This window comes from uncultured Xanthomonas sp. (assembly GCF_964278005.1).
In the GTDB taxonomy this organism is placed as follows: domain Bacteria; phylum Pseudomonadota; class Gammaproteobacteria; order Xanthomonadales; family Xanthomonadaceae; genus Xanthomonas_A; species Xanthomonas_A sontii.
Genome location: NZ_CAXYKF010000015.1, coordinates 454,721 through 512,391 on the forward strand (window position 1 = coordinate 454,721; position 57,671 = coordinate 512,391).

Below are 57,671 nucleotides of genomic sequence, written 5' to 3' on the forward strand. Positions count from 1 at the left end.
TGCACGCGCGGGTGGCGGAACTGGTCTATGCCGCCACCGATCCCAAGACTGGCGCCTGCGGCAGCGTGTTCGACCTGCTCGCCGATCCGCGCCACAACCACCGCGTGCAGGTCCGCAGCGGGGTCCTGGCGGCGGACGCGAGCACGCGCCTGACCAACTATTTCCGCGCCAAGCGCGGCAAGCCGCCGCTGGGCGCGTGAGCGGCCAGCCCCTGCCGGTCGCGCAGGCCGCGCGGTATCATTGAAGTCTGATACGACACTTCCGCGCCGGCCTCGCCGCCGCGAACGACAGGACGGTGATATGGCGCAAGCGCATGTGGCGAACGATCGGCTGATCTGGATCGATCTGGAAATGACCGGCTTGGATACCGATCGTGATTCGATCATCGAAATCGCCACGGTGGTGACCGACGCGCAACTCAACGTGCTGGCCGAGGGCCCGGAGTTCGCCATCGCCCATCCGCTGCAGACGCTGGAGGCGATGGACGAATGGAACCGCAACCAGCACCGCCACTCCGGCCTGTGGCAGCGCGTGCTCGACAGCCAGGTCACGCTGGCCCAGGCCGAGGCCGAGACCATGGCGTTCCTGACCCAGTGGTGCAAGCCCGGCACCTCGCCGATGTGCGGCAACTCGATCTGCCAGGACCGGCGTTTCCTGCACCGGCAGATGCCGCGGCTGGAGCGCTTCTTCCACTATCGCAACCTGGACGTGTCGACGCTGAAGGAACTGGCGCGGCGCTGGGCGCCGACGGTGTCGGCCGGCCTGACCAAGACCTCCTCGCACACCGCGCTCAGCGACGTGCACGATTCCATCGACGAACTGCGTTACTACCGTCCGTTCATGGGCACGTTGGGCGGGCAGGGCGAGGGCTGATCCGCGATCCGGACACTGTCAGAGAGCATGCGATAGATCGCCCGACGATCGTCGGGCGGATACAGTCGCGCAGGGAATGCAGGTGCTGACGCCGCCCCTCAGCGCGCCAGCGGCGGCCCTGGCTTGGTCTCGCCGTCGTCGGTGACGCCCTTGGTCAGCAGCTCGGCGATCGGGCGCCCATCGGCATCGTGGTGGTACACGTGCAGGTCGCGCTGCGGATACGGAATGCTGAGCCCGTTCTCCAGCAACTGGTTGCGGATCTGCTCCAGCGTGCTGCTCTTGGCCGCGCCGAAATCGCCGTTCTTGGCGTAGCCGAACAGCATCAGGTCCACCGTGCTCTCGCCCAGGTTGGTGACCTGCACGAACGGGGCGGGCGTCTTCAGGATGTTTGGATTGTCCTGGGCGATCTTCAGCAACAGCTCCTGCGCCTTCTTCAGGTCGTCGCCGTAGCCGACGCCGACGGTGATCTCCAGGCGCCGGTTGGGCAGGGTGCTGTAGTTGACGATCGGCGCGGTGGTGATGGTGCTGTTGGGCAGGGTCACCATGCGCTCGTCGAAGGTGCGGATGCGGGTCTGGAAGATCCGGATCTCGTCGACCACGCCTTCCTGGCTGGCCACCACCACGTGGTCGCCGTCGCGCATCGGCCGCAGCACGATCAGCATGACTCCGGAGGCGATGTTGGACAGCGAATCCTTCAGCGCCAGGCCCACCGCCAGGCCGGCGGCGCCGAGCACGGCGAACAGCGAGGTCGGCGGCACGCCGATCTTCTGCAGCGCGGTGACCAGCACCAGCACCAGCATCAACGCATAGGCGACGTTGCGCAGGAAATTGCTGAGCGTGGCTTCCACCCGTGCGCGCAGCAGGGCGCTGCGCAGCCATTCGCTCAGGCGCTTGGCGATCCACATTCCGACTACCAGGATCAGGATCGCCACGCCCCAGTTGAGCGCGTACTGCGCCCAGTCCAGCGTCCGCCAGTCGAACGGGCGCGCCGCCCGCGTCGCCGGTGCAGCGGTCGTGGCCGCCGTCAGTGCCGTCAGCCACGACTGCATCGGCATCACCCCTTGCTCTTGAGCTTGGCCAGGCGCAGCCAGGTGTCGACCACGGTGTCGGGGTTCAACGAGACCGATTCGATGCCTTCCTGCATCAGCCACTCGGCCAGGTCGGGGTGATCCGAAGGACCCTGGCCGCAGATGCCCACGTACTTGCCCTTGGCGCGCGCGGCCTTGATCGCCATCGACAGCATCTTCTTGACCGCCGGATTGCGTTCGTCGAACAGGTGCGCCACGATCGAGGAGTCGCGGTCCAGGCCCAGGGTCAGCTGGGTCAGGTCGTTGGAGCCGATCGAGAAGCCGTCGAAGATCTCCAGGAATTCCTCGGCCAGCAGCGCGTTCGACGGCACCTCGCACATCATGATGATCTTCAGGCCGTTCTCGCCCTGGCGCAGGCCGTTGCTGGCCAGCACCTCGACGACCTTGCGGCCTTCCTCGAGGGTGCGCACGAACGGGATCATGACCCACATGTTGTCCAGGCCCATCTCGTTGCGGACCTTGAGCACCGCCTTGCATTCCAGCGCGAACGCGGCGGCGAAGCTCGGATCGACGTAGCGGCTGGCGCCGCGGAAGCCGATCATCGGGTTCTCTTCGTGCGGTTCGTAGTTGCTGCCGCCGATCAGGTTGGCGTACTCGTTGGACTTGAAGTCCGACAGGCGCACGATCACCGGGTGCGGCGCCACCGACGCGGTCAGCGTGGCGATGCCTTCGGCCAGGCGATTGACGTAGAAGCTCACCGGGTCGGCGTAGCCGGCGATCTTCTCGTCGATCTTCTTCTTGGTCGCCGCGTCCTGCTTGGCGTATTCCAGCAGCGCGTTGGGATGGATGCCGATATGCGCGGCGATGATCATCTCCAGGCGCGCCAGGCCGATGCCGGCGTTGGGCAACTGGCCGAAGTCGAACGCGCGCTCCGGGTTGGCCACGTTCATCATGATCTTCAGCGGCGCCGGCGGCATGTTGCCCAGATCCGTGGTGGTGCGCTCGAACGGCAGGCGCTCGCCATAGATGTAGCCGGTGTCGCCTTCGGCGCAGCTCACCGTCACTTCCTTGCCGTCCTCGACCAGTTCCATCGCGTTGCCGGTGCCGACCACGGCCGGCACGCCCAGCTCGCGGGCGATGATCGCCGCGTGGCAGGTGCGGCCGCCGCGGTTGGTGACGATCGCCGAGGCGCGCTTCATCACCGGCTCCCAATCGGGGTCGGTCATGTCCGCGACCAGCACGTCGCCGGGCTGCACCCGGTTCATGTCTTCCAGGCTGCGCACCACGCGCGCGACGCCGGCGCCGATCTTCTGGCCGATCGCACGGCCTTCGGCGATCACCTCGCCGCGCTGCTGCAGCGCGAAGCGTTCGATCTGGGTGGCGTGGCCGCGCGACTTCACCGTCTCCGGGCGCGCCTGCACGATGAACAGCTTGCCGCTGACGCCGTCCTTCGCCCATTCGATGTCCATCGGCCGCTGGTAGTGCTGCTCGATCACCAGCGCCTGCTTGGCCAGTTCCTGCACGTCCTCGTCGTTGATCGAGAAGGTGTTGCGCAGCTCGGCCGGGGTGTCCTCGATGCGCACGCGCTCGCCCGGCACGTCCGAATACACCATGCGGATCAGCTTGCTGCCCAGCGAGCGGCGCAGGATCGCCGGCTTGCCGGCCTTGAGGGTGGGCTTGTAAACGTAGAACTCGTCGGGATTGACTGCGCCCTGCACGACCATTTCGCCGAGGCCGAAGCTCGAGGTAACGAACACCACGTCGCGGAAACCGGACTCGGTGTCCAGGGTGAACAGCACGCCGGAGGCGCCGACGCCGGAGCGCACCATCAGTTGCACGCCGGCCGAGAGGAACACGTCCTCGTGCTTGAAGCCGTGGTGCACGCGGTAGGCGATGGCGCGATCGTTGTAGAGGCTGGCGAAGACTTCCTTGACCTTGTGCACCACGTCGTCGGCGCCGGTCACGTTGAGGAAGGTCTCCTGCTGGCCGGCGAAGCTGGCGTCGGGCAGATCTTCGGCGGTGGCCGAGGAGCGCACCGCGACCGCGATGTCGCCACCACCGTTCTCGTTGCACAGTTGCGCGTAGGCGTCGCGAATCGCCTGGTCCAGCTCCGGCTGCAGCGGTGCGTCGATCACCCAGCCGCGGATTTCCTTGCCGGCGGCGGTCAGCGCACCCACGTCTTCCACGTCCAGCGTGGCCAGCTTGTCGAAGATGCGCTGGTACAGATCGTTGTGGGCGACGAAGGCCTTGAACGCTTCGGCCGTGGTGGCGAAGCCGCCGGGCACGGACACGCCGAGCCCCGCCAGATTGCCGATCATTTCGCCGAGGGAGGAATTCTTGCCACCGACGCGAGCCAGGTCGGCCAGGCGCAGCTCATGCAACCACAGGATGTTCTCGTTCAAGCGCGATGCTCCGTTAGGCCATCGCCCGAGGCGGGCTGAATGGCCGCGTCCGTGAGGGAAGAAGCCGATATGATGCAGTGCGCACCCGAGCCGGCACAAGCGAAGCGGGCGCATCCGTTGGGTTTCAGCCAGGAGAATGCAGGCAATGTCGACGATCAGACCGGTGTTCTACGTGTCCGATGGAACCGGTATCACCGCTGAAACCATTGGGCATAGCCTGCTCACCCAGTTCAGCGGTTTCAGCTTCGTCACCGACCGCATGTCGTTCGTCGACGATCCGGAAAAAGCCCGCGACGCCGCGCAGCGGATCCATGCCGCAGGGGAGCGCTATCAGGTTCGGCCGATCGTGGTCAACTCCTGCGTCGATCCGCAACTGAGCATGCTGCTGGCCGAGAGCGGGGCGCTGATGCTCGACGTGTTCGCGCCCTTCATCGAGCCGCTGGAGCGCGAATTGAACGCGCCGCGGCACTCGCGGGTGGGACAGGCGCACGGCCTGGTCGACTTCGAGACCTACCACCGCCGCATCAACGCGATGAACTTCGCGCTCGCGCACGACGACGGCATCGCGCTCACCTACGACGAAGCCGACGTGATCCTGGTGGCGGTGTCGCGCGCGGGCAAGACCCCGACCTGCATCTACCTGGCGCTGCATTACGGCGTGCGCGCGGCGAACTATCCGTTGACCGACGAGGACCTGGAGAGCGATCGGCTGCCACCGCGGCTGCGCGCGTATCGCAACAAGCTGTTCGGGCTGACCATCGATCCGGAGCGGCTGCAGCAGATCCGCCAGGAGCGGCGGCCGAATTCGCGTTACTCCAACGCCGAGACCTGCCGGCGCGAAGTGGCGGCGGCCGAAACCATGTTCCGCATGGAGCGGATTCCGACCCTGAGCACCACGCATACCTCGATCGAGGAGATTTCCAGCAAGGTGCTGGCGACGCTGGGACTGCAGCGCGAGATGTTCTGAGAGAGGGGACGACGGGCCAGCGCGCGCTGGTCGGGCGGGGCCGTTCCTGGCGGCGACGGCATTTCCGCACGTCCTCGCAGGGATTTCCACGGTAGGCCGCTGGCGCCGATCCGTCAATGCTGCCGCCGGCGCGATCCAGCGTGTAGGATCGGTCCATGCAGCACGCCATGACCCGCAGCGAACGCATCCCCCGGCTCAGCCGTTTCGGCTGGCTGATGGGGCTGTACGCCGAGAACTATCTGCACCTGAACCGCCTGTTCGTGCCGGCCGACCTGGCCGCCGGCAGCTACGTGTCCAGCATCGGCGACGGCCTGGACCTGCGCCTGGACGTGATCGAGCGTCACCGCTACACCGTCGAACTGCGCCTGACCTACGATCTGTGCGACCCGCTGACCGGCGAGCCGGACCCGTCGGCCTACGTGCGCCTGTACCTGGACGCGCGCCAGGCCGAGACCACGCATTGCTATGTCGGCCGCCGCTGGCAGGACGTGATGGGGCTGTACCCGCCGCCGGCGGAACTGATCAGCCACCGCATGCGCATGAACACCTTCCTCGGCAAATGGCTGGAATACCTGGCCGAGCGCGGCCACGGCGTGGCCACGCTGCGATCGGCGCCGCCGTTGCCGCGCGCGGCGCAGGACGCGGCGACGCCCGCCGTCTAGCCACAGGCTGGACCAGGCGGCGGCACGGTTACGGCATACTGCGCGCCCGTCGTCCTCTGCCTTCGTCGCATGCCTTACACCCCCATCGTCGCCACCCTGGGCTACGTGCTCTCGCCCGATCGCAGCCAGGTGCTGCTGGTCCATCGCAATGCCCGGCCCGGCGACCATCACCTGGGCAAGTACAACGGCCTGGGCGGCAAGGTGGAGGCGGACGAGGACGTCCTGGCCGGCATGCGCCGCGAGATCCTGGAAGAGGCCGGCATCACCTGCGAAGCGCTGCAGTTGCGCGGCACCATCAGCTGGCCGGGGTTCGGCAAGCACGGCGAGGACTGGCTGGGCTTCGTGTTCCTGATCGACGCCTACGCGGGCGAGCCGTTCGCCGAGAACGCCGAGGGCACGCTGGCCTGGGTGCCGATCGCGCAGATGGACACGCTGCCGCTGTGGGAGGGCGATCGCCATTTCCTGCCGCTGGTGTTCGACGGCGACCCGCGCCCGTTCCACGGGGTCATGCCATACCGCGACGGACGCATGCAATCCTGGCGCTACTCGCGGGTCTGACGCGCTAAGCCCCTCTCCCATCGGGAGAGGGGTTGGGGTGAGGGTACGGCGCGAGAGCGACGCGCGCAGTTTGGTTGCACCAGGCTCCGCCCGTACCCTCATCCGGCCCTTCGGGCCACCTTCTCCCGACGGGAGAAGGAACAGCCTCTTCTTCCCGCTGGTGTTCGACGGCGATCCACGCCCGTTCCGCGGGGTCATTCCGTATCGCGACGGACGCATGCAGTCCTGGCGCGACTCGCGGGTCCGACACGCTCGCGCTGCCGTAAAGCCCCTCTCCCATCGGGAGAGGGGTTGGGGTGAGGGTGCGGCGCGAAAGCGACTCAAGAAGTTTGGGGGTACGGCCCGAAAGCGCCGCGCGCAGTTTGGTTGCACCAGGCTTCGCCCGTACCCTCATCCGGCCCTTCGGGCCACCTTCTCCCGTCGGGAGAAGGAACAGCCTCTGCCTTTCGCGCCGGGGGATGGGCGAGGGGCCGGCGCGTCGCTCGGTCGAGCGTTCGCGCGGCACCGCCTTCGTCTTGTCCACAGCGGCTGTGGATCGATCCTGCACAAGCCTGTGGGCAAACTGGCCAAGTCGCTGAAATGGCTGCCAGATTTTGCCGGGTGGCGAAAATTTCATCAGTCCCGGTCTCGCTTCTCCACAGCCGGTGTGGATGAAAGCGCACGAATGCTGTGGATAAGATGCCAGTGGCGTTGTGCCGCAACGGCCGCCGCCGCAATGGCGAAAATTTGACCAGCGTCGATCGCGCGATCCAGCAGGCGCACGTGCGCGCTTGCCGCAGCGCTACTGCGCGGTCCAGCCGCCGTCGATGGCGATCGTCTGCGCGGTGATGTTGCGCGCCGCCGGCGAGGCCAGGAACGCCACGCAGCCGGCCAGTTCGTCGTAGGCGATGAACACGCCCTTGGGCATCGGCTTGAGCATCACCTGGGCGATCACGTCGGCTTCGGAAATGCCGCGGGTGCGCGCCTGGTCGGCGATCTGCCTGTCCACCAGCGGCGTTTTCACGTAGCTGGGGCAGAGCGTGTTGATGGTGATGTCGGTGTCGGCGGTCTCCAGTGCGATCACCTTGGAGAAGCCGACCAGGCCGTGCTTGGCGGCGACGTAGGCGCTCTTGTATGGGCTGGCGACCAGCGAGTGGATGCTGCCGATGTTGACGATGCGGCCGAAGCCGCGTTCGCGCATGCCAGGCAGCACCGCCTGGGTCAGCCGGGCGACCCCGGTCAGCATCACCTCCACCAGCAGGCTCCACTTGTCCATCGGGAACTCCTGCAGCGGCGCCACATGCTGCAGCCCGGCGTTGTTGACCAGCACGTCCACCGGCCGGCTGACGGCGGCCAGCGCCGCGGCGATGCTGTCCGCGCTGGCCACGTCCAGCGCCACCGCCTCGGCCGAGCCGCCGGCCTGGCGCACCTGCGCGGCGACCGTTTCGGCGGCCTGGAGATCGAGGTCGCTGACGACGATGTGGCGGCCGTCGGCGGCCAGTGCGTGGGCGATGCCGGCGCCGATGCCGCTGGCGGCACCGGTGATCAGGACGGTCTGCATGGGGAGTACCTGCGCGGAGTGGGGGCGATCAGCGTAGCAGCGCGCCGCGACGCCTGGCAGCGGCCGCTCGCCAGTGCGGCGGCGCCACGCTACCCTGTGCCGTCGCTCGCCGCTCACGCCGGATCCGCCACGTTATGCCGATGAAACGCCACTTCTCCATGCTGCGCGAGTTCCAGCTGGCCGACTGGTTCACCCTCGCCAACGCCTTCTGCGGCACCGGCGCGGTGTTCGCGGCGATGCGCTTTCTGCAGGACGGCCGCCGCAGCGACCTGCTGTTCGGCATGGCGCTGATCCCGCTGGCATTCGTGTTCGACGCGCTGGACGGGCGCGTGGCGCGCTGGCGCAAGTCGTCCTCGACCCTGGGTCGCGAGCTGGACTCGCTCGCCGACGTGATCTCCTTCGGCGTGGCCCCGGCCGCGCTGGCCTACGCCTGCGGCATGCAGGGCGGCTGGGACTGGCTGGTGCTGAGTTTCTTCGTCTGCTGCGGGGTCAGCCGCCTGGCCCGCTACAACGTCACCGCCGAGCAGATCGCCGGCGACGGCGACAAGGTGCCGTACTTCGAGGGCACGCCGATCCCGAGCAGCCTGGGCCTGGTGATCGTGCTGGCGATCGCCGCGCACTTGGGCCATATCGGCGACGCCTTGTGGTGGGGCGAGTGGCGGTTGGGACCGTGGCTTCTGCACCCGCTGGCGCTGCTGTTCGCGCTGTCCGGCTCGCTGATGATCAGCAAGACGCTACGCATCCCCAAGCCCTGATCGCAGCGGGTTGCTATCATCGCGGGCCAGGTCTGGAGAGTGGCGATGAAGGCTAGCGGCGGTGGCGCCGGCGATTTCGAGGCGATGACGCGGCAGTACTGGGACGCCTGGAGCGCCGCATTGCGCCAGGGCGCCGCGGCCCCCGCGGCTGGCGATGGCGCCGGTTCCTGGCGCGAGGCGATCGCGGCCTGGAGCCAGTGGCTGCCGCGCGGCAGCGCGCCGCAGGCCGAGGACGCGCTGGCGCAGTTCCAGCAGCAGGCCGGCGACTGGCTCGGCGCGATGCAGCAGGTGGCGGCGCAGTTCGCCGGTCGCGACGCCAGCAGTGCCGACGTCGCCGACGCCTGGAAGCGACAGGTACAGGGTCAACGCGAGCAGTTGCTGCAGTGGCTGCTGGGTGCGGTGCGCGGGGCCGGCCAGGCCGGGATCGACCCGTGGCTGCAGCAGGCGGCGCAGTGGCTGCAGGGCCTGCAACGCGACAGTGGCCCATGGTTGCAGATGCCCGGGTTCGGCCCGGCGCGCAACCACCAGGCGCGCTGGCGGGCGCTGGCCAAGGCCCAGCAGGACTATCAGGCGCAGTTGCAGGCCTATCTGGGACTGCTGCAGGGCGCCATCGACCGCGCCTTCGGCCTGTTCGAGGAGAAGCTGCGCACGCACGAGGATCCGGGCCGGCAACTGACCAACGCGCGGGCGATGTTCGACCTGTGGATCGACGCGGCCGAGGAAGCGTATGCGGCGGCCGCGCTGTCGCCGGAGTTCCGCCAGGTCTATGCCGACGTCGCGAACGCGCAGATGCGCCTGCGCGCCCTGCTGCAGCGCGAGACCGAGCAGGTGTGCGAGCAGGTGGGCCTGCCCACGCGTACCGAACTGGATGCCGCGCATCGGCGCATCGCCGACCTGGAACGCCGGCTGCGACGACTGGAGCGCGGCGAAGGGCAGGGCGCGACTGCCGCAGCCGGACCTGCACCGGTTGCCACGGCCCAGGCTGCGCCGCAGAAAAGCCCCAGGAAGACCGCGGCCAGGTCGGCCCCTGCGCGGGCGGCAGCCGCCGCGCCCAAATCCAAGTCCAAATCCAACGCCGCCACGCCAGCGAAGGCCACGCCCGCCGCCACGTCGCGGCGGGCCGGGACCACGCCGGCGGCACGCCGGAGTCGCGCATGAAGGGACCGCTGAGTTTCAGCAGCGACGATCTGGTCCAGGAGACCCTGGAGCTGCAGCGCAAGCTGCTCGAAGGTCTGCGCGTGCTGCCGGGCCTGGACACGGTGGACTACGGCGCCACCGCGCGCCAGGAAGTGTGGCGCGACGGCAAGGTGGTGCTGTATCGCTTCGTCGGCGAACGCCCGCCCACCGCCAAGGTGCCGCTGCTGATCGTCTATGCCCTGGTCAACCGTCCGTACATGGTCGACCTGCAGGCGGACCGCTCGCTGGTGCAGGGACTGCTGGCGCTGGGCGAGGACGTCTACGTACTCGACTGGGGCTACCCGGACCGTTCCGAGCGCTACCTGACGCTGGAGGACTACCTGCTGCGCTACATCGACGGCGCGGTGGACCACCTGCGCGCGGCCGGCGACGGCGCCCCGGTCAACATGCTCGGCATCTGCCAGGGCGGCACGTTCTCGCTGTGTTACTCCGCGCTGCAGCCGGAGAAGGTGCGCAACCTGGTCACCATGGTCACCCCGGTGGATTTCCACACCCCGGACAACATGCTGTCCAACTGGGCGCGCCAGGTCGACGTCGACCTGTTCGTGGACACGCTGGGCAACGTGCCGGCGGACCTGATGAACGTCAGCTACCTGATGCTCAAGCCGTTCCGCCTGAACCTGCAGAAGTACGTCGGCCTGCTTGACATCCTCGACGATCCGCGGGCGCTCGAGGACTTCCTGCGCATGGAGAAATGGATCTTCGATTCGCCGGATCTGGCCGGCGAGACCTTCCGCGAGTTCGTCAAGCAGTTCTACCAGGACAACGCGCTGATGCACGGGCGCGCGCGCATCGGTGCGCACACGGTGGACCTGGGTCGGGTCACCATGCCGGTGCTCAACGTCTATGCCGAGCAGGACCACCTGGTGCCGCCGGATGCGTCGCGGGCGCTGCGCGGCGTGGTCGGCAGCCGCGACTACGCCGAACTGAGTTTCCGCGGCGGCCATATCGGTATCTACGTCTCCGGCCGCGCCCAACGCGAAGTGCCGGCGGCGCTGCATCAGTGGCTGGCAGAGCGCGATGGCGGGCACTGAGCGCCAGCGGCGACGCGTCGTGCCGCCAGGGGCGCGTCTTGCTGGCGTCGTCTTGGCGGTGGCGCTGGCCTGGCTGAGCGTGGAGCGCGGCATCGCTGCGCCTGCGGCCGCGGCCGACCGTGAAATCCGCGGACTGCTGGCGGCGTTGCAGTCCTCGCCGTGCCGGTTCCAACGCAACGGGACCTGGTACTCCGGTCGCGAGGCCGAGGCGCATCTGCAGCGCAAGTACGCGGCACTGCGTTCGCGCGACCTGGTGGACAGCGCCGAGCAATTCATCGCGCGCGGCGCCAGCCGCAGCAGCGTCAGCGGAAGCGCCTACCGTGTTGCCTGTCCTGGCCGGCCGGAGCAGGAGGCGGCGGCCTGGTTCGAGCAACAATTGGCGGCATTGCGCCGTCACGCCGCGCCCGCGCCGGCGCGCGTAGAGTGAGCCGGCCGCCGTCGCTGGAGCCGCTGCCATGTCGCAACCCCGTTCGCTGTCGCGCTCGTTGAACGACCGCATGATCGCGGGCGTGATGGGCGGGATCGCCCACCGCTTCGGCTGGAATGCGACCCTGCTGCGGGTGCTGTACGTGGTCGGGTCGATCGTCTCGGCCGCCTTCCCCGGCATCCTGGTCTATCTGATCCTGTGGCTGCTGATTCCCAACGAAGCCGATTGACGCGGCCGCTGTCGCGGGTCTGGCGCAATGCCGGGATCGCCGTCGGCGTCCTCTGGACCTCTCCGAACACTGTCCTGGGCATGCTCGTCGGGACCATCGCGCTGGCCTTCGGTGCGCGTCTGCGCTTCAGCCGACGCGAACTGGCGCTGGTGTTCGAACGCGTGCCGATGCGGCCACGCGGGGCGATGACGCTGGGCAACGTGATCCTGCTCAGCGCAGACGATCTGGACGTGGCCTGCGCCACCTACGAACACGCTGCCGGTCGTTGCCGGCATCCTGCGGTACGGCTCGGCGACCACGAACGTGCGCACGTGCTGCAGTACATGCTGCTCGGGCCGCTGTTCCTGCCGGTGTACCTGGCCTGCGGCGGGGTCAGCGTGCGCAATCCATTGGAACGCGCCGCCGATCGCTATGCGCTGTACGGTCGGGGTTGGTGGCCGGGGACGGGTTGAGCGCGTGGCGTCCGCAAACCGCTCCTTTCGCAATGCACGACGTTGCCGCGCATGAGCGGCTTCAGCCGCGACGGGCTTTCCCGGGAACGCCCCGGTCGCGGCTGAAGCCACTCGTACGGATGTACCAGTGGCGCTTGTTGGTGGCTCGGGTCAGTCGAGCCGGGAAAAACCGAACAGGCGCTTGAGCGGGTGCGCATGCCGCTCGATCTGGGCGCGCAGCAGGCCGGCGCCGATCATGCTGTAGGTGATGCCGTTGCCGCCGTAGGCCATGGCGAACTGCACGCGCGGGCCGTGCTGCGGGTGCGGGCCGAAGAACGGCAGGCCGTCCTCGGTCTCGGCGAAGGTGCCGGCCCAGGCGAAGGTCGGCTGCAGCTCCAGTCCCGGCATCACCTTGGCGATCTTGCGCGACAGCGTGTGCGCCTTGCTGTCCACGCGCGCGTCGCGTCGCGCCGGCACGTCCACGCTGTCGTCCTCGCCGCCGGCGACGATGCGGCCGTTGCCGGTGCTGCGCAGGTACAGATACGGCCGCGCACTTTCCCAGATCATGGTGTCGCGCAATGGGCCGAGGACGGAAGGCTCTAGCGGGTCGCTGACGAAGGCGTAGCTGCTGCGGTTGCGGGCCACGCGTTGATCCAGCCAGTGCTGGTTGGCGTAGCCGGCGGCCATCACCACATGGCCGGCGCGCACCTGCGCGCCCTGATCGGTGTGCAGGGTCACGCCGCGGCCAGTGACCACGATCCGCGCGATGCGGGTGCGGTCGTAGACGCCGACGCCACGTCGGAAGGCGCGGCCGAGCAGGCGATAGGTGAGGCGGTACGGATCCACCCGTGCCGCCTGGTGGCTGAGGATCGCGCCGTGCGCCTGCAGGCCGTAGTCCGCGTCCAGCGTCTGCGCGTCCAGCCATTCCACGTCCAGGCCGTGTCGCGCGCGCACTTCCAGCTCTTCCAGCAGCACCCGCACGTGGCGGCGTTTGCTGGCGTAGTACAGGCTGTCGTTCCAGCCGAAGTCGACATCGCGCAGCGGCCGGACCAGGTCGCGCAACTGCTCCAGCGCCTGCGCGCAGGCACCGTAGGCGAGGGCGGCGGCAGGTTCGCCATAGCGCTTGGCCAGATCGATCAGATGGGTGTCGATCTCGTACTGCAGCAGGGCGGTGCTGGCCGCGGTGCTGCCCCAGCCGATGTCGCGCTGCTCCAGGACCGTCACGGCATGCCCGTGCGCGCTCAGTTCTTCGGCGATCAAGGCGCCGGTGATGCCGCCGCCGACGACCGCGACATCGCAGCGCACGTCGTCGCGCAGCTGCGGAAAGCTCTGCATCAGGCCGTTGCGGACCGACCAGAAGGGATAACCGCTCTTGAGATCCATGACGCCCCGGCGCAGAAAGGATGTGCGACTTAGGCGCAGGTCCGGTTAAGTCCGCGTGAGCCGCCGCGGACGTCATGTTCGGGCAAACAGCCGCGATTAATCTCGGTGCAGAAGTCCCTCACATGGCGCTGTGTATGGTGCGCGCCAGTTCCACGAATTCCCTGCAGAGGAAGCGTCATGTCGGTCGTTCTGTATATCGGTGGCAGCAAGGACGGAGAGAAGGGCGTCGTGCCCTACGGGTTCCGCAAGTCCATGAAGGAAACCGAGGCAGGCCCGGAGATCTATGTCGAGCGCGTGCTGGCATTGAGCGATCGGCAGGTGCGGATCATGGCGCTGGAGTCGCTGCAGGACGATATCGTGGTAGAACGCTTGCACAGGTATTATTCGCGTTGACGCCGGCGTGCGAACCCCGGTGTGGCCGCCCGCCTAGGCGGGCCAGCGACGGTTCGCATCGACCTGCCACCGACCATGCCCGCACCAGAAACCAGCAACACCTCGGCGCCGCCGACGACCGTCGACCCGAACGCCCCCACCGACATGTCCAACCAGCGCAGCGATATTTTCTTCGCTGCAGTGCAGACCACGCGCATGCCGATGATCGTGACCGATCCGCGGCAGCCGGACAATCCGATCATCTTCGTCAACCGCGCGTTCCTGGAAATGACCGGTTACGGTCGCGAGGAATTGATCGGCAATAACTGCCGCTTCCTGCAGGGGCCGGACACCGATCGCGAGACGGTGCGCAGCGTCCGCGATGCGATCAAGTCGCACGACGAAGTGGCGGTGGAGATCCTCAACTACCGCAAGGACGGTTCCAGCTTCTGGAACGCGCTGTATATCTCCCCGGTGTATGACGACCGCGGCGAGCTGGTGTATTTCTTCGGTTCGCAACTGGACGTCAGCCGCCGCCGCGATGCCGAGGACGCGCTGCGCCAGGCGCAGAAGATGGAGGCGCTGGGCCAGCTCACCGGCGGCATCGCGCACGACTTCAACAACCTGCTGCAGGTCATGTCCGGGTATCTGGAACTGATCGAGCACGCGGTCGAGAGCGACCCGCTGAATCCGTCGCTGCTGCGCAAGAGCGTGGACCGCGCTCGCGATGCCGCCGGCCAGGCCGCGCGCCTGACCCAGCAGCTGCTGGCGTTCGCGCGCAAGCAGAAGCTGGAAGGACGCGTGCTCAATCTCAATGCCCTGGTGGCCGGGATGAGCGATGTGGCCGAGCGCACGCTGGGCGACGGCATCGCGTTCTCGCTGGAACTGTCGCCGGACCTGCGCAACTGCCGGATCGACCCGACACAGGCCGAAGTGGCGCTGCTCAACATCCTGATCAATGCGCGCGATGCGATGGCCGACCAGGCGGCGCCGCGTCTGGTGATCCAGACCCGCAACGTCTCGGTGCGCGCGGACGAACCCACCACCTACGACAACCTGCTGCCCGGCCACTACGTGTGCGTGTCGATCACCGACAACGGCAGCGGCATGCCGCCTGAAGTGCTGGCGCGCGTGCTGGATCCGTTCTTCACCACCAAGGAAGAGGGCAAGGGCACCGGCCTGGGCCTGTCCATGGTCTACGGCTTCGCCAAGCAGTCCGGCGGCGCGGTGCGCCTGTATTCGGAGGAGGGCCACGGCACCACCGTGCGCCTGTACTTCCCGATCGACGACAACGTCGAGAACATGGCCCCGCGCGATTCGCGCACGCGTCGCCCGTTCGATCGCCAGGGCGACGAGACCATCCTGATCGTCGAGGACCGGCCGGACATCGCCGAGCTGGCGCGCCTGTTCCTGGGCGACCAGGGCTATGCCACGCACGTGGTGTACAACGCCCGCGAGGCGTTGGAACTGCTCGATACCGGCGTGCACGTGGACCTACTGTATTCGGACCTGATCATGCCGGGTGGCCTCAACGGCGTGATGCTGGCGCGCGAGGCGCGGCGGCGCCGGCCCAAGATCAAGGTGCTGCTGACCACCGGCTATGCCGAATCCTCGATCGAGCGTACCGATGCCGGTGGCAACGAGTTCGAGGTGTTGGCCAAGCCGTACAACCGCCAGGAGCTGATCCGCAAGGTGCGCATGGTGCTGGACGGACCGACCGGGGTCACCTGACGCGACAGGTCGGCGCGCGCCTGTCAACGGGTTCCCCGGCGGCGCGCGCACTGCGAAAATGCGGGTTTTCCGCAAGGCGGCTTCGGCCGGACGCAATGCACGACACTCAGCTCGCCCAGCAGATCGCCAACACCATCGCCGCCGAGATCGGCGCGCAGCCGGCGCAGGCGCGCGCCGCCATCGCCTTGCTCGACGAGGGCGCCAGCGTCCCGTTCATCGCGCGCTACCGCAAGGAAGTCACCGGCGGGCTCGACGACACCCAGTTGCGCAACCTGGAAGTGCGCCTGACCTATCTGCGCGAACTGGAAGAGCGCCGCGCCGCGGTGCTGGCCAGCATCGCCGAGCAGGGCAAGCTCAGCGACGAACTGCGTGCGGAGATCGTCGCCGCCGACACCAAGTCGCGGCTGGAAGACCTGTACCTGCCGTACAAGCCTAAGCGGCGCACGCGCGCGCAGATCGCCCGCGAGGCCGGGCTGGAACCGCTGGCCGACGGCCTGCTGGCCGATCCGGCACTGGTGCCGGAGACCTTCGCCGCCGGCTTCGTCGATGCCGACAAGGGCGTGGCCGACGTCAAGGCCGCGCTGGAAGGCGCGCGCGCGATCCTGATGGAGCGCTGGGGCGAGGATGCCGCACTGGTCGGCGAACTGCGCACCTGGCTGGGCGAGGTGGGCGTCATCCGCGCCCGTGTGGCCGAGGGCAAGGAGCAGGAAGGCGCCAAGTACCGCGACTACTTCGATCACGCCGAAGCACTGGCCAAGATTCCTTCGCACCGATTGCTGGCGCTGTTCCGCGCGCGTCGCGAGGAGATCGTGTATCTGGAGCTGGATCCCGGCAGCGAGGCCGAAGCCGGCCACCAGTACGCCGAAGGCCGCGTCGCGCTGCGCGCCGGCATCGCCAACCAGGGCCGCCCGGGCGACCGCTGGCTGCTGGATGCCTGTCGTCTGACCTGGCGTGCCAAGCTGCACATGCACCTGTTGCTGGATTTGTTCAACCAGGCGCGCGAAAAGGCCGAGGCCGAGGCGATCGCGGTGTTCGGCGACAACCTGCAGGATCTGATGCTGGCGGCGCCGGCCGGGCCGCGCGTGACCCTGGGCCTGGACCCGGGCATCCGTACCGGCTGCAAGATCGCGGTGGTCGACGCCACCGGCAAGCTGCTGGCCACCGACACCATCTATCCGCACGAGCCGCGCCGGCAGTGGGACCAGTCGCTGCACACGCTTCGGCAGCTGTGCACGCAGCACGGCGTCGAACTGATCGCGATCGGCAACGGCACCGCCAGCCGCGAGACCGACAAGCTGGCCGCGGACCTGATCAAGCAGAACCCGCAGCTGAAGTTGGAAAAGATCGTGGTCAGTGAAGCTGGCGCCTCGGTGTATTCGGCGTCCGAGTTCGCCGCCAAGGAGTTCCCGCAGCTCGACGTGTCGCTGCGCGGCGCGGTGTCGATCGCGCGGCGCCTGCAGGATCCGCTGGCGGAACTGGTCAAGATCGAGCCCAAGGCGATCGGCGTGGGCCAGTACCAGCACGACGTCGACCAGTACCGCCTGGCGCGGGCGCTGGACGCGAGGGTGGAGGACTGCGTGAACGCGGTCGGCGTGTACGTCAACACCGCCTCGGCGGCGCTGCTGTCGCGCGTGTCCGGGCTGTCGTCGAGCGTGGCCGAGAACATCGTGCGCCACCGCGACGACAACGGCCCGTTCAAGCGCCGCAAGGACCTGCTCAAGGTGCCGCGGCTGGGCGACAAGACGTTCGAACAATGCGCCGGCTTCCTGCGCATCGCCGATGGCGAGGAGCCGCTGGACGCTTCGGCGGTGCACCCGGAAGCCTATCCGGTGGTCGAGCGCATCGTCGGTGCCACCGGCAAGCCGATCAAGGCGCTGATCGGCGATGGCGGTTTCCTGCGCGGCCTCAGGCCGGATCAGTTCACCGACGAGAAGTTCGGTCTGCCGACCGTACGCGACATCCTCAAGGAACTGGAAAAGCCGGGCCGCGACCCGCGCCCGGAGTTCAAGGCGGCGCGCTTCGCCGACGGCGTGGAGGACATCAAGGACCTCAAGCCGGGCATGGTGCTGGAGGGCGTGGTCAGCAACGTCGCCGCCTTCGGCGCGTTCGTCGACATCGGCGTGCATCAGGATGGCCTGGTGCACATCTCCGCGCTCTCGGACAGCTACGTCAAGGATCCGCGCGACGTGGTCAAGGCCGGCGACATCGTCAAGGTCAAGGTGCTGGAAGTGGACGTGGCGCGCAAGCGCATCGCGCTGACCCGGCGCCTGGACGACACGCCGGCGCCGGCGCGTCCGACCGACCGCGACCGCGACGCACGTGGCGCCGGCGGCCCGCCGCGGCGCGAGCGCGACGGGCGTGGCAATGCGGGCGGCGGCAATGCCAAGCCGCGGCCGGCTGCCGCGGCGCCGGTCAACAGCGCGCTGGCCGACGCGTTCGCGCGCGCCAAGCGCAGCTGAGGTTCCAGCAGAAAAAATCCGGCGCGCTCGCGCCGGTGCATCCAGTGCCGGCCACACGGTGCGGCCGCGCAGCGCCGACTCAGGCCGATTCGGCGCTTTGGCTCTGGTCGGTGGCGAGCGCGGCCGGTACCGGCGCCACCAGCGATGCGGCCAGCCCGAGCAGCTTGACCGGATCCACCGGCTTGCCCAGGTGCGCGTCGAAGCCGGCCTCCAGGGCCAGCGCGCGATCCTCGCTGCGCACGTAGGCGGTCAGCGCGATGGCCGGGATGCGGCTGGCTGCGCCGGCACCACGGGCGCGGATGCTGCGGATCAGGCTGTGGCCGTCGCGGCGCGGCATGCCGACGTCGCTGACCAGTAGCGCATACGGCCGTTCGCGCAGCAGCGCTTCGGCATCGTCGGCACAGACCGCGGCCTCGACCACGGCACCGGCTTCCTGCAGGAAGCGCTGGGTGACGCCCCGCGAATCCATGTCGTCGTCCACCACCAGCACGCGTACGCCATCCAGGCGAATGCCGTCGCGCCGCAGCATGCCGCCGGACAGCGCGGCGTCGTTGCCACGGCGGATCGGATCCAGGCTCTGCACGTCGTTGCGCGGCAGTAGCAGGGTGAAGGTTGCGCCGAGGCCGACGCCGTCGCTGCTGACCGACAACTGTCCCTGGTGCAGTTCGGCCAGCTGCTTGGCGATCGCCAGGCCCAGGCCGAGGCCGCCGGCGCTGCGCGTGCTGCTCGCGTCGGCCTGGCGGAAGCGGTCGAACACGTGCGGCAGGAACGCCGGGTCGATGCCGATGCCGGTATCGCCGACGGCGATGCGGACGTGGGTGCTGGTGCTGTCCAGGGTCACCGTGACCGTGCCGGCGCTGGGGGTGAACTTGATCGCGTTGCCGATCAGATTGGTCAGCACCTGCTGCAGCCGCACCCGATCGCCCAGATAGGGCAGGGCGGTCGCTTCGTCGGCGACCAGCACGATGTCGATGCCCTTGTTCTGCGCGCCGGGGCGCGCCGCATCGATGGTCTCGCTGAGCAGTGCGCGCAGGTCCAGCTCGCCGGCCTCCAGGCGGACCTTGCCGGACAGGATGGCGCTCATGTCCAACAGGTCGTCGATGATCTGCGCCTGCGAATGCGCGCTGCGCTCGATCACCTCCAGGCCCTTGCTCAGGTCCTTCTCGCGCACCGCATCGTCCTGCATCAGCCGCGACCAGCCCAGGATGGCGTTGAGCGGCGTGCGCAGCTCGTGGCTGAGCGTGGCCAGGAACTCGTCCTTCATGCGGCTGGCGCGTTCGGCCTCGCTGCGCGCGCTCTGCTCGGCGGCGAGCAGTTGCTGCAGGCGCAGGTCGGTGCCGCGGCGCTCGATGATGATGCCGGCCAGGTGCGAGGCGGAGCGCGCAAGATCCTGTTCGTACGGGTTGGGGTAGTGCACGAACGGGTAGTACAGCGCGACCACGCCCAGCACTTCGCCGTCGCTGGCCAGGATCGGCGTCGAGCAGCAGGCGACGATGTCCGCCTCCAGGGCGGTCGCCAGATACGCCTGCCAATGCGGGTTCACCCGCACGTCGCTGCACAGCACCTGCCGGCGCAGATAGGCGGCGCGCCCGCAGCAGCCGGTGTTGGGGTCGATCGGCAGGCGCTGCACCGCCTTGCGGAAGGCGGGCGGCATGCTCGGCGCGGCGCCTTCCAGCAGGCACTGGCGGTGCTCGTCGACCAGCATGATGGTGCAGCGCAGGCCGACATCGCTCTGCGACTCGATGCCGCGCGCGATCGCCTCCAGCACCGTGCTCAGCGGCTTGCCGGTGGTGATCATCTCCAGCGCCGCACGCTCGGCGGTGGTGGCATTCTCGATGCGCTTGCGCTCGGCGATGTCCAGCAGCGAGCCGATGAAGCCCAGGAACTGGCCGGACGAACTGAAGCGCGGCGTGGCGGTGTCCACGCACCAGCGGTACTCGCCGTCGTGGCGGCGCAGGCGGTATTCCACGGTGTAGGCGCGGCGGTCGGCGCAGGCGCGCGCGAGGGTACGGCCGACCGTGGCCAGGTCGTCGGCATGGATCATTTCCTGCCAGCCGCTGCCCAGCGCCTCCTGCTCGCTCTGCCCGGTGAACAGATACCACTGGCGGCTGATGTATTCGCAGTCGCCGTCGGCATTGGACATCCAGATCATCACCGGCGCGTTGTCGCACAGCTGGCGGAAGCGCAGTTCGCTTTCCTGCAGGCGCTGCTCGACCAGACGGCGGTCGTGGATGTCGGTGTTGGTGCCGATCCAGCGCACGATGCGGCCGCTGTCGTCGCGGATCGGTAGGGCGCGGCCGAGATGCCAGCGGTATTCGCCGTCGTGGCGGCGCAGCGGGTACTCGATCTCGTACGGCTTGCCGCTGCGCAGCGCTTCCGGCCACACCTCCATCACCCGCGCCAGGCCTTCCTCGGTGTGCACATGGCGCCAGCTGTCGTAGCCGGCCTCGCCGACCGGCAGCCCGGTGTACTCGTACCAGCGGCGGTTGAAGTAGTCGACGTGGCCGTCGGGCATGGCGGTGAACACGATCTGCGGCATCGCATCGGCCAGTTCGCTCAGGCGCGCGGCACTGCTGGTCAGTGCGCTTTGCGCACCCGCGCGTTGCATCGATTCCCAGCAGCGCGCCGCCACCAGCCGCACCAGCTCGATCTCGGCCGAGGTCCACACGCGCGGCTGGGCGTGGTGCACGCCGATCGCGGCCACCAGGCGGCCGGCCTTGTGCAGCGGTGCGGTCAGCACGGCGCGCATGCCCAGGCGACGGTAGTTCGGGTCGTCCAGACGCATCGGCGGCTGGTGGGTCTCGGTGTCCTGCACCACCCACGGCCGGTTTTCGCGCATGCAGTCCAGCAGGTCGCTGCCGAAATCGCTGAAGCGCGAGCGCCCGGTCAGGTGCGAGGCGCCGTCGACGTAGTCGGCGCGCACGTCGAACACGTCCTCGTCGGCCTCGACGATCGCGTAGGCGCAGCGATTGGCGCCGAGGTGCTGGCCGAGCAGGGCGGCACCGGTCTCGCAGATGGCTTCGGTGCTGTGCAGGCTCTGCAGGGTGTCCTCGAGCATCAGCAGGAAGCTGTCGTGCGCCTGCGCGCGCGCCTGTTCGGTGCGGTCGATGCCATGCACCAGGATTCCGCTGACCCGGCCCTCGGCGTCGTGCATCGGCTGGTACACGCATTCCAGCGTGGTGTCCGAGGTCGCTTCGTGCGGACTGCGGCACAGCTGGAAGGTCATCGACTCGTCGATGAACGGCACGCCGCTGGTGCGGACGTTGTCGAGCAGGCCAATGACGCCCTGATGCTGGATTTCGGGGATGGCCTCGGTCAGTGGCCGGCCGACCACCTCGCGCGGTCCGACCAGCTGCTGGTAGCGCCGGTTGACGGTCTCGATCACGTAATCCGGGCCGCGCAGGATCGCCAGCGCCGCCGGCGACTGCTCGAAGGCATCGGCCATCTGCGCACGTTGCGCGTCCAGCGCCTTCAGCAGCGTGTCGCGTTCGCGCGCCAGGGTGATCCGCGCCGTGTCCTCGGTGCACACGCACAGCACGCCGGCGATGCGGCCCTCGTCGTCGAACAGCGGGCTGTAGGAGAAGGTGAAATACACCTGCTCGCCATAGCCGTTGCGCATCATCGTCAACGGAATATGTTCGTTCCAGGTCGATTCGCCGCTGGCCATCACCTGGTCGGCCTGCGCCCGCACCTCGGGCCAGACGTCCGGCCATACCTCTTCCATCGGCCGCGCGAACCCTTGCGGGTGTCGCAACCCGAGGATCGGCACGTAGGCGTCGTTGTACAGGTTGAACTGGCGCTCGCCCCAGCGCACCGCCATCGGGAACCGTGAGTTCAGGCAGATCGACAGTGCGGTGAGCAGGCTCCGCGGCCAGTGCTCCATCGGGCCCAGTTCGTGCTCACGCCAATCGATGGCGCGCAGCAAGGCCCCCGTGGCGCTGCCGGCGGGAAACCGGACAGGAGGCGGCGAACAGTCCTTGACGTTGATGGCGGAGTTCCTCGAAGCGTTCCCGCCAGGCGGCGGGCTTACGACCGAGGATTCTCAGGGGCGTGCGGTCGTCTTGGCGTGAGCGTCCTGCAACGCCTTGATCAGCTGCTCGGACAGGTAGGGCTTGGTCAGCACCACGCCGGCGGCGAAACCGGGAGGGAGCGCGTCGGCGGCCACGCCGGTGGCGAGTACGAAGGGGGTGCCACGCTCGCTCAGCGCCCGGGCGACCGGTTCGCTGGTCTCGCCGGCGGAGAGGCGGAAGTCGAGCACCGCCCGATCCGGGCGCTCGCTGTCGATCAGCGCAAGGGCCTGCTGCACGGATGCGGCGATGCCGACCACCTCGGCACCGGCCTGGGCAAGCTGCAACTCCAGCAGCGTGGCGTTCATCTCGTCGTTCTCGACCACCAGGATACGCAGGCCCCGCAATGCCGACATCGCTTGCTCGTTAAGGTTTGGGAACGGAAAGTATAGCGGGACCGTCACTGCCACCGCCTAGACAAACGGGCGCAGGAAGATGAAGCGTTTACCTGTGATCGACGTCGACGTGCGCCGCGGCGGTCGCGCAAAAAACAAACGGCAGCCGAAGCTGCCGTCAGTCCTGGTGCCGAAGGTGGGACTCGAACCCACACGCTTTTAAGGGCGGCGGATTTTGAGTCCGCTGCGTCTACCGATTCCGCCACTTCGGCGCGGCCGCGGAGTATAGCCGACAGTTCGGCCGCGCCGCCAGCGCTGTATTTGCCGTCGTTGGAGGAGGCGGGGGGAATGGCAGTGGCCATGGGTACTTCCCGAGCACATCTCTATATGTGCGTTGCACGTTAGGCGAAGCATTCGGTTCCTGCCGACCGCGCAAGGGGCGCGCAAATCCACCCGTTGTGCCGATATCGGCAATCATCGACACGAGTGGCGGAGGGCTGCGGAGGCGCGTTGGCACCGTGTGCGGCGAGTTCCGCGGGTCGCCTCCATCGTTGGAGGTGAGGCGCAGACGTCGCGCAATGCAGGCGTGCGCGCGGATGCAGCCGGTCGTGGCGAGGGCGTGTGCGGCGTCGCGAACGTTCCGAAAAAAACGCTTGCGTGTGCCGATCACGATCGTTAATATTCCGCTCCTCGCAGCACGTGGGGCCATAGCTCAGCTGGGAGAGCGCTTGCATGGCATGCAAGAGGTCGCCGGTTCGATCCCGGCTGGCTCCACCAACTTTTCGGACATAGGCCGTCCGCAAAGGCGACATCGTTACACAGCGTCCCCATCGTCTAGAGGCCTAGGACATCACCCTTTCACGGTGGCGACCGGGGTTCGAATCCCCGTGGGGACGCCATTTTTCGCAAGAATTCCTCGCGCGCATCCGGGTTCGGCTCTGCCGAACGCACTGAGTGCGGGGTTTGTACATCGGAAGAAAGTCGGGTAAGATTCCGCTTCTGCCAGTACACGTGGGGCCATAGCTCAGCTGGGAGAGCGCTTGCATGGCATGCAAGAGGTCGCCGGTTCGATCCCGGCTGGCTCCACCAACTTTTCGGACATAGGCCGTCCGCAAAGCAACATCGTTATCCGCGTCCCCATCGTCTAGAGGCCTAGGACATCACCCTTTCACGGTGGCGACCGGGGTTCGAATCCCCGTGGGGACGCCACTTTTCGAAAACACCCGGCACTGCCGGGTGTTTTTTTATGCGTGCGGCGGCCGTGTGCGGCGGCTGCGAGATGCGGCAAGCATGCGCTGGAAGCCGGGTGGATCGCTGGCTTCTTCGAGCGAGCTGTGCTGCTGTTCCTTGTCTGCCTGCATCCAGGATGTGCGAGGGCGCCCGTACCCTCACCCCAACCCCTCTCCCGGAGGGAGAGGGGCTTAGTGGGCTGGTGCTGCATCGCTGAGGGGCTAACGCTGCACCAGTTCAATGCAGCAGCCGGCGGATCTGCAGGATCGCCTGCGGCGTGCGTTGCACGCTGTGTCCGGAGACGATCACCGTTTCCGAGGCGGCGCCGGGCAGGTGGGCACTCCAGTACGGCACGATGCCGTCGCCGGACTGCGCCAGCGGCACGCGCGGATCCTCCTGCCCGATGATGGAGTGATAGGTCACCTGTGGTGAGATCGGCAACTGCGCCGCGGCGAGGATGAAAGGGTCGTGGTCGCTGAGGCTGTCGATGCTGTTGGGCAGCCCGTCGAGCATGTTCTTGCCCGCGATGTCCTGGAACTGGTCGAGCACGCGCCGTGGCAGGCCGATCACGGCGCGTGCCAGTTCGCCCACCGTGCCGGCGGCTTCGGGCGTGCCGCGCTGCGGGGTGGCCAGGAAGATCGCCTCGGACACTTCCGGCATCGGCGCGAACTGCAGCATCGGCCCGAGCCTGGCGTGCAGTGCCTGGCGCGCCTGCGGATCCAGCGCCGCCCCGTCGAACAGGGTTCGCCACAGCCGCTCGCCGTCGCTGGAAGACACCATCAAGCGCGCCAGCACGCCGCCCATGCTGTGCCCGATCAGCACCATGTCATGTGCGGAGACGCTGCGGCGTTGCGGATCGAACTGGTCCAGCGTCTGCTCCAGGGCGTTGCGAACCTGCAGGTGGGTGTAGGGAATCGGCAGGTTGGTCGGGTAGTAGACGAACCAGATCTGATAGCGCGCGCGGACCTGCGGATCGCCGAGCAGGTCGTTGGCCAGGTTGACCCAGGCTTCCGGGCTGCTGGCCAGCCCGTGCAGCAGCACCAGCACGCGCCGGTTCGGATCGTAGGGCTGGGTCAGGAACACGTGCGGCCGTTCGATGCCGTGCCCGAGGCCGAGCAGGGTGCGCAGCGATTGCGCGGCGAAACCGGCGCGCGCCATCCACACGCCGTAGCCGGCGCTGAAATTGGCCGCCAGCGGCACGTCGACACCGCCCATCGTGACCCGATCGCCGAGCGAGGGGTCGTGGACTTCCACGTGTGCGCTGTTGCTGGCCAGCACCTGCTTGAGCGTGCGGCCATCGAAACGCAGCAACACCGTGAGGTTGGGGGTGGGCATGTCGCTGTAGACAGGAGTGGCGTCGGTGCTGCGGATGGCCTCCGCCGCCGGCTGCGGCAGGACCGCGACCATCTCCGCGCCGAAGCCATCGCGCCGATACACGCTGCGCAGCCCATCGAAACGCAGGCCGCTGGCCGCCAGCATCGTCTCGGGCATCGGCATGTCCTGCGGGCTGCCGACGCCGCTGGCATCCAGCGTCACCGTCCAGTCGGGCAGGGCGGCGATCTGCGCGCCGGCCTCGTGCGTGGCCGGCGGATGCCGCCGGTAGCGGGCGAACAACGCGGTCACCGACTGCTGCACGGCGTAGTTGTAGTAGTCGCGCACCTGGGTCTGGCGTTCCTCGAAGGCGCGTTCGCTGGGCGTGCGTGCGCTGAAGAACAGATAAGCGTAGGCGTAACGCGCGGTCTGCAGCCAGACGGCCAGCGTGGCATCGCTGTCCGGGTGTTGCCTGGCGGCGCGTTGCGCGGCCAGCAGCGACAGTTCCGCCGCCGTCGCCAGGGTACGCTCCTGGTCCATGTCGGCATTGCCGAGCAACCGGTCGATGCATGGCGGCACCGTCGCCGTGCAGCGTGCCGCGTCGAGGCCGGCCACGTTCAGCGTCTGCAGCGCGGCATCGCTGGGGCGCGCGGTGCTGAGCGCGTCGCCGCGCTTGGCCTGGATGTAGCGCGCCGCATCCACGCGTTGCAGGGTGACGCTGGCGCAGCCGCCGGTGCACAGCGCCATGCACAGCACGACACAGGCCAGGATCGCGCGGTGCCAGCGCCGCCGCTTCATGCCGCGACCTTCGCCGGCGTGCCGGCGCGGCGTGCGAACAGCAGGTCGTACAGCACCGGAATCACCCCCAGGGTCACCAGCGTGCCCAGGGCCAGGCCGCCGATCATGGTGATGGCCATACCGGTCCACAGCGGGCCGGCGAACAGCATCAATGGGACCAGGCCGACGATGCAGGTCAGCTTGGTCATCACGATCGGGCGCAGGCGCTTGACCGCGGCGGCGATCACCGCCTCGTGCCGGCTCAGGCCATCGGCCAGTTCGGCCTCGATCCGCTCCAGCAGCAGCACCGCGTTGTTGACGATGATGCCGGCCAGCGCGAGCAGACCGAAGGTGGCCATGAAGCCGAACGGATAACCGGTGACCAGCAGGGCGAGGGTGGCGCCGATCAACACGAACGGAATGCTGGCGACCACGATGAACAGCTTGCGGAACGAATTGAACTGCCACACGAACAGCAGCAGGATCGCGCCCAGCGCATGCGGCATGTACTGCAGCAATGCCTGGTTGGCTTCGGCGGCATCCTCCAGTTCGCCGCCCATCTCGATGCGGTAGCCCGGCGGCAGGCGCAGCGCCGCCACCTTGTCGGCCAGCGCGGCCACCACCTGGTCGGTGGTCAGGTCCGGGTTGCGGCCGGTGATGGTGATGGCGCGGCTCAGGTTGCGGCGCTGGATCGTCGAGGGTTCCGAGCTCAATTGGATGTCGGCGATCGCCGACAGCGGCAGCGGCGCGGCGCCGGAGGACGGGTAGATCGGCGTGTCGCCGGGATTGCCGCTGCGTGCACGCGGGTCGCTGTCGCCGCGCAGCACGATCGGCACGTTGCTGCCGTCGTCGTGGATCACCGAGGCGTCCACGCCGCTGTAGCGCAGTTGCAGCGCCTGCGCGATGTCCTCGCTGGTGACGCCGGCGCGGCGCGCCTTGGCCTGGTCCACCTGCACCACGTAGCGCGGAATGCGGCTGTCCCAGTCGTCGCTGACGTCCAGCGTGCCGGGCAGGGCGCGCAAGGCGTCGGCGATGCCGGCGGTGATCCGGCGCAGTTGCGTTTCGTCCGGGCCGATCACCCGGTAGATCGCCACGCCGGATTCGGTCGAGCCCAGGGAGAATCGCTTGGGCTCGGCGCGTACCGCCGGGTAGGCCTGGCGCAGGTGGGAGCGCACCTTGGCGATCAGCGCGTCGATGTCGCTGCCCGGCCGCACGCTGACGGTGAAGTAGGCGATGTTGGCCGCCGGCAGCGGCGGGTTCAGCCCGAGCACGATGCGCGGACCGCCGTCGGCGACGTAGCCGATGCTGTCGACGATCTGCGGGTTCTGCCGACGGTCGGCCAGCCACTGGCTGATCGACTGCACGGTGCGCAGGGTCTCGCGCGCATCGCTGCCCGGTTGCAGGGTCACCGGCATCTGGAACTGCAGGCGGTCGGACTTGGGCAGGAAGCTGTACGGCACCGAGGCCAGCACGGTCACCGCCAGGGCGAGCAGGGCGAGCATGCTGCCCAGGAACAGCGCCTTGTGCGCCAGCAGTGCCTCGATCGTGCGCCGGTACAGCCGGTACGGCTTGGACGTGTAGCTGTCGCCATGTCCATCGGCCGGCGCGAGATGCGCGCGGGCGAAGTACATGCACAGCAGCGGGGTGATGGTGATGCTGAGCAGCCACGAGCCGAGCAGGGTCACCGCCAGCACGATCGCCAGCGAGCGCATGTATTCGTTGGTGCTGGTCTGGCCGAAGAAGAACGGCGAGAACGCCAGCACGATCACCAGCGAGGAGGTCAGCAGCGGGATCGCCAGGCTGCGGCCGGCGGCCTCGCAGGCGGCGCGGCGTTCCTCGCCGGCGGCCAGGCGCCGCTCGATGTCCTCGGCGATGACGATGCCGTTGTCCACCAGCAGGCCCAGCGCCAGGATGATCGCGGCGATGGACACGGTCTGCAGTTCCACGCCCAGCACCCGCATCGCGATCAGCGCGCCGAGGATGGTCAATGGCACGATCGCGCCGACGATCAGGCCGGTGCGCCAGCCGAGAAACAGCATCACCACCGCCATCACGATGACGATGGTCTCGCCCATCACGTGATGCATCTTGCCCATCTCGCGCTCGACGACGTCGGCCTGGAAGGTGACCACGTGCTGTGCGAAACCCACCGGCAGCGCCTTGGCGGTCTCGCCCAGGGTGCGGCGCAGCGCCTTGCCGACCTCGGCGACGTTGTTGCCCGGGGCCATCGACACCGCCACCACCACCGCCGGCTGGCCCTGGTAGATGGCGCCGGCCTCCGGCGGATCCACCGGCATCAGCTCGATCCGCGCCAGCTGCGCCAGCGGGATCTGCCGTGGGCCGTCGGCGCCCTGCGTCGCGATCGGGGCATTGCGCAGGTCGTCGAGGTCGCGCACTTCGCCGGAGGTGGTCACGGTCATCGCCATGCCCGACGCGGCGACCAGGCCGCCACCGGCGACCACGTTCTGCGCGCGCAGTTGCTGCGCGACCGCGGCCGGGGTGAGGCCGGCCTCGCCCAGCCTGGTGCGGTCGAAGGCGACATAGACGCGCTCGTCCTGCAGGCCGTGGAAGGTGACCCGCTCGACGCCCGGCACGGCGTACAGCTGCGCACGCATCTGCCGCAGCGGCCCGAGCATTTCGGCGGTGTTGAAGCCGGGCGCGGTGACCGCGATCGAGGCGATGGCGACACGGCCGAAGTCGTCGTCGACCAGCGGCCCCTGCGTGCCGGCGGGCAGTTCGGCACCGGCCTCGGCCGCCTTGCTGCGCACGCGCTGCCACAGCGCCGGCAGGTCCTTGACGCTGTCCTGCGCGGTGACCTGCACGATGGCGCTGCCGGGATGGATGGTGGTGACGATCTTCTTCAGCCCGCTGACCTCGCGCAGCCGTTCCTCCAGCGGACGCGCGAGCAGGTTCTCCACGCGCTCGCTGGGCATGCCGGGGTAACCGACCTGCACGATCGCGTCGCGCACGGTCACGCTGGGTTCCTCCTGCGAGGGAAAACCGAGAAAGGTGACGATGCCGCCGATCAGGATCAGGGCGGCGCTGAACAGCGCCAGGCGGCTCGATTGCAAGGTGGCGCGGGTCAGGTTCATGGCGAGGTGGTGCCGAGGCGGGTGGTGGGACGGAACGGCACGACGTGCTGGCCGTCGTGAAGGAAGGCGGCGCCGGCGGCGACGATGCGCTCGCCCGGAGCCAGGCCACGCAGGATCTGCACGCGGCCGCCCTCGGCGTGCCCGGTGACGACCTGACGACGGCGCACGCTGCCGCTGTCCTGGCGGTACACGAACAGCATGGTCCGGCCGTCGGCCATGCTCGGGATCAGCGCGCTCAACGGCACGCTTGGCGCCTGATCGGCGGCGCTGTCGGGCAGGGCCAGCAGCAGCGATTCGCCGCTGCGCGGCTGCGCCGCATCGGCGCCGGTGCTGTCGAACAGCGCCTGCACGGTGGCACCGCCGTCCACGCGATCGGAGACGCTGCGCAGGCGCAGCGGCAAGGCCTGCTGCGGCGCGTTGCTGCGGTAGGCGAGGACGCGCTGGCCCGGTCGCAGTGCCGCGGCGCGATCGGCCGGCAGCGTCGCCAGCACCTGCGCGCGATCGGCGCCGTCCAGTTGCAGGACCGGCTGGCCCGCGCTCACAAGACTGTCGGGCTGCTGCAGGCGTGCCACCACGCTGCCGTCGAACGGTGCGCGCAGTTCCGATTGACGCACCGCGCGGCGCGCCAGCGCCAGGTCCGACTGCGCGCTGCGCACCTTCGCCTGCGCCGCGGCGAAGGCGCTCCTGGCCGCGGTCAGGGTCGCGGCCGAGGCGGCGCCGTCGTCGAACATGGCCTGCTGCTGGGCGAGCTGGGTCTGCTGCTGCTGCAGATCGGCCGCGGCGATGCCGACGCCGGCCTCGGCCTGCTGCAAGCGCAGGCTGTTCGGTTCCGGGTCCAGGCGTGCGAGCACCTGGCCGGCGCGCACGCGGTCGCCCACGTCCACGGCGATGGCGGCAATGCGGCCGCCGCCTTCGAAGCCGAGATCGGCGCGTTGTTGCTGGCGCACCTGGGCGAGGTAGCGGGTGCTGTCGCGTGCGGCATCGCTGCCGACGGTTTCCAGCTTGACCGCGCGCGGCGCGTCGGCGGGCGGTGCGGCCTCGCGGCCGCAGCCGGACAGCGCCAGCACGGCCAGCGGCAGGCACAGCGTGAGAAGCAGGGTGGGGCGCAGGGTCATGATCGGCGGTGTCCCGGGAACGTTCAGAAGGTGTAGGTGACGGTGGCGCCGCCGCCGGCAGCGGCGCGGCGACGCACCACCGGGCTGCCGTCGGCGGGGCCGACGTAGCGGGTGGCGTTGAGCAGCAGCGAGGCGGTCCAGTGCGGCGACAGGGTGTGATCCCATTCGGCGCCGACGGTGTAGGCGTACACGCCGGCATCGGCGCGGTGCGGTTGGAATCCGCTGGTCAGGCTTTGCGCCTCGGTGACGCCGAAGTACGCCTGGTTGAAGCGGCGGTCGCCGACGTGCGCGTCCAGGTCCAGGGTCACGTTGTCGGCCGCCGCCTGCATCAGGGTGAAGCGCGCGCCGGCGCTGTAGCGGTTGCGGCGCGCACCGTCCTTCAGCGCGAACTCCGCCTCGGCGTCCAGCGCCAGGTACCGGGTGAGCTGCTGCATGACCAGGCTGCGTGCGGTGATCGCGCCGGGTACGTCGCCCATGCCGGCCAGGCGCTTGGAGCCGGGGCGCCAGCTGCTGTTGCGCTGCAGGCGGCCCAGGTCGTAGCCGAACGACTGGCTGGCGGAGAAGCCGTGCGCGTTCTGGAACTGGACGCCGGCGCCGCGCAGCGTGTCCGCGAACAGGATGCCGCGCTGTACCGAGAGCACTGGCACCGCCTGCACGCGATCGTCGGCGGAACCGGCATAGCGCGGGGTCAGCATGGCGCCGGCGCCCACGCTCACTTGGGTGCGGTCGCCGAACAGGCCGGCGCTGGGGGCCGGATCGGTGTCTGCGGCGTGCGCGGCCGGCGGCAGCGCCAGCACCGCCACGGTCAGCGTGGGCGACAGAACGGACAGGAGATGTTTCATCGGGGCAACCTCGTGCGGGGGAAAGGTCATCAGGGCGCGTGCGGCAGCGGCACGCCGTAGAACGCGCGGAACAGCGCGATGCGATCGAGCAACAGGTCCTGCCGCGCCTGCAGATGCGCCAGTTCGGCCTGCGCGGCCTGGATGTCGCCGGCCAGCAACTCGGGGCGGTCCTGCAGACCTTGCGCGACGCGCTGCTGCAGGCGCGCCACACGCTGGCGTTCGCGTTCGAGATTGGTGCGTTCGCCACATTCGCGCTGTTGCAGCGCCGGTAGCGCATCCAGCGCATCGGCGACCTCGCGGAACGCGGCCTCCACGGTCTTCTCGTAGTCGGCCACCGCGCCGTCCTTGCGCAGCTGTGCGAGATCCAGGTTGGCGCGGTTGCGGCCGCCGTCGAACAGCGGCAGCAGCAACTGCGGCACGAAGCTCCAGGTGCGGCTGCCGGGCATGAACAGGCCGTTCAATGGCTCGCTGGCGGTACCCAGCGAGGTGCTCAGGCGGATCGACGGGAAGAACGCGGCGCGCGCGGCGCCGATGTCGGCATTGCGCGCGCGCAGTTCGGCCTCGGCCTGGCGGATGTCCGGGCGCTGCAGCAGCAACTGCGAGTCGAGGTCGCGCCAGGTGCGGCCGTCGTCCTGCCCGGCACCCGGCAGCAGGTCCTGCAAGGTGCCGGCGCCGTCCGGCGTGGCGTAGCCGGCGAGCAGTTGCAGGGCGCGGCGAGCGGCGGCGTGATCGCTGGTGGCCTGCTGCGCGCGCGCCTGCGCCTGGTCGTCGTCGTGGCGCTGGCGGTCCAGCGCATCGCGGGAGATCAGCCCGACCGCCTGCTGGCGCGTGGCGATCGCCAGCAGCGCCGCACTGCGCTCGGCGATGGTCTGCGCCTGCTGCTGGCTCTGCAGGGCAGCACGCTCCAGTGTGTAGGCGCGCAGTACCTCGGCGATCAGCGCACCGCGCGCCGCCTGGCGGCCGTCTTCGGAGGCCAGGTAACGCTGCTGCGCCGCCGCCGACAGCGAGGCCAGCTTGCCGAACAGGTCCAGTTCGAAGCCATCCACGCCGACCGCGACGGTGCTCAGCTTCTGGCCATAGCGCGCCTGCGTGGCCGCGTCGTCGTAGCTGCGGCGCGTCCCCTGCGCATCGAGGCCCAGCTGCGGCAGCTGCTGCGCGCGTTCGATGCGGTACTGGGCGCGCGCCTGCTGCACGGTCAGCACGGCATTGCGGAAGTCCGGATCGTGGGCCAGTGCCTGGGTCAGCAGCTGGGCCAGGTCGTGCTGCGGCGAGAATGTCCGTACGAACTGCAGTTCCTGGTCGGTGAGCGCACTCTCGCCGCGATCCGGTGCGGCGGCCGCGGTCGCGTTGGTCGTGCCGAAGGTGGGCGGCAGGGCCGGTTGCGGGCGTTGGTAGACCGGCGCCAGGGAGCAGCCACCCAAGGCGAGTGCGAGAAGCCCGAGCAGGGCGCGGGTGCGACACGGGCGAAGCGGCAGGGACGGTAGAATCATGGCAACGGTCGGGTGATCGAACTCGACTGCCAGCATCGGCGGGCATGTTCAAGCCGCCTTCTAGGAATCTTCAAGATTCCATCAAGACGCCAAACACGGGCACCGGGCAATGCACGCGAAGAAGATCCTGCTGGTCGAAGACGATGCCGACAGCGCCAGCATCCTCGAGGCCTACCTGCGCCGCGACGGCTTCGAGGTCACCATCGCCGAGGACGGGCAGAAGGCGGTGGCGGTGCATGCGCAGTGGAAGCCGGACCTGGTGCTGCTGGACGTGATGCTGCCGCGGCTCAGCGGCACCGAGGTGCTGTCCACGATCCGCCGCAGCAGCGACACGCCGGTGATCATGGTCACCGCGATGGGCGACGAACCGGAGAAGCTCGGCGCGCTGCGTTACGGCGCCGACGACTACGTGGTCAAGCCGTACAGCCCCAAGGAAGTGGTGGCGCGGGTGTATGCGGTGCTGCGCCGCGCCGGGCCGGCGCGTGCCAGCGAGGAGCCGTTGCGCCACGAGCGGCTCACCGTGGACACCGCCGCGGTGCGTGCCACCGTGCGCGATGCCGACGGCCACGAGGTGGCGCTGGAACTGACCCCGACCGAGTTCAACATCCTCGCGACGCTGATGAAGACGCCGTTCAAGGCCTTCACCCGCAGCGAACTGCTGGAGATCTGCCTGCCCGACAGCGACGCGCTGGAACGGGTGGTGGATGCGCACGTGCACAACCTGCGCAAGAAGCTGGAACACGAGCAGGTCACCGGCCTGCTGGTGACCGTGCGCGCGATCGGCTACCGCTTCCGATGAACTGGGCCTGGTTCCGCCGCAAACGCCACGCGCCGCTGTGGCAGTGGGTAGGCCTGCGCATGAGCGCGCTGGCGGTGCTGACCATCATCGCGATCGCGCTGGGCATGGTGCTGCGCTTCGCGATCTGGGACGTCTCCACCCTGAGCCGCCTGCCGCCGCAGGCGCGGCAGGAGATGCTGCAACTGCGCGAGGATCCGCACAGCAATGCGCGGCGCCTGTGGGAGCTGTTCGAAACCTATTACGACGTGGCCGACTTCCTGCCCGGACTGGCCAGCCGCGACTGGTGGCTGCTGGCGGGCATGGTGCTGGCGTCGATTCCGGTGATCGTGGTCTGCGGTCTGCTCGCTTCGCGGCCATTGTCGCGGCAGTTCTCCAACGTCGCCGAGGCGGCGCGGCGGATCAGCGATGGCGATTTCGCCGCGCGCGCCAGGGTGGTGCCTGGCGCCCCGGACGAGCTGGCCGGGCTGGCGACCGACTTCAATGGCATGAGCACGCAGCTGCAGCGGTACGAGCGCGAGGTGCGCGAGTCCAGCGCGATGCTGGCGCACGAACTGCGCACCCCGCTCAACGCGGCGATGGGGCGGGTGCAGGGCATGCTCGACCAGGTGTTCCCGAGCAGCGAGGAGCAGTTGCGTATGGTCCAGCGCCAGCTGGAGCAGATCAATCGCCTGGTCGGCGACCTGCACCTGCTGTCGATGGCCCGCGCCAACCAGCTGATGCTGGAGCCGCAGCGGTTCGTACTCGGCGCCCTGGTCCGCGAACGCCTGACCTGGGCGGCGCAGCCGCTGCAGGAGGCCGGCATGCAGGTGCAGGTGCGCATTCCCGAGCATTTGCACATCAGCGCCGACCGCGACCGCCTGGGCCAAGTGCTGTCGGTGCTGATCGACAATGCGCTGCGCTACGCCGCGGCCGGCGGCGAACTGGCGTTGGAGGCGCAGGCCGATGCCGATGGCGTGCTGATCCGCGTGGCCGATCGCGGTCCTGGCGTCGACGAGGAAGCGCTGGCGCGGATGGGCGACCGTTTCTGGCGCGCCGACGACTCGCGGGCACGCCATTCCGGCGGCAGCGGCCTCGGCCTGTCGATCGCCGCGGCCATCTGCCAGGCGCACGGCGGCACGCTGGAGTTCGCCAACCGCGCGGGCGGCGGGCTGTGCGCGCGGGTGCGCCTGCCGCACGGGTTTTGACATCCGCCGGAGTTGCCGCAGGCGCAACGCGCACGCAAAAGCCGGCGGGCACGAAGGCCCACCGGCTGCGCATGCGCTCGGTTGCGCTGCGCGATTACTGCACGCAGGTATTGACCGTGTTCTGCGCCGAGGCGGTGATGCCGCCCAGGTAGGCGAAACCATCCGGCAGCGCCGGGCGGGTGCTGGTGTTGTAGAAGATGTTGAACAGATCCTTCACCGCCTGCACATGCGCGGTGCTGCCGTTGCCGCTGGTGAAGCCGGCCAGGTAGGTGATCGCCGCGATCGGGTAGGCGTTGGTGATCGCGGCGCTGGGGTTGACCAGACGCACGCAGTTCTTCACCGCGGTCGAGCCGCTGCCCGGCACCGCGTTGACGGTCGCGCCGTCGAGCACGCGGCCGCTCAGCAGGGCCGACGCCGCCAGCGTCACCGGCGCCGGATTGCCGCTGGAGTCCTTGCCGAAGTTCTTCGGATCGAACCCGGCCACGGTGACGTAGCGGGCCGCCTGCAGCAGCACTTCGCCGACATCGGCATAGCCCAGCGCGTTGCTGTTGGTCACCCGCACCGAGGTCACCACGCCGTTGTTGCCGCTGGCGCCGATCGCGCGCGAGCCGTACACGCCGCTGACACCGCCCGGCAGCGCCGAGTTGAAGGTCTGGTTCGGGGTGAAGGTGAAGCCCGACGGCACGTTGCTGGTGCCGTTGCAGGTGCGCGCCAGGTAGCTGGTGAAAGCGAAGGTGGTGCCGCTGCCGTCGGTGCGGTAGACGATCTTGATCGGGCCGCTGGTGCCGCTGCCGGACACGCTGCTCCAGTCGCTGACCAGGCCGGAATAGATCTGGCAGACCTGCGCCGCGGTGAGGTTGAAGCTGGCGGTCGGGGTGCTCTGCGGCAGTGCGATGGCGCCGGCGAGGGTCGGAACCTGGACGATGCCGACACGGCCGGCGGCGTTGCCGCCATTGAGGAAGGCGTTGTAGTCGGAGGTGCTGTACGGCGCATCGGTGCCGATGAAGTCCGGCGCCGAGGCCGCGGCGCTCAGGCCCAGCGGCGAGGTGCTGAAGTCGTTGCAGGCCTGGTTGGCGGCGGTGCTGCCGGCGAGGGTGTTCTTGCCGAAGCCGCTGCCGGTCTGGCAATACGACACCTTGTTGCTGCTGCCGTTGCTGTAGGTCAGGAACACCGAGCCGCTGCCCAGGGCGGCGGTGGTGGAGCCGCTGCCGGCGGTATTGCCGGCATTGGTCGACAGGCGCGCGTTCGGAGTGACCGCGGTGTAGGTGTTGCCGACGTACGGCTGCGCCGGGAAGGTCGCGCCGCCGCCATACAGGTTCTCGGCGGCCATCGCTGAGCCGGTGGACATGGCCGCGATCGCCACGGCGATCGCGCTGAAACGGGAAAGGGTGAGATTGCGCACTTGCTGTTCTCCTTGGTTGAGAAAACGACGGAATGAATCCGGGGGAATTCTTTACCTTGCGTGCTTGCGCCTTCTTCCTGGCGCGAGATCAGCATGTGCGGCGCAGATGTTGCGGTGGCGACATTCCAGGGAACATTTCCTTACCTGTGATGCGCATTCTGCAAATAGCGGCGTATCACCTTTATGAAATAATGAACTCGAAGAAAATGACGATTTATGTTCCGATATTTTGATTGTGCGCGTTCCATGTATACGGAATGCACCATCGACCGCGATGCGGGACGCCGCGCGGTGCGTGACGGCGAAGCATGTCGTGCAGATGTCATGCACGTTGGCGGTCGCGATGGTCGTCGCTGATTTTTGCGGGGCGATGCGATACCGGCCCCGCGATCGCATCGTGCTGTCCGGCAGCCGGCATCGTTTCCAAATCCGGTCGGCCTGGATCGGCCGCGCGTTGCCGCCCTGACTGGCGCGTCGGCAATGCCGCATCCGGATCAAGGATGCGGCTGGCAGCGCGGATCGTCGATGGCGCAATCGCCGAAGCCCAGCACCTGCACGGTGATCATCGCCGGCGCTTCGCCTGGCCCGGGAGCGCTGCGTGCTGCCAGATCGCCGACCGCATCGGAGACCGCCGCTGCGGCGTTGGACGCCGCGCTCAGCGCGCCGGTGTTGACGTTGCGCGCACTACCCACGCCGACCGCGTCGCCCTGGACCTGGATATTGTCCGCATTGGCAACGAACTGTGCGGCCACGATCAGATCGCCGCTGGCACGGATGCCCGCGTCGCCCGCATCGACGGTGCCGCGGGGGGCCACCAGCACGGCGTTGCCGCGCGGATCGTCGACCGACGCCTGCAGCGTGGCGATGCCGGCGCCGCTGACCTGGCCGCTGGCATCGAGCATGCAGTACTGGTCCTGGTCGCACAGGTAGCGCACTCGGGCACGCTCGGCACTGGTCTTGCTGCCCTTGCCCGCGTTGATGTCGCCGTTGGAACTCCACATCATCAGGTCGCCGCCGCGCTGGGTGAACACGCGGCTCTGCGCCAGCAGCACGCTGGCGTCGGTAAACACACCGATGTCGCCGCGTCCCACCGCCAGGATGCCCTGTTGCGCCGGACCGATCAGCACGGTGCCCTGGCTGTCCACCACCGTGGGCGGCGCCAGCACGCTGCCGACCTGCAGGCCGCCGCCGGGCCCGAGGATGCGGATGTCGCCACCGCGTTCGGTCTGCAGGGTCGAGCCGCGCATGTCCAGCGTGCCGGTCAGGCTGAGCGTGGCGGCGCCGTTGCTGCCGCCTTCCAGGTTGTTGCGGGTGTAGCCGAACCGCGCAGGAAACAACGCTTCGATCGCCGCATAGCCGCGCGCGTACTTGTGGTAGTCCGCGCTGGCCGGATCCGCATAGCCCTCGCCGACGCGCTTGAGCACGTCCAGGAACACGCGCTCCACCAGCAGACGGCGCTTGTCGACGGGCAGTCGCTCGAAGCGCTGCCAGGCGCTGGCGGACTCGCCCGTCTCTTGGGCCAGGACGCTGCGCGCGGCCGTTGGCGCCGCAGCGGGGAAGGCCGCGTCCTGCGCCTGCACGAAGGCGAGCAGCCATTGCTGGTAGGTGGCGGTGCTGTGCGCGCCTTGCGGATCCAGATACAGCGCGGCGAAGGCGTCGATGTCCTCGCCGTTGGCCACGCCGTAGCGCACCACCAGGTCTGCGCCGGCGCTCGGCAGCCCGGCATTGCGGCGGTTGCCGGTGGTGCGGATGCCGCCGGCATTGCGGTCGTGCAGCAGATTGGCGGCGAGCGCCTCGTTGGCGGAGGTCAGCGGCCCGAGATTGCGGCCGGCCTCGACTTCGAACGTGCCTGGTCCGGCCAGTTCCAGCCATCCCCAGTGCACCGCGCCGCCGGTGCCGGTATCGCGGGGTCCGCCCTGAATCGGGGTGTAGTACAGATCGCGGCCGGCCTGTACGCGGGTGACGTCCGAGGCGCTGGCGTTCTGCGCGCGCAGGTCGAGGTTGACGATGTCGCGTCCGGCGCGGATGTCGGCCGCGGTCGGGACCCGCAGGGTCAGCGGATCGACCAGGTAGCCGTCGGCGGCGTGGCCGCCGATCAGATCGCCATTGCGACTGTACAGGCGGACCGGTTGCGCATCGTCGCGGTGCAGGTCCAGTGGCGTGCCGCTGCCTGCGGCGGCGTCGTTGCCGTCGTAGCCGCCGGCCTCGTCCAGCATCGCCAACTGATACTTGCTCTTGCTGGCGCTGAGCGTGTCGTCGAACAGGCGGATGTCGCCTTGCGCCATCGCCTCGAGCTGGCCCTGAGCCGAAGGATACAGCCGGGCGCTGGCTTCGAACTGCACAGCACCGCCATGCGCGATCGCCCGCAACTGCGCCGGCAGCACAGTGTCGAACACGCTGCCGCCCAGGATCAGGCTGTCTGCCTGGCGCTCGGTATCGCGTTCGCCGTTGCCGAACAGCAGCGCCGGCAACTTCAGCGTGCCCAGGCGCACGTCGCCGGTGAGCGACTGGATCTCCACCGACGAGGCGTTGCCGTAGTCGGTAACGGCGCGGCCGCCGTCGCGCAACAGCGCCGCGACGCCGCCGGAGGCGATCACGTAGCTGGGGTTGACGATGGCGCCGAGGTCGGCCTCGCCGCCGGCGCGGATGCTCCACTGCCCATCCTGCACCGCGAACACCGGGTCCACCGCGCTGCTCACGCTGCGCAACGTGCCGGCGGCGTCGTAGCCCTGTCCCTGCAGCGCGAACGCGCTGCCGAGGCTGCCGCCGGCGGTGAGCGTGCCGCGGCCGCGGGCGACGAAGTAGTCGCCGCCCAGCACGTCGCGTCCGGCGTCGACCCGCAGGTCGCCGCCGCCGTAGGTCTGCCGGCCCTGAGCGGTCAACCGGTAGCTGGTGGGCAGCGACACCGACAGCTCGCGGATGTCGCGCCCGGCCTGTACCGCGACGTCGCCGCCGCTGCTCATCACGCCCTGGGCGAAGCCGCCGTAGTTGATCAGCCCGGCGCGCGGCGTGCTGCCGTCGTTGCTGAGCGGGTTGCCGACCTGCAGCCACGGCCACCAGTACTGGCCAACGTAGTTGCCGGCCACGCCGGTGCGGCTGCCGTCGCGATCGAAGACCTGGCGATTGCCCAGGATGTCGCGGCCGGCCTGCAGCCGCAGGTCGCCGGCGGCTTCGGCGGTGGCCTGGGCGCTGACCACCTGGTCGGCGCTGCGGCTGCCGTCGTCGCTGCGCACGATGCGCAGATCCGCGGCGTCCTCGCTGTCGGGCGCGGGCCGGCCGGCGCTGTAGAGGCTCGCCGGCGCGTCGGCATCGGCGAACCGCAGGTCGCGCGCGGCGGCGATCTGGATGCTGCCGATCCCGGTACGCACCACCGTGGGCAGCAGCAGGTCCTTCTTGCCGCTTTCCTGATAGCGCTGGTGGCCGTCCAGCACCACGTCGGCGTCGCTGCCGCGGCGCAGCGCATCCGGCCGCACCGCGGCGAAATCGGCGCCGGCGACGATGCGATAGCGGCTGCTGTCGCCACCGATCAGGCTGCTGGTCGCCAGCGGCAACGGGTTGTCCGCCGCGGCCTGCAGCGACGGCGTATTGTGGGTTGCCGCCGGCAACAGCGGTCCCAGCACCGGCGCCGAAGGCAGGGCGAGCGTGGCCAACCCGAACACCCCGGCATTGGACAGTTCGGTGTTGTAGTCGAACAGCGCAAGCAGGTAGCGCTGGTAGCCGGCCAGATAGGTCGCATAGTCGGTCGGCGAGGTCGGCGCCTGCGGTGCCTGCGGTTGATCCGGGTAGTCCTGCACCGGATAGCCGTTTTCGGGCGCATAGCTGTAGATCACGCCTTCCAGCAGATTGGTCGGCAGTCCGCCCAGGGTCTGCGGCTGTTGCAGCATGCTCAGCAGTTGCAGGTACTGGCCGTAGTACTGCTGCGCCTCGTCCTGGTCGGCGCCCGGATCCGAGGCTGGCGCCGGCAGCAGGCCGTCGATGCTGACGAAGGCATTGTTGAAGGCGTTGTCCAGCAGCGCCTGGTAGGCGCTTTCGGCGCTGCTGTACGGCGCCTTCGGGCCGCCGCCGCCGAACGGATTGCGCAACTGGTAGAAGCCGTCGCTGAGGCTGGCCTGGAGGCTGACGGCGCCCTGCGCGCGCAGGCTCAGCACCGGCGCGTTGCCGTTGTAGCGGAAGTCGAGCCGATCGCGGTCGGCGCCGGAACCCAGGTTCCAGGCGCTCATCACCCGAATCTCGCCGCCGTTGATGTCCGGGTCGGGATTGCGCAGTTCGATGCCGGGGCGCGCGCGCAGGTTGGGCAGGTTGGACAGGCGCGCCTCGAATGCGAAGCCCGGTTTCTGCACGAAGCCCATCAGCGTGCCGGGCGTGCCCGCCGCATCGTCGGCGTAGCCGTAGAAGCCGCGATGCGCGGCGTTGGCGGTGTCGGGCACGAAGGCATAACGGCTGAGGTAATCGGCGACCTGCGCGGGCGTGGTCGGCGCAGCCACCGCATTGCCGGCCAGGTCGGTCCAACTGCCCGGCAGCAGCGCACCCTGCGCGTCGTACCAGCCGGCCGGATCGACGATGCCGTCGAAATGCTTGGCTGGATCGCTGCTGGCGTCGGTGGTGCTCCACACGGCGTACGCTTCCAGGCCGACCTCGCGCGCGCCGCGGATGCGTGCGCCTTCGGCGACGCCGACATTGACCTCGCCGTCGGCGAGCAGCGGCGTGCGGATCTGCACGCTGCCGCCGGACAATCCGCCGGCGCTGCCGCCGGAGACGTCCAGCAGCGCATCGGCGCCCAGCGCGATTCGGCCGGCACCGTCGGCCTGCACGTTCTGGTAGCCGTAGTCGGCGTTGAGGGTGCCGTCGGAGCGGCCGCCGGTGCCCAATTCGATGCTGCCGCCGCGCCGGTCGGCCGCGCTGCCCATCGCCAGCAGGCGGCCATCGACGGCCACGCCGTGGCGGCCCCACAACGCGATGCTGCCGCCTGCCGCGCCCGAGGCGTCGATGCTGCCGGCGATGCGCACGTTGCCGTCGTCCGGATCGGTGCCGGGACGGTCGGCGCCACCGTCGGCGGTCAGCCGCACCGTCGCCGCGCGCAGCGTCGATCCCGCACTCAAGTCCAGGTTGCCGCTGCGCGCATGCACGTCGATGCTGTCGTCGAAGCCGCCGCCGGCCAGTTGCGCGGACAGGGGATCCAGGGCGATGGCGCTGGCGGCATCGAGTGCGAAGCGGCCACCGTGCCCCTGTTGCGCGTGTCCGTCGAGGGTGCCGGGCAGGGTCACGCGGCCTTGGGGTGCGGCCAGGGCCACGCCGCCGGCATCGGCGTTGCCGCTGGCGCTCACGATCAGGCGGGTTGAGGCGTCGGCGCGCACGTCGCCGACGTCGGCCTGCACGGCGATCGTGCCGCCTGGCGTCGAGCGGACGGTGCCGTAGAAGGTGTCTGCCATCCCGCTGGCGTCGAGGGTGGCGCCGTCGTGCAGATTCAGCGCGCCCGTGGTGCTGCGCAACGCGATCGCGCCGGAGTTGGCGCGGATCAGTCCGTCGCTGTCGAGCGTCGCACCGATCAGGCTCACGCTGCCGCCCAGCGGCTGCGCGGCGCTGCCGGTACCCGCCGTCCGTTGAAGACGCAGTGCGCCGCCGGTACGCAGCGCCTGGTCGGCGCCGGCGTCGGCCAGCAGCAGCGGCGTGCGCAGGTCGACGTCGCGGCCGCCGAAGTCGAACTGGCCGCGGTCGCGCACGTACAAGGTCTGCGTCGCATCGACCGCGACGCTGGCGAAGCCGCCGAGCTGCTTGTCGCCGCCGGCGAACGTCACCTCGCGGCCTTGCAGGTGCAGCCGTCCGGTCTCGGCCGCGGCGGTCTTCGCCGTGGCGCTGCCGCCCTGATTGGACAGGGTCAGCTGATCGGCGCCGAGGGTGACGTCGCCGCCGTCGCCGAGGAAGCGGCCGGCGCTGAGGGTCAGCGCGCTGCCGACGTGCAGCTCCAGGCCGCCGGCGAGTTCCATGTCGCCATAGCTGTGCAGGCCGATCTGGCGCGCCTGCGCGAACTGCGCCAGGCTGCCGGTGCCGAGCACCAGGCCATCGGCTGCGCCACTGGCGGCCTGTGGATCCAGGCGCACACGTCCGGCGCTGGCATCGATGCGCTCACCGCGCAGCAGCGCGCCGGCGTCGATCGCGGTGTCGCCGGTGGAATCGAGAGTCAGGGCGGCGGCGCCTTCGAGCAGCGCGCCGGCGCCGACCTGCAGGCGCGCGCGGGCCTGCTCCGCGTCCGGCACGTTGCTGCGCACGATCGATGCCGGGCCCACGCTGGACAGGCGCAGCAGCGCGCCGTCGCCGCTGGCGCCGCCCGTCTCGCCGAAGGACAGCGTGACGGCACCTCGGTCGCCGCTGCCGCCCTGGGCTTGCAGCACGCTGCCGGCGTCCACGCGCAGGCCGGCATCGGCATCGCCGATGCCGCCGGCCACCAGCAGCAGTTCGGGCGCGCGCAGTGGCGTGGCGGCGTCGTTGCTGACCCGCAGCCGTTCCGAGGTCACCTGCACGCGCAGGCCGGCGTCGGTCTGCGTGCGGGTGCCGCCGAGCAGCAGGCTGCCGGCGTTCAATGCGTTCAGCGCGGCGGCATCGACCCCGACGTAGCCGGGCGCCGCGCTCTGGCCGCTGCCCAGGACCTGCAGCGCGCGCGCAGCGATGTCCACCTGCGCGGCGTTGCCGCCGCTGGCCGCGGCGGTGGCCAGGCTGGCACCCAGTCCGAGCGCGCTGCCGGCGGCCAGCACCAGTTGTCCGCCGTCGCGCGGCAGTTGCGGTGCGGCGGCACCGCGGCCTGCCGCCTGTGCCGCGAAGAACGACGTGGCGCTGGTCGTGGTGTATTCCGAATACAGGCCCCAGGTCGCCGCCGATTGCACTTCGAACAACTGGCTACGGGCGTGGCGAGTGCCGCTCAGGGTGTCGACGAAGTAGCCGGCGACCACCGCGGTGCCGTCCGGTGCAGTCAGGTTCTGTGCGGCGGTGGCATCGTCGCTGCCGCTGCGTGCGACCACGCGGTAGGCGCCAGGCAGGGTGGCATACCTGGCCGGCAGCAGCGTGTAGTCGCCATCGGCCAGGCCGGGCACGCCGCTCAGATGTACGGCGCTGCCGAGCGCCGGGGCGCCACCGTTGCGTTCGAACGCGGCGTCGCTGGCCGCGACCGGGCTCTGTGCGCCGGGCACGATGGCGTAGACCGCACGTGCGTCCGGATACAGCGGGACCTGCACCGCACTGCCGCTGGCATAGCTGGTGTTGCTGGCCGCGAGCAGGTCGCGGCTGCCGCCGGTGCCCGGCACCCATTCGCTGGCCTGCAGGTCGCCGCCGCCGGACAGGTCCACGTTGGCGCCCGGCGCCAGGGTCACGCTGTCCGCGTCCACCCGGATCTGCTTCTGCGGCGGCGCGGTGAGCGCGGTGCTGCTGCCCTGCGCGCTGCCGTCGTAACGCCATTGGCTGCCGTCGACGGTAGCGCCGTAGGGCAGCACTTGGCCTTGCAGCGAGACCGAGGTAGCGCTGCCCGCGCCGAGCCGTACCTCGCGCGTGGCGGTGAGCGCACGGTCGCCGAACACCGCGCGTGCGGCGGCATCGTCGGGCGCGGCGACGCCCAGCAGCAGGCGACCGCCAGGCGCGCGCAGGCGGCCGTCCTGGTCGATCCGGGTCGCGTCCAGCGCGAGCGTGCCGCCGGCCGACAGCGGCAGCGCCGGCAGCGTGCCTTGCGCCTGCAGCGCGATGCGGGTGTCGGCGCGGCTGCCGTCGGCGCCGGGCGCGCCGAGCGCGCGCACCAGGAAGGTCTCGCCGCTGCCGGGATACACCTGCGCGGCGCTGATGGTCAGGTTGCCGGCGGTCAGCAGTTCCCCGGCGCGCGGGGTGGCCACGCCGTTGGCGTCGACCAGATACGCGTAGGCCGCAGGGGTGTGGAACCGCACTGCGCCGCTGCTCGACAGGCGCGCGTCAGCGACGCCGTCCAGGGCGAACTGGCCACCCAGGTCGATGTGTGCGGCGCTGACTTCGAGCGCGGTGGCGCCCGGCGCACCCGGTTCGGTCAAGCGGGCGTTCGCGCTGCCCGGCGACTGCCAGCCGTTGAGGCCGACGTAGGCCGCGCGCAACGTGACCTGGCTACTCGCGGCAAGGACGCCGAAGCCGATGGCAGCGTCTGGCAGCAGCGCATAACGCGGCGCGTTGAACACCATGGCCCGCGCGACCGCCAGATCGACGTCGCCGGCGAAACCGATCGGCACCTGCGGGCGCGGTGCCACGCCGGGCGCCTGGTCGCCGACCAGCAGGGTGTCGATGCCGCTGTCGCGCAGGCGCTCGGCCGCGAAATACAGCGGGCCGGGCGTGGCCGCAGCCGGCAGCGGCGTCCCCGGTTGTGCGATGGCGGGCATGCGGCTGTCGTTCTGCGTGAACACGATGCCGCTGGGGCCCGGCAGCAGTGGCGTGGCGCCCTCGCGCAATTGCAGCGCCTGCAATGCCAGGGTACCGCCGCGGTCTTGCGCGGTTCCGCCGCCGGCGCGGATGCGGCCGTCGAAGAACAGGCCGGTGCCGGCAGCAAGATCGAGGCGCCCGCCTGCGCTTCCCACCGTCTGCGCCTGCAACGTCTCGCCGCCGCCTAGCGCGCTGTTGCCGGTTGGCAGGTCGAATACGGCGCTGCTGCCGGACAGGTCCAGTTGCGCGCCGTTGGCGACCGCGATGGCGCCGCTGTCGTTGCTGAGCGTGATGTGGCCGCCATCGAGGACGCGCCCGTTGCGCGGCTGGCGCAGGCCGCTGGCGGTGGGTTGCAGGGCGGCTTGCGGGTCGAGCAGGGCGATGCCGGACACGTCCAGGTGGCTTTCAGCACCCAACCATACGACGCTGCCGGGGACGGCGTGGGCGCGGCCGCGGTCCACGGCCGGCGCTGCGGACAGGCCGGCATCGGCCGAGGTGTCGGCGGAGACGCTGATGTCGCCGCCCCTGGCCTGGATGCCGCCGAGGATCGCGACCTGGCCGCGACCGCCGACGCGCACGGTCGCGCCGGGGTCCAGCGACAACTGCGCGCCCTGGTCCAGACGGACTTGCCCGCTGGCGCCGCTGCGGCTGGGATCGCCGGCGACGCGGCCGAGGAAATCGCCGCCGCGCAGCGCGAAATCGGTGGCCGGTCGATAGAAGGCGTCCAGGGTGCCGAGCGTGGCGAAGCCGTTGCCGCCTGGCTGGGCCGCACCGCCGACCACATCGCGGCCGCTGGCGGCGCCACGCAAGGCCTGCAGGTCGGGAAGCAGATTGCGTTGGCTCACCCGTACCTGGGTGCCGGCCGCGACGGTAGCGTCCTGCTCGGCGGCGAGGTCGTAGCCGCCGAAGCCCTGGCCGGCGAAGAACCCGGGATCGAGCTGCAGCACGCGCGCGTCGGCGGGCGCGGCACCGCCGATCTGGATGCCGAAGGCGCGCAGGCTGAGGGTGCCGCCGCCGGCGAAGCTGTCCGCGCGCAGGCTGGCCGGGTCGAACTGCAGCAACCCTGCGCCGTCGCCGGGCGCCAGATCGGCGGTGTAGGTCGGTGCGCCGGGATTTTCGCTCTGCGGACGCACGTAGGTCCGCAGCGCAATGTCGCCGCCATGGCCGAGCGGGCGGCCCTCGCGCATGGCCAAGGCGCCGTTGCGATCGACGTAACCGCCGCTGGAGGCGTCGAGCACCGCGCCCGAGGCCACCCTGATCGCGCCGCTCTGGTCGCTGTCGGTGCCGCTGAGCGGATCGGTGAGGCGCAGTTGCAGCGCGTCCAGGGTGATGCGTCCGCCATCGACGAAGGCACTGCCCTGCGCGTCCTCGCCGAAGCGCCGGTCGTCGTTGACCCAGCGCCCGCTCACGTCCAGGCGCGCATTGGCACCCAGCAGCAGGTCGCCACGTCCCAGCAGGGCATTGCCGCCCTGGCGCGGGTCCTGCACGGTGGCGATGCCGCCGGCGCTCTGCAGGGCGATGCTGCCCGCGTGCGCGGTCAGCGTGCCGTCGATCTGCAGGCGCTGCGCCTGCAGCGACAGCGTGCCGCCATCGGCGACCTGCAAGGCCGTACCTGGCGCCACCTCGATCACCGGCGCATTGCCGATCGCCACGCTCTGCACGCCGCTGCCGTCGAGCATGCGCGCGGACAGCTGCGACCAGAACAGCGGATTGTCGCGCGCTTGGGCCTGGCCGGCGGCGCCCGGCAGGTCCGCCGCCGGCGTGGGCAGATCCAGGCCCTGCGGCCACGCGACCGCACTGTCGACGATCTGCCAGCTGCGCCGATCGCGGCTGATGTCGCCGTTCACCGAGGCGCCGATGCCGCTGTTGTAGAGGCCGGCGTCGCTGTCGATGCGCAGGGCGCCGCCGTGCGGCAACGTGCCGCTGGCGCGTTGGTAGCGGCCGGCCAGGGCCTGCGCGGAAAGATCGCCCGCCAACACCGCCACGCCCAGTTCCTGACCGCTGCCGCTGGAATGGCGCCCGAGTTCGATGTTCAGCGCGCCTGCGTCGCCGCCCTGCAGGTAGTCGCTTTCGTAGTAGCGGCGGCTGCCGAGCAGGGGATTGGCGAAGGTCTCGCTGATGCCCCAGCGCGTGTGCGCCACGCTCTGGCTGCCGGCGATGCCGAAATAGCGCATCGACGGATCGGCATCGGCCAGGTCGTACAGGCGTCCATCGGCGCCCAGCAGGCGCGGGGTTTCGACCATCCCGCCGAGCATGTGCACATAACCGCCGTCCAGCCTCACCTGCGCCCCCGGCGCGATCGCCAGGTCGCGCGCGCCGATGTTGATGGTGCCGCCGTTCAGCAGCATCTGATCGATATCGCGCGGCACCTGGTCGACATAGCCTTGCGCGTTCAGCAGCGGACTGCCGACCCAGGCCTGGCCGTCCGCACGCACGCCGCTGGCGCGCCGGTCGAACCGCAGCGACTGGCGCAGCAACGCGCCATCGCGCTGCAGCGGCGCATCGGCCAGTTCGTTCTGGCCCACGCGCGGGATCTGCACCAGGTTGCGGTCCATCGGCATCTGCACGTCGGCGATGCCGGACACATCCAGTTGCGCGCCGCTGTCGAGCAGGATGCGGTTGTTGAGCAGGGCGCGGCCGCGCAGCAGCGTGGTTTCCCGGCCCAGGCCGAGCAGATCCACGCTGCCGCCGGGGGCGAAGGTCAGCGATTGTCCGCGCAGGGCCATCTGCGCGCCGGCCAGGACCATCTTCGGCCCGAGGAAGGCCAGGTCCGACGCCGGGCTGGAGGTGGTGGTCTCGCCGTCGCGTTCGGGCAGGATCGCGGTGACGGCCCCCGGCGCCAGCTCCAGGGCGCCGCCCTTGTAGTTGACCAGGGCGCCGCCGCCGAACTGGTTGTCCTGGTCGATCGCCAGCAGCATCACGCTGCCCGGGCGGCTGATGCTGGTGGTGGCCTGGACCAGGCCGCGCTGCTGCACCTGATAGCCGACCAGGGTGGCGTTGCCGCGCGTGGCGGCGACGATGCCGCTGTTGTCGAGCCGGCCGACCCCGGAGCGGTCGCTGCCCACCGGCGAGACGAAGTCGCCGAAGCCCAGCGGCGCCACGCTGCCGCTGGCGCCGCCCAGCAGTTGCTGCAGTTCCTGCGACTGGCGCAGGCCCAGCACTGCCGCCAGCAGCGCCTGGCCGTCCTGCGCGGTCACGCTGCCGGCGTTGCTGACGTTCGGTGCGGCGATCAGCGTGTAGCCCTGGCTGCCGCTGGACAGGCGCGCGCCACTGTCGATGCGGATATCGCCGGGCGTGCGGCCCGCGGCCAGGCTGTCCAGACCGCTCAGCACCACGCCGCTCTGGCCGGCGCTGCCGAACAGGCCACGGGCCAGGAACGCCTGATCGCTGCGCGCCGGGTTGGCGTCGAACAGATCCAGCGAGGACACCAGCAGCGAGTGCGTGGCGACTTGGCTGGCGCCGCCGAACAGCACGCCGTTGCGATTGAGCAGATACACCTGGCCCGTGGCCTGGATGCTGCCCAGGATCCGGCTCGGCGCGGCGTTGGGGTCGTTGACCCGGTTGAGCGCGATCCACTGCGCCGCGTCGGCGCCGCCGGCGGACTGGTCGAACTGCAGGCGGGTACGGCTGCCGACGTTGAAGGTTTCCCAGTTGAGGATGGCCTTTTTCTGCGTTTGCTGGATGGTGACCTGGGTGGCACCGTCGACGCTCTGCTGGGTCGGCGCGCGCGCGCCCAGCCAGATGTTGCGTTGGCCCAGGCGCGGGTCGTCGCTGCGCACCGGACCCGGATCGATCACCACCGCGTCCGGCACCTGCAGCCCGCCCTTGCCGAGGCCGTCGGGCACGCCGGTGTGCTGCGCGGCCTGGGCCGCGGCGCGCGCGCTCGCCTGCGCCGCATCCAGCGCCTGGCGTGTCTGCGCGGCGCGCTGGAAGGCCTGCAGCGAGGTCTGCGCCAGCTTGCTGGCGGCCGCCGACTGCAGTCCCTGACGCTGCGCCGCCGCCGCGGCCTGCGTGCCCGGATCCGCGCCGCGACGCACGAACGGGCTGCTCTGCGCCTCGGCGCGTCCGACCAGAACGGCCGAGATCGCCACGCTCAGCAACAGCGGGCGCAGAGGGCGGCGGGAATGGCGGTGGATGCGGGGCATGGCGGCGGTCTCGGTGGCGGCGCGTCAATGCGCCGGAGCGAACGGGGTGGAAAACGCGGGCGGCGGCGGCCGCTGCGGCTGCAGCGATCGGCCGTACGCGGTGCCGTAGCGCTGGCGCAGCGCGGCCGGGGTCGGCTGGCCGCGCTGCAGCGGATCCAGCGCGGTCGCCGCACGCGTCAGCGGCGAGGCCGCTGGGCGGGCGCGGGTCGCGGCCGCCTGCAGTGCCTGGTTCAGGCAATCCAGGTGACCGGCAACGTCCTCGCCGACGCGCACCTGCACGCACGGCGTGGCCGGCGGCGGCGCGGCAAGGCCCTGATGCGTCGGCAGTGCGGCCAGCGCCAGCACCAGGCCGAGGGTGACGCGCTGGATCACGGCGCGGCGTCCTGCTGCGCCGCGATCGGCAGCGGCGGCGCGGGCGCTGCGCAGGCCTGGGCCTGTGCGTCCTGTTCGGCCAGGCGGTCTTCCAATTGGCGGACCCGGTTCTCGCGCGTCACCCTGGCCATTCCGAACAACTCGCGGCCATGGCTGCGCACGAAGCGCACGAAGGCAGGATCGCGGTACAGCGCGGCCAGTTCGCGGGCGCTGGCGTACAGCGCCGCGCTGGCCGCGGCGCAGTCGCGCGCACGCGCACGTTCCTGCCGCAACTGCGCCTGCTGCGCCGCCAGCGCCTGCTGGTCCTGCACAGCGCGTTGCGCGGCCTGCTGCTGCGCCTGCTGCTGGCTGCGTTGCTGGCTCAGCGCCGCGTCGTGCTCCTGGCGTAGCTGTTGCAACTGGCGTTGCAGGGCCGCCTCGCGGCCCGGGTCGGCGCTGCGCGGCGGCGGCGTCGCGCGCAAGGCATCGCGCTCGCGCTCGGCGGCGGCGGTGGCCAGTTGCTGCTGCACCAGTGCGGCCTCGGCCTGGCGCAGCCGAGCGCTGGTGTCCCGCAACGCGTCGCGCAGGCGGGCCTCGTTGCCCTCCTGGGCCTGCGCCGGCGCGATCGCCAGCAGCACGGACAGGACCGCGAAGACCAGGCGGAAGTCGGACGGACCGCGCATGTCAGAACTCCGCGCCCAGATCGAGCTGCAGCACGTCCACCGCGTAGGGCGGACCGGAGATCTGGTTGGCGCTCAGCCAGCGCAGCCCCAGCCAGGTCTTGCGCGCCAGGGCATAGGTGCCGCCGACGATGAAGCCGCGCGCATTGGTGCCGCCGAGGTGGAAATCCGAATCGGTGAACCCGTCGGGCACCGCATCCGACTCCAGGTAGCGGTAGCCGAGACTGACGTTCCACTCGCCAGGCTGGGCCGGCTTGGGCTGGCCCACGGTGAGGTTGAGCGCGTAGCCCATGTCGCCGCCTTCGAACACGCCCTGGTTGCCGAGGTTGTTGACCGGACCGAGCGCGAGGATGCGCGCGGGATCGTAGCGGGTGTTCTTGACCACGTCCGCCTCCACCGAGACGATGACCGGATCGAATTGCGCGAACTGCAGTTGCGCGTGCAGGTCGGCCACGCCGAACTTGCTGGCGTAGCCGTAGTACTGCAGTTGCGGTCCGTTGGGATTGGACGGGTCGGCGACGATGTCGCGCAGGGCGAACAGGGTGTTGCCGAACTGCTGGAACTGCGGCCGCGAGCCGTCGCTGTCGCAGCTGTCGGCCGAGGTCGGCGCCAGGCACGGCGACGAGCGCTTGCCTTCGAATTGGTCGTACTCGAAATAGCCCAGCCCCACGCGCAACGCGGTGGCATCGGCGAAGCGCCAGTTCGCGCCGACCTGCACACCGTACATCCACTTGTCGCGGCTGCGGGTCTTGCTGGTGCTGGTGGAACCGAAGTCGAAGTCGGTGTTGTAGACCGGGAACAGGCCGGCGCTGGCCCAGGGCGCGAACGTCGCGTCCGGATCGGAGGCGGCCAGGTCGTAGCGGGCGGCCACGCCGTCGAAGTTGAGGTCGCTGTCGAATACCAGTTCGCTGCTCCAGAACGGATTGGCGAAACGGCCGAAGGACAGCGACAGCGCCTCCAGCGGGGTCAGTTGCAGCGCAGCGCGGTCCAGCCACAGCGAATACTTGGAAAGATTGCCGCCGCTGCCGAGCGTCTGGTTGGTGGACACCGGGCTGCGGTCGCTGCCGGTGGCCAGGCGCAGATCGGCCTGGACCCAGTCGGCGATCTGCGCGCTGACACCCAGGCGCGCGCGCAGGCGCATGCGGCTGCGGTTGCGGGTGGTGTTGACGAACGGCGCGTTGTTGGCGCCGACCACGTCGAATCCGGAGCCGGCGTTGATGTCGCCGAAGTCCGGGAAGAAGGCGTAGTTGCCGTCGGGGTGGAACACGCCTTCGCCGCGCACCCGCAGATCGCCGTACAGGCGCAGGCGCTGGGTCCATTCCGGCAGCGCCCCGGGCGCCGCCCAGCCTTCGGACTTGGCCTGCGCCGTGACCTCGGCGCGCAGTTCGTCCTTGATCTGCTGGCGCACCGGCTCGGGAACGTACGGCACCACCACCGCGCCGGGTGCGGTGGCGTAGGCCGGCGTGCCGGCGGGCGAGACAGGCGCGGCCGCCGGCAGCGCGGCGGCCTCCCGGATCAGGTCGTCGGCCTGCGCGCGGGTGAGCACGCCCTTGGCCACCAGCAGGTCGATCAGGCGCAGGGTGACCTGCGGATTGGGCTGCGCAGGATCGACCGAGGCCGCTGCCGATTGCGCCAGCGCCGCGGCGGGCGCGAGCAGCAGCGCCAGCGCCGCCATGCGCAGTCGGGAAGGACGGAGGGAAGGGAGCGGAAGCGTCATGCGCGAAGTCCTGGATGTGAAACGCGGAAGTCAGCCCGGAGCGAGGGCTCCGATGCGCAACTGGATGGGTTGGGGCAGGGCGGGCGGCGGCGGTTGCGGCAACGGCTGGTTCTGCAGCGCCCGCACGATCGCCGCATCCAGTTCCGGCCGACCGGCCGAGCGCAGCACTTGCAACCGGCCGATGCTGCCGTCAGGGTTCAGCCACAACGCGACGGTGGCGGTGTACCGGCCCTTGCGCGTGCGTTCGTCGCGCTGCAGCACCTGCTGCACGGCGCGCTGCACGCTGGCGGCGTAGCTGGCGAACGGGCTGCCGCCGCCGCCCTGGCCGCCGATACGGGTGCCGCCTCCGGCACCGGCCTGCAATCCGAAGGCGTTGTCGCCCGGGCCGGCGGGTGCGGTGAGCGGGTCGCCTGGCGGTGTGGGCGCAGCCTCGGGCTTGGGCGTCGGCTCGGCGGCCTGCAGCGGCTTGGGCGGCAGGCGCTCCTGCGGCTTGGGCGGCTCGGGCTCCGGCTTGGGCGGTGGCGGAGGGGGCGGCGGGGGCAATATGACCTGGGTGATGCGCGGCGGCTGCGCGCGCGTCGGCATGACCGGATGCGGACGCAACAGCATCGTCGCCAGCCAACCGAGCAACAGCAGCGCCAGCAGCCCTGCGCCCGGCAGCAGCCAGCGTCGCGCAGGAGCCACGGGCGAGGGCGGCATCGGCGTCATCTCAGCCGGCCGCCGGCCGTTGCGAAGCCAGGCCGATCGATGCGATGCCGAGCCGGCTGCACAGATCCAGCACGGCCATGACCTTCTCGTACTGCACGCTGCGGTCGCCGCGCAGGATCACCGGCAGTTCGGCGTCGCTGGCCAGCGCGTTGCGCAACTGCTGCTCCAGTTCACTCATGCTCACCGGCACGGCATCCAGGCTGATCTGGCCGTTGTTGTCGATCGCGATGACCTTCGTTTTCGGCTCGGACAGCGGCTTGGCCGCGCTGGCCTTGGGCAGATCGACCTTGATGCCTTGCACCGCCGCGGTGGTCATGATGATGAAGATCACCAGCAGCACGTACGCCAGGTCCAGCATCGGCGTGATGTTGATGTCGTCGTACGGCTTCTTGCCTTGCACCTTCATCGGCTCAGCCCTCGCGCACGCGCGCCGGCGCGTCGCCGGCGTAGTCTTCGGCGATGCGCTTCTCCAGTTCGTCGACGAACACCTGCATGTCCGCCGAGACCGCTTCGGCCTGGCTCAGCAGGTAGTTGTAGCCGAACAGCGCCGGGATCGCGACGGCCAGGCCGGCCACCGTGGCCAGCAGCGCCGCGGCGATGCCCGGAGCGATCGCATTGATGTTGACGTCGCCCGCCGCCGCGACTGCGGCGAAGGTGATCATCACCCCGACCACGGTGCCGAGCAGACCAAGGAATGGGCCGCCGGAGATGGCGATGGTCAGCAGCACCATGCCTTTGTGGATGCGCTGGCCCTCGCGCACCGCTGCCGCATCCAGTGCCGACCGGATCGCGGCGATCGATTGCGTGCGCACGATGCCGGTGCCGCTGGCCTGCAGACGCTCGCGCAGTTGCTGCTGGCCGACCTGCAGCAACCGCGCCAGGTTGGAGCGCGTACCGGCCTCGCTGCCCAGTTGTTGCCAGTGCGGCGCGTGCAGCGGATGCGTGGCGGCCTGCTGGCGGAACGCGTCGAGGAAGCGCGCATTGGCGCCGGCGGTGGCGTTGAGGTAGAGGCCCTTGCGCACCATCACCCACCAACTGATCAGCGCCATGAACGCCAGGATCACGATGACCGCCCAGGCGTCCGGGGTCAGCGCGGCGATCAGGATGCCGAAGTAGCCATGGCCGCCGTCGCCGCTGCGCTGCTCGACCGGGTCGAAGCGCAGCAGTCGCGCATCCACGCCCTGGCTGCGCGCCGCGGCCTCGATCGCGCCGACCGGGCGCGCGACCTTGGCGATCTCGACCTCGTCGAGCAGGCCGATGAAGTTCTGCTGCGCCGCGCCGGGGGCTCCGCCGAGAAAAACGCCGCCACTGGTGGCCGGCAGGCCAGCGGCGGCCTGGCCGGCCGGCTGACCATTGACGAACAGGGTGCTGGTCTTGCCGTCGCTGCGCAACGCCAGGTGCACCCACGTATCCGCCGCTACCGCCGTACTGGCGACAATGCGCGCGGGCGCCGCCGTGCCGCCCAGCTCCGCGACGGCCTTGCCGTCCTCCAGGCGCAGCACCAGGGCATCGGACAGCGCCAGCACGACGCCGGATGCGCCGGCGCCGGCCGGCTTGGCCCACAACGACACGGTCGCCGCCTGCGCCGCCGGCCAATTCAGCGACGCCGATGCGGGGACCTGCACCGGAGCGCTTCCGTCCAGGCGCAAACCGGCGCCGATTAGCGCCGCGTCCGCCAGCGCCAGCGGTGCGCCGGCATTGTTCCCGTAGGCGGTACTGTCGCTGCCGGCGGCCTGGGCGTTGGCGAAGTGGTACACCGCGACCGTGTCGGCGTCGTAGCTGCCCTTGGGATCGCTGCCGCCGCTGGCCTCGGGGTTGCCGAAGTAGACGTAAAGCGGCGTCGTCGCGTTGGCCGGCAGGTCCGGCAGGTCGACCCAGGCCAGTGCGACCTGGTCGACAAGCCCGTCGTATTTTTCGAAGTGGTACTTCAGCGGCGTGCGGTCGTCGCCCGCGACGAAGCGTACATCGCTGCCGTCGGCCTTGGCGTCGGCGAAATTGAAGTTGCCCGAGTGCAAGCGCACCAGCACCTGCGTGCGTCCTGCGGGCTGGGTCAGCGCGGCGCCGGTGGAGGTGGTGTCCACGCTGAGCTTGGCGCGGTAGTTCCATTTGCCGTCCCACCAGGTCGCTGCCAGCGCCGGCAGCGCCAGCAGCCACAGCCCCAGGAAAACGCACATACGCAGTCTGATCACGATCTACCCCGATTGGTGGTTGACGACGCCGGCATCAGAACTCGCTCCACAGCCGGAACAGCACGTTGATGTCTTTCTGTTTTTGCCCGCTCGGACTGGACAGCGGGGCGGCGACTTCCAGCACACCGTTGAGACGTTCGAAGGCCTTGAACGTCGCGCCCAGTCCAGTACTGACCAGCGTCTCGCTGGCCAACTGCTCGGGGAGCGGGGAATGGATGCGCACGTAGCCGGCATCGAGGAAGGCATGCAGGCGCGCGTCCTGCACCGTGCGCCCGGCGGCGGAGGCGAACGAGGGGCTGCGCAGTTCGAACTGGCCCGCCGCGCCGTAGTCGCCAAGCGCCTGGCTTTCGAAGTAGCCGCGCACGCTGTCCATGCCGCCGATGCTGAATTGCTCGTTGCTGATCAACGGTTCGGACGCCAGTTGCGTCTGCAGCCGCGCCGACCACTGGTAATCGCCGGCGAAACTGCGGGTCCGCGACACATCCGCACGCACATGGAAGAAGTTCGCGCGCGCCTGGTAGCGCTTGACGTCGAAGCGCGCGCTATCGTCGCCGGCGCCGCGCACGTTCATCGTCGCGGTGAGTTCCAGCGTATCGGTGCCGCGCGGCGTGCTCCAGGTGGCGCTGTAGGCGGCACTGAGCGGCAGGTAGTGGATCGGTGCCGAACTGCGGTCGCCGCCGAACAGGGTGTCCTCGCGGAAATCCTTGTCGTCCACACCCAGGCTCAAGGTATGGAAGAAGCCGGCATCGCCCGGCAGCGTGCGGATCAGGCGCAGGCCGTACAGACTGCCGTTGCCGATCACGTTGAAGCCGCCGATCGCCGCGACTTCGCTGTCGCTGCGCACCGCGTAGCCGAGCAACGACCAAGGCGAGGCGCCGAAGCGCGCCAGGTACGAGGCCGACACCACCCGGGCATCGGAAGGATGCTGTGGCGCGGTCTGCGCGGAGACGGTGAAGCTATGGCCGCGCTGCCATAGATTGTCGTAGCGCACCGAACCGCTCAGGCGCAGCTCTGCGGTGTTGGCGCTGTTGCGGTTGTTGAGTTCCAGGTTGCCGTGCAGCGGCAGGCTGTCGTCGACGTTGAGATCGACATCGACCGTATTCGGCCGCGCGCCGGGTTTGACATCGGGCGTGACGCGCCGGTCGGGCCATTGGTTCAAGGCCACGATATCGCGCTGCACCGCCGCGAAGTCGGGCACGCCCCCCTCGGCGAGCGAGTTCGCGCCGCTGGCGATCGCGTCGGGAGAGAAATATCGCGCACCATTGACCCGCAAGCGGCCGATGCGCTGCTCGCTCACCTGCAGCGTGACCAGGCCGCGTCCGGCGTCCTGTTCGGGGATGCTCACCGCGACGGTGGCCAGCCCCTTGTCCGCGTACAGCGCCTGCAATGCCGCGCGCGCCGCCTCGACATCGGCTTCGCTGCGCTGCGGTCCGAGAAACGGATAGACCGCACGTTCGATATCTGCCGTGCCCAGCGTGGTGTTGCCGATGACCTGGTAGGCCATGACATCGAACCGCGCCATCGGCGTATCGCTGGCCCAGGCGTGCGGCATGCCGCACGCGGCCGCCCCAAGCGCCGCGAAGAATCGCCACTGCATCTGCAAACATCCCCTGTCCTGCGCAAGCGGCGAGAGCGCCGCTGGAAAGATCGCCTCGAATGCGGCGGGAACTTAGAAGCGAAGGATGACCGCGACCAAAAAGTTTTATGACGTCACGTGCAACAAGCGGTGCCTGATTGAAATAATTCCGCGATATCTACGATATGAATGCGCGACGAACCCAGGATTATATGGATGCAATCCCCAAATACACGGGGACACCGATTTGAAATACAACGCATCACGTCAAAACGTTTGTCTACATAATGATCCAATAGGTGGGTGCTGCCATGCGGTATCGATCGCGAACGCGACGAAAGCCATGGCACGTTCTGCGGGCAGCGGACCACTCATGTGCCGATCGGGCGCACCGGTGCCCGGTGCATCGATCGGCGAGGCGCTGTCGCACACGCGGCGACAACGCGCCGACTGCCTGCCCTCGTGACGGCGCTGTGCTGCGATCTCCAGTCCGCGCACCGGCCGCGGCGTGCTGCGCTCGGCGCGAGCCCCATCGGCAACGGCTGCAGCTTCGATGCCGACGATCGCCGCGGTGTTGGCAGCCGCCCACGACGCAACGCTGCCGGTCCTCCTGGATCTGAATGGAGCAGGGCGGTCGCGCCTGGTTCTGCGCGGCGCGCCGGCTTGTGGCTGCGATCAGCGAATGCCGCTGCGGGCTTTTGCATCCTTGCCGCGCGTTGCGTGCAGATCGCCAAGCACGTGCGACGGCAACGGACATCGTGGAGCGACTGCGTACGGTGATCGCCGCACCAGGCAGAGGCGACGACCAGTCCGGATCGCCGAGCATAGATGCCATCCTGCGCAGGGCCGCCTGCGCCACTCCCCCTCATGACGATCGCTTGGCGGTAGAGTGAGGCAAGGCCGACACTGCATCGGCCGCCCCATGCCGCAACCGGATCCCGCAATGCGTGTAGCCAGCACCGCCATCCCGACCGGAACCACCCCCGCCGAATGGCGCTCCATCGAGCACGCCGCCACCCGGGAACTGCAACGCCGCACCGAGGCGGCGCATACGGCGGTGATCGCGCTGCTGCAGACCCACGCCGCTGCGTTCAGCGCGAAACAGCGCGCCCAGATCCGGCGGCGGTTGGCGCGGGGCGGCTGAATCCCACGGCCGCAGGTGCGGCAGTGCGATATGCGAGGGGTGCGTGATGCCGCAGCCAGCGAGGGAATGACAGGCGCCATCGACCGGCGTCGCATGCCCAGTTGTCAGCGCCGAGGCACACGCGGTCGGTGAGCCAACGAGGCAGCCGCCCGCGTGCCGCGTGTCCGGCGCCGACCATGTCGCTGATTGCCACACAACCTCGGCTATCATCGACCGGACGCTGAGATGAGTAAGGATATGGAAGTGCGACTCACGCGCGAGCAGGTCCTCGCGCTTGCGCCGGATGCGGCATCGGCCAAGGCGGCCGCCGGCCTGGCCACGGACGGGAAGTGGGGCCTGCTCGGCGCCGACGCCGAGGTGCTGTGGGGAGAATGCCAGGGCAGTGGCGCCAAGCCCTACCAGACCCAGGTGGACCTGGTCGCGCTGGTCAGCCGTTGCTCGTGCCCCAGCCGCAAGTTTCCGTGCAAGCACGGGCTGGCCATGCTGCTGCTGTATGCCGACGGCAACCCGCGCTGCGTGCCGGGCACCCGCCCGGCCTGGGTCGAGGAATGGATGCAGGGACGTCGCGAACGCGCGGCGCGCAAGGAGGAAGTCGCCGCCAGCAAGCCGCCGCCCGATCCGCAGGTCCAGGCCGCGGCGGCGGCCAGGCGCGAACAGGCGCGTTGGGCGCGCATGCAGGCCGGCGCGGCCGAACTGCAACGCTGGATCGCCGACCAGTTCCGCCAGGGCCTGGCCAATCTGGGCGCGGAGTTCGACCAGGACGCGCGGCGCATGATGGCGCGCATGGTCGATGCGCAGGCTCCCGGCCTGGCCGCGCAGTTGGAGCGTGCCGTGGGCGAGGGCGGCCGCGATCTCGCGCAGCTCGCCGACCTCGGCGAACGCCTCGGCCTGTTGCAACTGTTGGCCCAGGCGGTGCCGCGCGCAGGGGCTTTCAGCGCCGCGCGCCAGGCGGACCTGCGTGCCGCACTGGGCTGGCCGCTGGAGCGCGACACCGTGTTGCGCGAAGGCGAGGCGGTGCACGATCGTTGGCATGTGCAGGGCCAGCACC

At 69.8% G+C, this 57,671-nt stretch carries 38 protein-coding genes, 5 tRNA genes and 1 pseudogene (2 of these 44 running past the window's edge); 23 read left to right on the forward strand and 21 right to left on the reverse strand.

Features of this window, described 5'->3' with window-relative positions; all coding sequences use genetic code 11:
* Both tadA and orn read left to right on the forward strand, forming a co-directional pair.
* Window positions 1–200, forward strand: partial view of a tRNA adenosine(34) deaminase TadA gene (tadA, locus tag ACHWVH_RS10475; protein WP_394687102.1) — the final stretch only. 301 nt of this gene lie to the left of the window's left edge; only the last 200 of its 501 coding nucleotides appear in the window; its start codon lies off the left edge, out of view; the stop codon is at window positions 198–200.
* 100 nt (window positions 201–300) lie between these two features.
* Entirely contained in the window at window positions 301–873 is a 573-nt protein-coding gene (orn, locus tag ACHWVH_RS10480; protein ID WP_017909493.1) for an oligoribonuclease, read from the forward strand.
* A 98-nt stretch (window positions 874–971) separates the two neighbouring features.
* On the opposite strand, the gene ACHWVH_RS10485 is transcribed toward orn, so the two are convergent.
* Window positions 972–1,922 (reverse strand): mechanosensitive ion channel family protein, encoded by a 951-nt coding sequence (locus ACHWVH_RS10485; RefSeq protein WP_394687103.1) that lies wholly within the window; start codon window positions 1,920–1,922, stop codon window positions 972–974.
* Between the two features lie 5 nt (window positions 1,923–1,927).
* Window positions 1,928–4,303: a phosphoenolpyruvate synthase gene (gene ppsA / locus ACHWVH_RS10490; RefSeq protein WP_043092078.1), complete on the reverse strand. Its 2,376-nt coding sequence runs from the start codon at window positions 4,301–4,303 to the stop codon at window positions 1,928–1,930.
* A gap of 145 nt (window positions 4,304–4,448) precedes the next feature.
* Here ppsA and ACHWVH_RS10495 point away from each other — a divergent pair, with 145 nt between their 5' ends.
* The 4 genes and pseudogenes from ACHWVH_RS10495 to ACHWVH_RS10510 form a co-directional block, all read left to right on the forward strand.
* Window positions 4,449–5,270, forward strand: a complete 822-nt coding sequence (locus ACHWVH_RS10495; protein ID WP_010342958.1) for a pyruvate, water dikinase regulatory protein — start codon at window positions 4,449–4,451, stop codon at window positions 5,268–5,270.
* A gap of 155 nt (window positions 5,271–5,425) precedes the next feature.
* A complete protein-coding gene (locus tag ACHWVH_RS10500; RefSeq protein WP_017909496.1) occupies window positions 5,426–5,932 on the forward strand; it encodes a DUF1249 domain-containing protein in 507 nt (168 codons plus the stop codon).
* A gap of 69 nt (window positions 5,933–6,001) precedes the next feature.
* On the forward strand, window positions 6,002–6,490 hold the full coding sequence (locus ACHWVH_RS10505; protein ID WP_017909497.1) for an 8-oxo-dGTP diphosphatase: 489 nt from the start codon (window positions 6,002–6,004) through the stop codon (window positions 6,488–6,490).
* Between the two features lie 154 nt (window positions 6,491–6,644).
* Window positions 6,645–6,734: pseudogene (locus tag ACHWVH_RS10510) on the forward strand (7,8-dihydro-8-oxoguanine triphosphatase); the annotation flags it as partial.
* 537 nt (window positions 6,735–7,271) lie between these two features.
* On the opposite strand, the gene ACHWVH_RS10515 reads toward ACHWVH_RS10510, so the two are convergent.
* The gene (locus tag ACHWVH_RS10515) at window positions 7,272–8,030 is read right to left on the reverse strand and encodes a 3-hydroxybutyrate dehydrogenase (protein ID WP_043092076.1); all 759 of its coding nucleotides are present in this window, start codon (window positions 8,028–8,030) and stop codon (window positions 7,272–7,274) included.
* A 140-nt stretch (window positions 8,031–8,170) separates the two neighbouring features.
* On the opposite strand from ACHWVH_RS10515, the gene ACHWVH_RS10520 reads away from it, so the two are divergent.
* The 6 genes from ACHWVH_RS10520 to ACHWVH_RS10545 are packed head-to-tail and all read left to right on the forward strand — an operon-like array spanning window position 8,171 to window position 12,124.
* Window positions 8,171–8,785: a phosphatidylcholine/phosphatidylserine synthase gene (locus tag ACHWVH_RS10520; protein ID WP_017909499.1), complete on the forward strand. Its 615-nt coding sequence runs from the start codon at window positions 8,171–8,173 to the stop codon at window positions 8,783–8,785.
* A gap of 45 nt (window positions 8,786–8,830) precedes the next feature.
* Window positions 8,831–9,943 carry a class III poly(R)-hydroxyalkanoic acid synthase subunit PhaE gene (phaE, locus tag ACHWVH_RS10525; RefSeq protein ID WP_295928647.1) on the forward strand — a complete coding sequence of 371 codons (1,113 nt, stop codon included), beginning with the start codon at window positions 8,831–8,833 and terminating at the stop codon, window positions 9,941–9,943.
* On the forward strand, window positions 9,940–11,016 hold the full coding sequence (locus tag ACHWVH_RS10530) for a class III poly(R)-hydroxyalkanoic acid synthase subunit PhaC (RefSeq protein WP_043092074.1): 1,077 nt from the start codon (window positions 9,940–9,942) through the stop codon (window positions 11,014–11,016). The genes phaE and ACHWVH_RS10530 overlap by 4 nt, the downstream gene beginning before the upstream one ends.
* Window positions 11,017–11,068: 52 nt before the next feature.
* The gene (locus ACHWVH_RS10535) at window positions 11,069–11,443 is read left to right on the forward strand and encodes a DUF5329 family protein (RefSeq protein ID WP_148828215.1); all 375 of its coding nucleotides are present in this window, start codon (window positions 11,069–11,071) and stop codon (window positions 11,441–11,443) included.
* A 28-nt stretch (window positions 11,444–11,471) separates the two neighbouring features.
* Complete coding sequence (locus tag ACHWVH_RS10540) at window positions 11,472–11,672, forward strand: PspC domain-containing protein (protein WP_026144177.1); 201 nt, start codon at window positions 11,472–11,474, stop codon at window positions 11,670–11,672.
* Window positions 11,669–12,124: a hypothetical protein gene (locus tag ACHWVH_RS10545; protein WP_295928644.1), complete on the forward strand. Its 456-nt coding sequence runs from the start codon at window positions 11,669–11,671 to the stop codon at window positions 12,122–12,124. The genes ACHWVH_RS10540 and ACHWVH_RS10545 overlap by 4 nt, the downstream gene beginning before the upstream one ends.
* Before the next feature lie 150 nt (window positions 12,125–12,274).
* Here ACHWVH_RS10545 and ACHWVH_RS10550 read toward each other — a convergent pair whose 3' ends face one another.
* Window positions 12,275–13,486, reverse strand: a complete 1,212-nt coding sequence (locus ACHWVH_RS10550) for an FAD-binding oxidoreductase (protein ID WP_295928643.1) — start codon at window positions 13,484–13,486, stop codon at window positions 12,275–12,277.
* 177 nt (window positions 13,487–13,663) lie between these two features.
* On the opposite strand from ACHWVH_RS10550, the gene ACHWVH_RS10555 reads away from it, so the two are divergent.
* The 3 genes from ACHWVH_RS10555 (at window position 13,664) to ACHWVH_RS10565 (ending at window position 18,048) form a co-directional block, all read left to right on the forward strand.
* Window positions 13,664–13,879 carry a hypothetical protein gene (locus tag ACHWVH_RS10555; protein WP_017907884.1) on the forward strand — a complete coding sequence of 72 codons (216 nt, stop codon included), beginning with the start codon at window positions 13,664–13,666 and terminating at the stop codon, window positions 13,877–13,879.
* 75 nt (window positions 13,880–13,954) lie between these two features.
* Window positions 13,955–15,589 (forward strand): hybrid sensor histidine kinase/response regulator, encoded by a 1,635-nt coding sequence (locus tag ACHWVH_RS10560; protein WP_267102612.1) that lies wholly within the window; start codon window positions 13,955–13,957, stop codon window positions 15,587–15,589.
* Window positions 15,590–15,684: 95 nt separating this feature from the next.
* A complete protein-coding gene (locus tag ACHWVH_RS10565) occupies window positions 15,685–18,048 on the forward strand; it encodes a Tex family protein (protein ID WP_295928641.1) in 2,364 nt (787 codons plus the stop codon).
* A 79-nt stretch (window positions 18,049–18,127) separates the two neighbouring features.
* Here the strand turns inward: ACHWVH_RS10565 and ACHWVH_RS10570 are convergent, their stop codons facing one another.
* The 3 genes from ACHWVH_RS10570 to ACHWVH_RS10580 all read right to left on the reverse strand — a co-directional run bounded on the left by ACHWVH_RS10570 (window position 18,128) and on the right by ACHWVH_RS10580 (window position 22,722).
* Window positions 18,128–21,931 carry a PAS domain-containing protein gene (locus ACHWVH_RS10570; protein ID WP_394687104.1) on the reverse strand — a complete coding sequence of 1,268 codons (3,804 nt, stop codon included), beginning with the start codon at window positions 21,929–21,931 and terminating at the stop codon, window positions 18,128–18,130.
* A 159-nt stretch (window positions 21,932–22,090) separates the two neighbouring features.
* The gene (locus tag ACHWVH_RS10575) at window positions 22,091–22,471 is read right to left on the reverse strand and encodes a response regulator (RefSeq protein ID WP_017909846.1); all 381 of its coding nucleotides are present in this window, start codon (window positions 22,469–22,471) and stop codon (window positions 22,091–22,093) included.
* A 164-nt stretch (window positions 22,472–22,635) separates the two neighbouring features.
* Window positions 22,636–22,722, reverse strand: a tRNA-Leu gene (locus ACHWVH_RS10580).
* Window positions 22,723–23,151: 429 nt separating this feature from the next.
* Between ACHWVH_RS10580 and ACHWVH_RS10585 the strand changes: the two genes are divergently transcribed.
* From ACHWVH_RS10585 to ACHWVH_RS10600, 4 genes are all read left to right on the forward strand, one after another.
* Window positions 23,152–23,227: transfer RNA gene (locus ACHWVH_RS10585), tRNA-Ala, on the forward strand.
* Between the two features lie 46 nt (window positions 23,228–23,273).
* A tRNA-Glu gene (locus ACHWVH_RS10590) sits at window positions 23,274–23,349 on the forward strand.
* 114 nt (window positions 23,350–23,463) lie between these two features.
* A tRNA-Ala gene (locus ACHWVH_RS10595) sits at window positions 23,464–23,539 on the forward strand.
* Window positions 23,540–23,583: 44 nt separating this feature from the next.
* Window positions 23,584–23,659, forward strand: a tRNA-Glu gene (locus tag ACHWVH_RS10600).
* A gap of 258 nt (window positions 23,660–23,917) precedes the next feature.
* Here the strand turns inward: ACHWVH_RS10600 and ACHWVH_RS10605 are convergent.
* From ACHWVH_RS10605 to ACHWVH_RS10625, 5 genes are read right to left on the reverse strand one after another with little or no spacing between them, the layout of a single operon-like run.
* Window positions 23,918–25,789 carry a lipase family alpha/beta hydrolase gene (locus tag ACHWVH_RS10605; RefSeq protein WP_394687105.1) on the reverse strand — a complete coding sequence of 624 codons (1,872 nt, stop codon included), beginning with the start codon at window positions 25,787–25,789 and terminating at the stop codon, window positions 23,918–23,920.
* Entirely contained in the window at window positions 25,786–28,860 is a 3,075-nt protein-coding gene (locus ACHWVH_RS10610; protein WP_394687106.1) for an efflux RND transporter permease subunit, read from the reverse strand. The genes ACHWVH_RS10605 and ACHWVH_RS10610 overlap by 4 nt, the downstream gene beginning before the upstream one ends.
* Window positions 28,857–29,975, reverse strand: a complete 1,119-nt coding sequence (locus ACHWVH_RS10615; RefSeq protein WP_394687107.1) for an efflux RND transporter periplasmic adaptor subunit — start codon at window positions 29,973–29,975, stop codon at window positions 28,857–28,859. The genes ACHWVH_RS10610 and ACHWVH_RS10615 overlap by 4 nt, the downstream gene beginning before the upstream one ends.
* A 23-nt stretch (window positions 29,976–29,998) precedes the next feature.
* Window positions 29,999–30,817 (reverse strand): MipA/OmpV family protein, encoded by an 819-nt coding sequence (locus tag ACHWVH_RS10620; RefSeq protein WP_394687108.1) that lies wholly within the window; start codon window positions 30,815–30,817, stop codon window positions 29,999–30,001.
* 29 nt (window positions 30,818–30,846) lie between these two features.
* Entirely contained in the window at window positions 30,847–32,343 is a 1,497-nt protein-coding gene (locus ACHWVH_RS10625; protein ID WP_394687109.1) for an efflux transporter outer membrane subunit, read from the reverse strand.
* A 73-nt stretch (window positions 32,344–32,416) separates the two neighbouring features.
* Here ACHWVH_RS10625 and ACHWVH_RS10630 point away from each other — a divergent pair, with 73 nt between their 5' ends.
* Together ACHWVH_RS10630 and ACHWVH_RS10635 are read left to right on the forward strand one after the other, a co-directional pair.
* Complete coding sequence (locus ACHWVH_RS10630; protein ID WP_152182643.1) at window positions 32,417–33,106, forward strand: response regulator; 690 nt, start codon at window positions 32,417–32,419, stop codon at window positions 33,104–33,106.
* On the forward strand, window positions 33,103–34,290 hold the full coding sequence (locus ACHWVH_RS10635) for a cell wall metabolism sensor histidine kinase WalK (protein ID WP_267099799.1): 1,188 nt from the start codon (window positions 33,103–33,105) through the stop codon (window positions 34,288–34,290). Before ACHWVH_RS10630 ends, ACHWVH_RS10635 begins: the two co-directional genes overlap by 4 nt.
* Before the next feature lie 94 nt (window positions 34,291–34,384).
* Here ACHWVH_RS10635 and ACHWVH_RS10640 read toward each other — a convergent pair whose 3' ends face one another.
* The 9 genes from ACHWVH_RS10640 to ACHWVH_RS10680 all read right to left on the reverse strand — a co-directional run bounded on the left by ACHWVH_RS10640 (window position 34,385) and on the right by ACHWVH_RS10680 (window position 55,500).
* A complete protein-coding gene (locus tag ACHWVH_RS10640; protein WP_152237250.1) occupies window positions 34,385–35,692 on the reverse strand; it encodes a PstS family phosphate ABC transporter substrate-binding protein in 1,308 nt (435 codons plus the stop codon).
* 494 nt (window positions 35,693–36,186) lie between these two features.
* Window positions 36,187–48,258 carry a filamentous haemagglutinin family protein gene (locus tag ACHWVH_RS10645; RefSeq protein WP_394687110.1) on the reverse strand — a complete coding sequence of 4,024 codons (12,072 nt, stop codon included), beginning with the start codon at window positions 48,256–48,258 and terminating at the stop codon, window positions 36,187–36,189.
* 24 nt (window positions 48,259–48,282) lie between these two features.
* Window positions 48,283–48,630 (reverse strand): hypothetical protein, encoded by a 348-nt coding sequence (locus ACHWVH_RS10650; RefSeq protein WP_295925637.1) that lies wholly within the window; start codon window positions 48,628–48,630, stop codon window positions 48,283–48,285.
* Window positions 48,627–49,292: a hypothetical protein gene (locus ACHWVH_RS10655; RefSeq protein ID WP_295925640.1), complete on the reverse strand. Its 666-nt coding sequence runs from the start codon at window positions 49,290–49,292 to the stop codon at window positions 48,627–48,629. The genes ACHWVH_RS10650 and ACHWVH_RS10655 overlap by 4 nt, the downstream gene beginning before the upstream one ends.
* A 1-nt stretch (window position 49,293) precedes the next feature.
* Complete coding sequence (locus ACHWVH_RS10660) at window positions 49,294–51,006, reverse strand: putative porin (protein ID WP_394687111.1); 1,713 nt, start codon at window positions 51,004–51,006, stop codon at window positions 49,294–49,296.
* A 30-nt stretch (window positions 51,007–51,036) separates the two neighbouring features.
* Window positions 51,037–51,705, reverse strand: coding sequence for a TonB family protein (locus tag ACHWVH_RS10665; RefSeq protein WP_267102819.1), 669 nt, complete (start codon window positions 51,703–51,705; stop codon window positions 51,037–51,039).
* 10 nt (window positions 51,706–51,715) lie between these two features.
* Window positions 51,716–52,120, reverse strand: coding sequence for a biopolymer transporter ExbD (locus ACHWVH_RS10670; RefSeq protein WP_152237666.1), 405 nt, complete (start codon window positions 52,118–52,120; stop codon window positions 51,716–51,718).
* A gap of 4 nt (window positions 52,121–52,124) precedes the next feature.
* Window positions 52,125–53,903 (reverse strand): DUF2341 domain-containing protein, encoded by a 1,779-nt coding sequence (locus ACHWVH_RS10675; RefSeq protein ID WP_394687112.1) that lies wholly within the window; start codon window positions 53,901–53,903, stop codon window positions 52,125–52,127.
* A 34-nt stretch (window positions 53,904–53,937) separates the two neighbouring features.
* Entirely contained in the window at window positions 53,938–55,500 is a 1,563-nt protein-coding gene (locus ACHWVH_RS10680; RefSeq protein WP_267123206.1) for a ShlB/FhaC/HecB family hemolysin secretion/activation protein, read from the reverse strand.
* 922 nt (window positions 55,501–56,422) lie between these two features.
* Between ACHWVH_RS10680 and ACHWVH_RS10685 the strand changes: the two genes are divergently transcribed.
* Both ACHWVH_RS10685 and ACHWVH_RS10690 read left to right on the forward strand, forming a co-directional pair.
* Window positions 56,423–56,623 carry a hypothetical protein gene (locus ACHWVH_RS10685; protein WP_017910369.1) on the forward strand — a complete coding sequence of 67 codons (201 nt, stop codon included), beginning with the start codon at window positions 56,423–56,425 and terminating at the stop codon, window positions 56,621–56,623.
* Window positions 56,624–56,848: 225 nt separating this feature from the next.
* A protein-coding gene (locus ACHWVH_RS10690; protein WP_394687113.1) for an SWIM zinc finger family protein crosses the window boundary here: on the forward strand, window positions 56,849–57,671 show its 5' portion. 521 nt of this gene lie beyond the right edge of the window; 823 of the gene's 1,344 nt are visible here — the first part of the coding sequence; its start codon is at window positions 56,849–56,851; the stop codon falls past the right edge of the window.

Bases quoted from the DNA above. Each gene is read 5' to 3' on its own strand.
- orn (WP_017909493.1), top strand. From the start codon at position 301: ATGGCGCAAGCGCATGTGGCGAACGATCGGCTGATCTGGATCGATCTG.
- ACHWVH_RS10485 (WP_394687103.1), bottom strand. From the start codon at position 1,922: ATGCAGTCGTGGCTGACGGCACTGACGGCGGCCACGACCGCTGCACCG.
- ACHWVH_RS10495 (WP_010342958.1), top strand. From the start codon at position 4,449: ATGTCGACGATCAGACCGGTGTTCTACGTGTCCGATGGAACCGGTATC.
- ACHWVH_RS10500 (WP_017909496.1), top strand. From the start codon at position 5,426: ATGCAGCACGCCATGACCCGCAGCGAACGCATCCCCCGGCTCAGCCGT.
- ACHWVH_RS10505 (WP_017909497.1), top strand. From the start codon at position 6,002: ATGCCTTACACCCCCATCGTCGCCACCCTGGGCTACGTGCTCTCGCCC.
- ACHWVH_RS10515 (WP_043092076.1), bottom strand. From the start codon at position 8,030: ATGCAGACCGTCCTGATCACCGGTGCCGCCAGCGGCATCGGCGCCGGC.
- ACHWVH_RS10520 (WP_017909499.1), top strand. From the start codon at position 8,171: ATGAAACGCCACTTCTCCATGCTGCGCGAGTTCCAGCTGGCCGACTGG.
- phaE (WP_295928647.1), top strand. From the start codon at position 8,831: ATGAAGGCTAGCGGCGGTGGCGCCGGCGATTTCGAGGCGATGACGCGG.
- ACHWVH_RS10530 (WP_043092074.1), top strand. From the start codon at position 9,940: ATGAAGGGACCGCTGAGTTTCAGCAGCGACGATCTGGTCCAGGAGACC.
- ACHWVH_RS10540 (WP_026144177.1), top strand. From the start codon at position 11,472: ATGTCGCAACCCCGTTCGCTGTCGCGCTCGTTGAACGACCGCATGATC.
- ACHWVH_RS10550 (WP_295928643.1), bottom strand. From the start codon at position 13,486: ATGGATCTCAAGAGCGGTTATCCCTTCTGGTCGGTCCGCAACGGCCTG.
- ACHWVH_RS10555 (WP_017907884.1), top strand. From the start codon at position 13,664: ATGTCGGTCGTTCTGTATATCGGTGGCAGCAAGGACGGAGAGAAGGGC.
- ACHWVH_RS10560 (WP_267102612.1), top strand. From the start codon at position 13,955: ATGCCCGCACCAGAAACCAGCAACACCTCGGCGCCGCCGACGACCGTC.
- ACHWVH_RS10565 (WP_295928641.1), top strand. From the start codon at position 15,685: ATGCACGACACTCAGCTCGCCCAGCAGATCGCCAACACCATCGCCGCC.
- ACHWVH_RS10570 (WP_394687104.1), bottom strand. From the start codon at position 21,931: ATGGAGCACTGGCCGCGGAGCCTGCTCACCGCACTGTCGATCTGCCTG.
- ACHWVH_RS10575 (WP_017909846.1), bottom strand. From the start codon at position 22,471: ATGTCGGCATTGCGGGGCCTGCGTATCCTGGTGGTCGAGAACGACGAG.
- ACHWVH_RS10605 (WP_394687105.1), bottom strand. From the start codon at position 25,789: ATGAAGCGGCGGCGCTGGCACCGCGCGATCCTGGCCTGTGTCGTGCTG.
- ACHWVH_RS10610 (WP_394687106.1), bottom strand. From the start codon at position 28,860: ATGAACCTGACCCGCGCCACCTTGCAATCGAGCCGCCTGGCGCTGTTC.
- ACHWVH_RS10615 (WP_394687107.1), bottom strand. From the start codon at position 29,975: ATGACCCTGCGCCCCACCCTGCTTCTCACGCTGTGCCTGCCGCTGGCC.
- ACHWVH_RS10620 (WP_394687108.1), bottom strand. From the start codon at position 30,817: ATGAAACATCTCCTGTCCGTTCTGTCGCCCACGCTGACCGTGGCGGTG.
- ACHWVH_RS10625 (WP_394687109.1), bottom strand. From the start codon at position 32,343: ATGCTGGCAGTCGAGTTCGATCACCCGACCGTTGCCATGATTCTACCG.
- ACHWVH_RS10630 (WP_152182643.1), top strand. From the start codon at position 32,417: ATGCACGCGAAGAAGATCCTGCTGGTCGAAGACGATGCCGACAGCGCC.
- ACHWVH_RS10635 (WP_267099799.1), top strand. From the start codon at position 33,103: ATGAACTGGGCCTGGTTCCGCCGCAAACGCCACGCGCCGCTGTGGCAG.
- ACHWVH_RS10645 (WP_394687110.1), bottom strand. From the start codon at position 48,258: ATGCCCCGCATCCACCGCCATTCCCGCCGCCCTCTGCGCCCGCTGTTG.
- ACHWVH_RS10655 (WP_295925640.1), bottom strand. From the start codon at position 49,292: ATGCGCGGTCCGTCCGACTTCCGCCTGGTCTTCGCGGTCCTGTCCGTG.
- ACHWVH_RS10660 (WP_394687111.1), bottom strand. From the start codon at position 51,006: ATGACGCTTCCGCTCCCTTCCCTCCGTCCTTCCCGACTGCGCATGGCG.
- ACHWVH_RS10665 (WP_267102819.1), bottom strand. From the start codon at position 51,705: ATGCCGCCCTCGCCCGTGGCTCCTGCGCGACGCTGGCTGCTGCCGGGC.
- ACHWVH_RS10670 (WP_152237666.1), bottom strand. From the start codon at position 52,120: ATGAAGGTGCAAGGCAAGAAGCCGTACGACGACATCAACATCACGCCG.
- ACHWVH_RS10680 (WP_267123206.1), bottom strand. From the start codon at position 55,500: ATGCAGTGGCGATTCTTCGCGGCGCTTGGGGCGGCCGCGTGCGGCATG.
- ACHWVH_RS10685 (WP_017910369.1), top strand. From the start codon at position 56,423: ATGCGTGTAGCCAGCACCGCCATCCCGACCGGAACCACCCCCGCCGAA.